A 44,664-nucleotide genomic window follows, 5' to 3' on the forward strand; every position below is an offset into this window, starting at 1 on the left:
CCCTTGATGGCCACGTCCAGCGAGTTGCCGGTGCTCTGCAGGTTGCCCTGCGAGAAGTTGCGCGCCATGCCGACGGCGCGCGTGCCCAGGCCCATCTGCAGGCCGGTGGGCAGCGTGCTCTGCTCGCTGGTGTTGGCACCGGCCTGGCGCAGGTTCTGGTACATCAGGTCCTCGAACACCGCGTGGCCGCGCTTGTAGCCATTGGTCGCCGTGTTGGCGAGGTTGTGCGAGATGGCGTCCAGCTGGGTTTGCTGGGCTTCCATGCCGGTCTTCGAGATCCACAGCGAACGCATCATGGCGACGGTCCTTTGGTCGTGATGCCGTCATGATCTGCGGAACTTGAGGGGTCTGATGAAGCGAAAAGCGCCGCAGGAGCGGCGCTTTCTTCGGGTAGGACCAGCGTCAGGTTCAGGTGCTGCCGAGCAGCTTGGTCGCGGCCTGTTCCTTGTCCTGCGCCGCCTGCAGCATCTTCATCTGCTGCTCGAACTGCCGCGCGGCGGAAATCATCGCCACCATGCTCTCGATGGTCGAGACGTTGCTGCCTTCCAGCGCGCCGTCCTGCAGCCGCGCCGTGGCGTCGGCCGGCAGTTCTTCGGCAGCCCGCATCAGGCCGTCGGTACCGCGCGTCAGCGGCGCTTCGGGTGTCACCAGCTTCAGCTTGCCCACCGCCGTCGGCCGGCCGTTGCCGACCTTGGCGGTGATGGTGCCGTCAGCGGCGATCTTGTATTCACCGTTGGCCGGCATCGTGATCGGCCCGCCTTCGCCCAGCACGGTCAGGCCGTTGTGGGTGGTCAGCAGGCCTTCGGTGTTCATCTCCAGCGAGCCGGCCCGGGTGTAGGCCTCGGTGCCGTCGGTGGCCTGCACGGCCAGCCAGGCATTGCCCTTCATCGCCACATCGAGGTTGCGGCCGGTGGCCTGCACCGGACCGGCATCGGCGTTGTAGCCGGGTGTCGATTCGAGCGCGTAGACGCGGGTGCTGGCGCCCTCGCCCACCACCGGCACCGCGCGGAACGCGGCCAGTTCGGCCTTGAAGCCGGTGGTCGAGGCATTGGCCAGGTTGTGGGACACCACGTCCTGGCGCTGCATCGTGGCCTTGGCCCCGCTCATCGCCAGGTAGATCAAGCGATCCATGGTTGAAGTCCCCGCTCAGTTCGCGACTTAGCGCAGGTTGACCAAGGTCTGCAGCACCTGGTCTTCGGTCTTGATCGATTGCGCATTGGCCTGGTAGGCGCGCTGCGCGGTGATCATGTTGACCAGCTCGGCCGTCAGGTCGACGTTGGACTCTTCCAGCGCGCCCGATTGCAGCAGGCCGAAGTTGCCCTGGCCGGCGGCGCCGACGATCGGGTCGCCCGAGGCGAAAGAGGACGACCAGGCGTTGCCGCCCAGCGGCTGCAAGCCCTGCGGGTTGCGGAAGGTCGCCAGCACCAGCTGGCCGGCCGACTTGGACTGGCCGTTCGAGTACTGGGCCTTGATGACGCCGGTCTTGTCGATGCTGACGCCGGTGAGCTGGCCCGGGGCATACCCGTCCTGCGACAGGTCGGTCACCGAGAAGGCCGCGCCGTACTGCGTGGCGCCGGCCAGGTCCAGGTCGAAGTCGATCTGCAGCGAGGTGCCGCCGGCCGTCAGCGGCACGCCGGCGTCGATGACGAGCGGGATCGTGCCCACCGGCGCGGTCATCGAGCCACCGTCCGCGGCAAAGGTCATCGCCGCGACAGCCGGGCTGCCGTCCGCGGGCATCGGCATGCCATTGGCGGTGAGGTAGATGTCCCAGGTATCGACCACCGTGTCGGACTTGCGGAAGTAGGAGGTCAGCGCCAGTTCCTGGCCCTTGGCGTCATACACCGTCACCGAGGTGGCGTTGTTGTAGGTGTTCGGATCGGCCGGGTCGAAGGTCAGTGCCGCCGACGGGCCGGCAACGCGTGAATCGAGGTTGAACTCCAGCGCCACCTGCGAGGTGGCATTCGGCGCCACGCCCGCGGTGGGCAACTGCAGCGCCTGCACGGTGGACGGGATGATGATGCCATCGGGGTTGGCGGCGTAGCCCAGCAGCTTCTGGCCCGACGAGTTGGTCAGGTTGCCTTCCTTGTCCAGCGTGAACTGGCCATTGCGCGAGTACACCGTGGTGCCCGCCGCGTCGAGCTGGAAGAAGCCGTTGCCGTTGATCGCCAGATCCAGGCCGCTTTCGGTGGTGGTGATGTTGCCTTGCGAGAAGCGCTGCGTCACGCCGGTGAGGTTGACACCGATGCCGATGGCGCTGCCGCCGCTGCCGTTCATGGCGTTCGCATACATGTCGGCGAACTCGGCGCGCGAGGCCTTGCTGCCGTAGGTGTTGGCGTTGGCAATGTTGTTGCCGATGACGCTCAGGTTCTTGCTGGTCGCGTTGAGGCCGGACAGGCCTTGCTGGAATGCCATGGTGGGCTCCTTCGGTGATTCGCGGGGTGATTTCAGGAAACGGCTTTGACGTCGCTGTACTTCACGACGCCATGCTTGACGGTTTCGACATTCAGCTGGCCGCCATCGGAATACACGGCGGTGACGGCATCGGCCACCAGCGGCGTGCTGCCGACCTGGGTGCCGCCGGACAGCGCGGTGACGCTGAAGGTCAGGCCGACCAGCTTGGGGTCGGCGGACTTCCAGCCGAAGCTCTGGCGGCCGGCTTCGGCCGAGCCGAGGTTCACGCTGTCGATGATCTGGCCGGCGGCGTTCTTCACATTGACCACCACCGATTCGGCGGGCCCGGCCAGGTCGAAGCCGGCGGTGGCGTAGCCGTCGGCATCGAGCGTCAGGTCATCGCCGGCCACCAGCACGTTCTTGCCGACCAGCGAAGCCGCCTCGAGCGACTGCGACTGCATCAGCATGCTGTTCATGCTGACGATGGACTTGTTCAGGTCGTCGATGCCGCTGACGGTGGAGATCTGCGCCATCTGCGTGGTGATCTGCGCGTTGTCCATCGGGTTCAGCGGATCCTGGTTCTGCATCTGCGTGACCAGCAGCTTCAGGAAGCGGTCGGTCTGCTCGCTGGCCGTGGCGGTGGTGCCGGTGGCCTTCTTCACCGAGTTCACCGCGCTGGTGGGGCTCACCGGCGAACTGGTGTCAACAGCGCTGAAGTCAAAACTGCTCATGGAGGCTCCGGCCGATCAAATAGGACATTAGGACTGGCCGAGCTGCAGCGTCTTCAGCAGCAGGCTCTTGGCGGTGTTCATCACTTCGATGTTGTTCTGGTACGAACGCGAGGCCGAGATCATGTTGACCATCTCCTCGACCGGGTTCACGTTGCTGTAGGTCACGTAGCCCTGGGCGTCGGCGCCGGGGTGCTTGGGGTCGTGCACCTTGCGGCCAGGGGTGTTGTCTTCCACCACGTTCGAGACACGCACGCCGGCTGCGGCCGGCGCGCCGTTGGCCACCTCGCCCATCAGCGTGGTCTGGAACACCACCTGGCGCGCCTTGTAGGCCTGGCCGTCGGGGCCGGCCACGGTGTCGGCGTTGGCCAGGTTGGAGGCCACCGTATTGAGGCGCTGCGACTGCGCGCTGACCGCGCTGCCGGAGACGTCGAAGATCTTGAACATGCTCATCGTGGCGGTCCTTCAATCAACCTTGGCTGGGGCTGCGCATGGCTTCGGTGAGGCTGCGCACACTGCCGTTGATGAAACGCAGCGTGGCCTCGTACTTCACCGAGTTCTCGGCGAACGCGGCGCGCTCGCGGTCCAGGTCGACGGTGTTGCGGTCCAGGCTGTCCTGCGGGCCGGTGGCGTAGAGCAGCTCGCTGTCGCTGCGCGCACCGGCGGGCTCGGCGATGTGGCCGCTGTTCGTCACCGCCATCGCGCCGGCCGTGGCCTGGGCGCCGGTGGCTTCACGCAGCGCCTTGGTGAAATCCATGTCGCGGGCCTGGTAGCCCGGCGTGTCGGCGTTCGCGATGTTGCTGGCAATCAGACGCTGGCGCTCGGCACGCAGCGTCAGGGCTTGTGCATGGAAATCGAGCGTGGAGGTCAGGCGTTGCATGGGTCGGTCGCGGTGGGCTTGGCGTGAATCCGGAGGGCGTGAATGAGGGTTCGGATGCCAGGCATTCTGGGCAAGCGGGGCGGGAACATGAGCCGGATAAAGCGGCGCAAGACCTGCCATTTCCAGCCACTGCGCCAGGCCGGCGGCAGCGACCATCACGACGTGAAGAAGATCGCCCTCCCTCTGCGCACCTCGCGCGCATCGCACGCATCCCGCGCCTCACGCGCCTTGCACGACCTGCGCGCCTGCGCCGTCCTGATCACCGGTCTGGCCATCGGTCTGGCGGCCGGCACGGCCTGCGCCGAAGGCATCGATGCGGGACTCGCCCAGCAACTGCAGCAGCTGGCCAGCACGGCGGCCGGTGCGGCGATGGGCCCGGGCGGCGGGCCGATGCGGGTGGCAGTGGAGATCGGCCAGCTCGACCCGCGCCTCAAGCTCGCCCCCTGCGAACAGATCCTTCCCTATCTGCCCACCGGCGTGCGGCCCTATGGGCGCACCCGCATCGGCCTGCGCTGCCTGCAGGGCCCGACCAAGTGGAATGTCTACCTGCCGGTCACGGTGAAGCTGTTTGCGCCGGCGCTGGTGGCCGCTTCGGCGCTGCCCGCCGGCACGCTGCTGGAGGCCCGGCACCTGCAACGGGTGGAAGTGGACTTGGCCGCCAGCCCCGACCCGGCCATCACCGCGGCGCCGCTGGCGCTGGGCCGCACGCTGGCCCGCCCGCTGGCCGCCGGCGACACGCTGCGCCGCATGGACCTGAAGGCGCGGCAGTATTTCAATGCCGGCGATGTGGTGCGGGTGGTGGCGGTCGGACAGGGATACGCCGTCAGCGCCGAAGGCCAGGCCGTGACGGCCGGCGTGGAAGGCCAGACGGCGCGGGTGCGTGTCGAATCGGGCCGCGTGCTCAGTGGTGTGCCCAGTGGGGATCGGCGCATGGAGATAGCGCTTTGATCATTTGCATCACAATATCGGGTTGCACATGCTTGGCTCTCCCGCAACCGGGGGATCCAATGAAAAGAATGTGTGAAAGCCCTAAAGTCCGCGCTATCGCGGGCCGATACCCCGAGCATGTCTCAGGGCAAAGCCAGGTGACCCGCCCTGTAGGAGTCCACCATGAAGATCGGTTCAATTGAAAACAAGCCTGCGGTTTCCCCCGCAGTCACGGAACGCAAGTCGACGACAGCCGCGGCTGGCGGCGGTTCGGCCTCCGAGCCCAGCGCCAAGGTCGAGTTGTCGGCCGGGGCCTTGCTCGGCGCCGGCGGCAGCGAAGCAGTGTTCGACGCGGAGAAGGTCAAGCGCATCTCCGACGCCATTCGCGATGGCAAGTTCGAAGTCAACGCCGAGGCCATCGCCGACAAGCTGATCGCCAACGCGGCCGAGCTGTTGTCGCCGAAGGCACGCAGCTGAGTGATCGCTTCACTGATCACCCGGTTCACGGCTCTTCCCTTCGCTCCCCCTCACGCCCACCTTCACAGGTCCGCCGCATGATCACGACGTCCATCGAGCAGCACGCGCTTGCGCAGACTTCCGAGCTGGAGACCGCCGTGGCCAACGTGGAGCGCGGCCTGGCCGGCCTGGCCGATTCGTTGCGTGAGCGCGACGCGCGCGCCGTGGAAGTACAGGCCAATGAATTGCACCGTGCGCTGGCCGCCGCGGTGCAGCGCTTCATGCATGCGGCACGCCATGGCGGCGTGCCCGAGCCGATGCGCCGCCGCCTGGCACGTGCCAGCGCGCAGGTGGCTTCGCAGCGCGAAACCCTGGCGCGCGCCACCGCCGCGCTCGACCGCGCCATCGATGTGCTGATGCCCGACAGCGCCCCCGGCAACGCCCTCTACGGCGCCCGCGGCCTGCCCGATTCGCCGCTGCGCGGCGGCTCGATCAGCGCCTGAAGCCATCCCGCCGGCCGCTGCGCCGGCCAGCCCCCGCCAACATCTTTGACCTCTGAAGTAGTTTCCCCGTTGCCCTGACGCGGCGACGCGGGCACACTCGCCCACGACCACGTACATTCCGATACGTCCGCAGGCGCAGGCTCACGCGCCAGCCGGACCCATAACAAGCGTGCTCCTGGCCCCCGAGGGAGGGGGTTGAGTCAAGTGGCCAAGCCACATTGCTTGCAAGAGGTCGTTGATTGGGATTTGCAGTACTCAGGCCGCGCTCGCGGCTGGAATCCGCCGCGCGTGCCGAAGGCGAAACACTGCCGTGGTCCGAAACCGCGGCGCCATCGCTCAGCGACCCCGGCAGCAACCGCACCGCGCGCCGCATCGTGCTGCTGCTGAGTTTGCTGTGTGCGGTCTGCGCCCTGGCGGCTGCCGTCCGGCTGCTGCCCCTGCTGACCGACGATCCCGTGACATCCGCCTGGCGCCAGGCGCTGGCGCAAGGCCTGGCGGCCGCGGCGATGGGCGGGCTGCTGCTCACGGCGGTGGCGGTGATCCTGTGGCGCTCGCACCGTCTGGCCGCGCGCACCTTGCGCGAAACGGTCAATGAACTGCGCCGCGGCACCTGGGAATCGGCCGTCGCCGGGCTGCGCCAATCGCATCGTGCCGTGCCCTCGGCCTTCGGCGACCTGGCCACACAGGTCGAAGGTGTGCTCGGTGAATCCGAACGGCGCTGGCGCGCGCGCGCCGAACTCTCGACCGACTGGTACTGGGAGACCGACGCGCGCAAGCGCTTGTCCACGCTGTCGGCCGACGCGCCGATCGTCAAGCCGGCCGGCCGCGCCCTGGGCGACCTGCTCGGCCGCCGCCACGACGAACTGGGTTTCTGCCAGCCGCCGGCGATGGGTTGGCACGCCTTCCACGACCTGCTGGAGCGGCAGGAAAGTTTCCACGACATCGAGCTGGCCGTCAGCGGCCTGGGCGCGCAGGCGCGTGGCTGGGTCGGCCTGTCGGGCCGGCCGCGCTTTCACCGCGACGGCAGCTTCGCCGGTTATGAAGGCGTGGCGCGCGACATCACCGCATCGAAAGAGGCCTTCCGCCGGCTGCAGGCCAGCGAGCAACGCTATGCGGTGATGGCCGGGCTGTCGGCCGACTGGTACTGGGTCACCGACGCCGAGCACCGCTTCCCGCCGCCGACGCCGGAGATGCTGCGCCGCTTCGGCAGCCTGGTGCAGCGCCATGTCGGCTTGACCCGCTGGGAAGCCCTTCCCGATGCCCTGCCCGCCGCGCAATGGGACAGCCACCGCGCCGAGCTGGATGCACGCCAGCCCTTTCGCGCGCTGGAGTTCCCGGTGCAGCGCGACGACGGCCGCACGATCTGGATCTCGCTGGCCGGCGCGCCGCGCTTCGACGAACACGGTCACTTCGGCGGTTATCACGGTGTCGGCCGCGACATCACGCTGCGCAAGATGACCGAGCAGATGCTGGTGCAGCACAACCGCGAACTGCAGCTCGCGGTGACCGCCCGCACCCGCGAGCTGGAGCTGGCCAACCGCGACCTCGATGCCTTTGCGCGCCACCTGGCGCATGAGCTGCGCACGCCCATCGGCCATGTGCAGGGCCTGGCCGAACTGCTGCGCCAGCGCATGGGCGAGCGCATGGAACCCGGCGAAGGCGCGCTGCTGGACCTGCAGGTGCGCGCCGCACGCGACATGCTGGTGACGCTGGAAGCGCTGCTGGAGTTGGCCCGCTCGTCGAGTGCCGCGATCGAGCGCCAGGCGATCGATCTCAGCGCCATGGCCCACGAGGTGATCGCCGGCCTGCCGCACATCGAACGTGCCGCCCCGGTCGCATGGCAGGTGCAGCCCGGCATGGTCGTCTGGGCTTCGCCGCCGCAGTTGCGCATCGTGCTGCAGAACCTGCTGGGCAATGCCGCGAAGTTCACGCGCCAGGTGGCGCAGCCCAGCGTGCGTTTCAGCGGCGAGCGCGACGACGACGGCCAGCTGCTGCTGACCCTGGCCGACAACGGCGCCGGCTTCGGCCCCGAGCAGGCGCGCAAGCTGTTCCAGCCCTTCCAGCGCCTGCACCGCCATGAAGAGTTCCATGGCACCGGCATCGGCCTGACCATCGTGCAGCGCATCGTGCAGCGCCATGGCGGCACCATCACCGCCAGCGGCCAGCCGGGTGTCGGCGCCAGCTTCGAGTTCAGCCTGGGCCAGCGTGAAGCGGCGCGACCCGAAGCCGTGACGGTGCCGGACCGCCTACCGAACCTGACCGTCTGATCACCGACGCGGCCGGCTGCGCACTACCATTCGCGAAGCCTGCTCCGCAGGCGGGCAATGCTCTGGCTGTGCAGCTGGCACACGCGGCTTTCGGTCACTTTCAGCACGGCCGCGATCTCCTTGAGGTTCATGTCGTGCTCGTAGTACATGCTCATCACGTACTGCTCGCGTTCGGGCAGGTTCTTGATGGCTTCGACCAGCGCTTCGCGCATGCGGTGGTCGTTCAGCAGCGAGAGCGGGTTGGCCGTCTCGTCGGCCACATGGCGGTCGAGGTAGTCGTCGTCGCCGTCGTCGCCGGTCATGTCTTCCAGGTGGACCAGCTGGGTGCCGCGCACTTTGCCAAGTAGCTCCTGGTAATCGGTCAGCGACAAGCCCATTTCCTTGGCGATCTCGCTCTCCTGCGGCGCGCGGCCGAGCTTCTGCTCCAGCTTGTGCACGGCGGTCTCGATCGAACGCTGGTGCCGGCGGTCGCCGCGGCTCATCCAGTCGCTGCCGCGCAGCTCATCGAGCATCGCGCCGCGGATGCGCTGGGTGGCGAAGGTTTCGAACTGCACGCCCTGGGCGGAGTCGAAGCGCGTCAGCGCATCCGACAGCCCGATCATGCCGACCTGGATCAGGTCGTCGATCTCGACGTTGGCCGGTAGCTTGGCGATCATCTGGTGGGCCAGACGGCGCACCAGCGGGCTGTACTGCTTGAGCATCGCATTGGCGTCGAGTCGGCCTTTGGCGGTGTACATGGGTGGGGGCTCCCGGACAGATCAGTTCGCGTGGGCCGCGGCAAAACCACGCGCGGCGCTCGCCCGGCCATGCATGGCCAGGGATGAGGGTTCGGTGAAGTCGTCGCCGTTGCGCAGCTGGGCCGCGGCCAGACGGCGCAGCTCCGGTTGCAGCGGCTCATCGTCGTCGGCACTGGGGTCGGCCAGTGCCCAATCGGACAGCGCGGCGCCGAGAAAGCGGTCGGCGCAGTCGGCCAGCCGGTCGGCGATGCGGGCAATGCGCGGTGAGCCGGCGTCGGCCGCCACCATCAGATCGAAGGCCATCACGCCCAGGCGCTGCGTCAGCAGCTTCATCGACGCGTAGGCATGGGTCAGGCTTTCCGGCAGATCGGCGGCCTGCAGGATCGGGCGCGGCGCGCGGCGGGCAAACAGCCGCGCGATGTCGGAGGCGCCGGCATGCACCAGCACCACGTCGGCACGCGGCGCGGCTTCGGCCAGCGCGCTCAGGAAGCCGCTGGTCGCGCCTCGGGCATCCAGGTGGCGCATCGGCAGGCCGCGCGCGGCCAGGTAGGACACGCTGGGCGACAGGCGTTCGATGCAGGCCGACAGATCGACCTGCGCCAATTCATCCGCGGTGCTGGCGGTGTCGGCCGCGTCGACCACCAGCGTGTGCATCTGGGCTTCGGCGAAGGCCGCGCACAGGCGCTCCATCGACACACCGCCGAAGGCCACGTGCGGGTTGTGCACCAGCGGCACGAAGCGCTGGCGCTGCGCCGCGAACAGCTGGCGCAGGCCATGGGCCTGGTCGAGGGGTGCGTGGCGGGAATTCATGAAATCGTGCATTGAGCGCTTGGACGTGTTGTTTGATCGCTAGGGGCTGAATCAGATCAGGCGTGAACCGCAGCGCTGGTCACCGCGTGGCGGCCGGCGAAGATCAGGTTCACTTCACCGGCGTCCAGGCGCCACGACGAGCCGCCGCCGCCGCGCAGCGCACGCTGCACCAGCGCCTGGGCCGACAGGCGGTGCCAGTCTTCCGGCACGCGCTGGCCGTTGGCGATGCCGACCACCTTGCACTTGTGGCGGATCACCGCATCCAGCGCGGGCCCCAGCTTGACGGCTTCGTCGAGCTTGCTGATCACGATGCCGCGGCAGCTGGCCGCGCCGTAGGCCGTCATCACGTCTTCCACCGTTTCGCCTTGTGCGGCGGCGTTGACCACCAGCAGCTTCTGGATCGAGCGGTGCGAGAGCATCTCCATCAGCTCGCGGGTGCGGCTGTCGCGCTGGGCCATGCCGGCGGTGTCGATCAGCACCATCTTCTTGGCCGACAGCAGCTCCAGCAGGTCTTCCAGCGACGCGCGGTCATGCGCGGTGTGCACCGGCACGCCGAGGATGCGGCCGTAGGTGCGCAGTTGTTCGTGGGCGGCGACGCGGTAGGCGTCCAGCGTGATCAGGCCGAGGTTCGCGGCGCCGTGCTTGGTGGCGAAGGCGGCGGCGATCTTGGCGGTGGAGGTGGTCTTGCCGACGCCGGTGGAGCCGATCAGCGCGTAGACGCCGCCCTGGTCTTCGATCGGCGCGTCGCGCTCGTCGGTCAGCACATTGCGTTCCAGCACGCTGGCGGCCCAGGCCATTTCGTCGTCGGTGTCGGCCGGCAGGCTTTGCACCAGCTTGCGGATCAGCGCCGGCGACAGGCCGCTGTCCAGCAGCTTCTGCGAGAGCTCGGCCTGGCGCGGGTTGCGCTGCAGCTTCTCCATGAAGGCCAGCATGCCGAAGCGTTCTTCGATCAGGTGCTTCATCGAGCGCAGTTCGCCCAGCATCTCGCTACGCTCACGTTGAGCGCTATTGTCCAGCCGCACCGGCGGCTCCGGCTCGGCCAGGCGCACTTCGTCGCGCAGCACGGGAATCTCGCGGCGCGGCGCGGCTTGCGGCGCCGGAGCGGCGGCCGGCGCGGCACGGCGGGCCGGGGCCTCGGCGTGCATCGCCGGGGCCGGGGTGTGACCCTGGTCGATCTCGGCCTGGCGGCGCTTCAGCATGCGTTCACGCACATAGTCCTGGAAGGTCAGCGTGCTCATGCCCAGGGCTTCGACATCCTTTTCGACACCGGCATCGATGCCGCCATCCATGCGCGGTTCGATGCGTTCACGCGCGGCGCGCTGGGCCAGCGTGGGCTTCGGCTCGGCGCTGCGGCCGCGCTGCGGCGCGGCGTCCTGGCGCAGCGCCGGGATCTGATGCTCGGCGGCACGGGCGGCGCGCAGGTCGGCGTCGGCACCGACTTGTCCGCCGACGGAATTCGGCACACGCGGTGCGCGCGGTTCGGCTTGGGCCGGGCGCTGCGGCTGCCCCCGCCCGGGCGCTGCGGCCTGGGCCCGCACGGTCGGCGCGTTGGAGGCAGCCTGTTCGATCTGCTGCAGGCCGTCCGGCGCCATCGCCAGCACCTCGACACCATCGCCACCGGGCCGCGTGGAGAGCACCACCGCGTCCTCGCCCAGGGCCTGGCGAACCAGGGCCAATGCGTCGCGGGAGTTCTTGGCGGTAAAGCGTTTGACGTTCATGCGGGAACTCCGGGACTCGTATGCATCGGTTTGGCTATTGTTCCGGTGCGGCTGTTCGACTTAAGCTGGATAAACGGGGCAAAGACCCGCTTTGTCCGGTATCGCCCGCAGGCCTGTGCCGATCAGGCGGCGCCGCCGATGATCGAGCCGATGCGGATCGAGTGGGTCTCGGGAATCTCGCTGTGGCCCAGCACCTTCAGACGCGGGGCTGAGCGCTTCAGCAAACGGGCCATCGGCGCGCGGATCAGGTCCGGCACCAGCAGGCAGGCCGGGTGGCCCATGTTCTCGGCGCGGGCCGCCGTGTTGGCGGCCTCGCGGGTCAAGGTGTCGGCGACACCGGGGTCCAGCGCGGCGCCGTGCGGCGAGGTCAGCGCCTGCGTGACCAGGCGTTCGAGTTCGGGTTCCAGCGCGATGACGTCCAGCTCGCGCGTCGGGCCGTAGATCTGCTGCACGATCACCGGCGCCAGGTGAATGCGGATGCGGCGGGCCAGTTCACCCGGGTCGGTGACGGTGGCGGCATGTTCGGCCAGGCACTCGACGATGGAGCGCATGTCGCGGATGTGCACGCCCTCTTCCAGCAGCAGTTGCAGCACCTTCTGCACGGCAGCGATGCCGACCATCTTCGGGATCACGTCCTCGATCAGCTTCGGCGCCAGCTTGGTGACATGCTCGACCAGCGACTGGGTCTCGACCCGGCCCAGCAGCTTGGCGGCATTCACCTGCATCAGGTGCGAGAGATGGGTGGCCACGACGGTCGAGCAATCGACCACCGTGAAGCCGTTCATCTGGGCCATCTCGCGCTGGCGCTCCTCGATCCACACCGCGGGCAGGCCGAAGGCGGGGTCGATGGTGGCGGTGCCGGGCAGCTTGATCGTCGCGCCACCGGGGTTGATGGCCAGGAACATGCCTGGATAGGCCTCGCCCTCGCCGACCACGGCGCCGCGCAGCATCACGCGGTAGAGGCTAGGCTTGAGTTCCAGGTTGTCGCGGATGTGCACCGGCGGCGGCAGGAAGCCGACGTCCTGCGCGAACTTCTTGCGCACGCCCTTGATGCGGCTGAGCAGGTCGCCCTGGCGCGCCTTGTCGACCAGCGCGATCAGGCGGTAGCCGACTTCCAGGCCCAGCGTGTCCACCGGCTGCAGGTCGTCCCAGCTGGCTTCGGCGTTCGCCGGCGGCTCGGGGCGGGTGCTGGGCGGCGGGGCTTCGGCCACCTTGCGGGCCTTCTCGGCCAGGAACCAGGCCAGCCAGCCGATGCCGCCGCCGATCATCAGGAACACCAAGTGCGGCATGCCCGGGATCAGGCCCAGCGTGATCACGATGCCCGCGGTGATGGCCAGCGCCTTCGGGCTGGAGAAGACCTGCGCGCGGATCTGGCTGCCGATGTCGCTGCCCTTGCCGACGCGCGAGACCACCATCGCCGCGGCGACCGAGATCAGCAGCCCCGGGATCTGCGCCACCAGCGCGTCACCGACAGCCAGCAGGATGTAGCTCTCGGCCGCCTGGGCGGCCGACAGCGAGTGCTGGGCCACGCCGATGATGAAGCCGCCGATGATGTTGATGACCAGGATCAGGATGCCGGCGATGGCGTCGCCACGCACGAACTTGCTGGCACCGTCCATCGAGCCGAAGAATTCCGCTTCTTCACCGACCTCGATGCGCCGGCGCTTGGCTTCCTTCTCGTCGATCAGGCCGGCGTTCAGGTCGGCATCGATGGCCATCTGCTTGCCGGGCATCGCATCCAAGGTGAAACGCGCGCCGACTTCGGCGATGCGCTCGGCGCCCTTGGTGACGACGATGAAGTTGATGACCACCAGGATCGCGAAGACGATCAGGCCGACCGCGAAATTGCCACCGATCAGGAAGTGGCCGAAAGACTCGATGACCTTGCCGGCGGCCGCGGCGCCGGTGTGGCCTTCCAGCAGCACGACGCGCGTGGAGGCCACGTTCAGCGACAGGCGCAGCAGCGTGGTCACCAGCAGGATGGTCGGGAAGGCCGCGAAGTCCAGCGGGCGCACCATGTTGGCCGCGATCAGCATCACCATCAGCGCGAGAGCGATGTTGAAAGTGAAGAACACATCGAGGGCGAATGCCGGCAGCGGCAGCACCATCATCGACAGCACCATCACGATGAACATCGGCGCCATCAGCGCCTTCAGCACGCCGGCACGGGGGCCGATGTGGGCTTGCAGCTGGGCCATGAAAGCATTCATGGGCTGCATTGTTCCGGGCCGGCCGGAAAACTTGAGCCGGATAAGCGGGGGGAAACCGCGGCTTAAGCGTCAGTCAACAAGCCGGAGGCCCGTCGGCTGGGCGAACCAACAGCGGACCATCAGCGGGGCTCAGGCTCCGGCGGTTGGCGGCCCGCTTTCACCAGGGCGAACCAGGCCTGGTCCTCCTCGACCAGGCAGCGAGCACGCTGCTGCTCATCGGCGTCCAGAAAGTTGGTGCTGCCCCAACGTGCACTCACGACCGGGAGCGATACCACGCCGACGCGGATGCCGGCCTGAATCCAGCGGCGATCGCGCGGTTCCCCGCGAGCGTATTTGGACAGCGCAGCGTCGTTAGGGTCCAGGAACCACAGCCTCAGGCCGTCGTGTTCCACTTTCAGCAGGCGCTCGCCCCACCCCTCCGGCAAGCTGGGCAGGCCGGGCGCTACCGCATCCAGGTAGTAGCCGGAACGCTGGTGGTAAGGGGAGTTCTCGCCCAGCGCTGCCAGCAGATCGAAGACCCGGTCGGGGTCGTTCTTGGTGTAGCAGTCGACGTCGTTGGACATCGTCATGTCGTCGGGGACTTGGAAGTGCTCAGACAGCCCCAGGATCGACAGGCTGCCGATGACGACGAAATCCTGATGGCCGCAGAGCTTGCGCGCTTGCCGGAACAGGTCGAACAAGGCCTCGAGATTCATGCGTGCACACCGACCCAGGGCGAGTTCTGGCGCAAGGCCGGGCCCCAGCCGTCGGCGTCGGACACCATCGCCATCGCCAACGCCACCGCCGGCAGCTTCAGCAGGGCCGACCACCGCTCGATGTAGTCGCTGCTGCACAAGCGCTCTTGCCGCCAGCGCTGCACGACGGCCAGGGCCTGCTCGATCATCCGGTCTCGCTCGTCGGCCGGCAGGGTGACCAGATCGAGAGCGATTCGCTGGTGTCGAATCAATCGATCCTTCTCGACCACGCTCTGGTTCGCGCGTGCCAGACGCCTGGATGCCTGCTCGTCCTGTGCCGCCGAGACGCCGGTGAAGTAGCCCGGTGCGGCCACGATGGCCTGTACCTTGCCGTGGCGCTCGATCGCCACTGGCCCCAGTGCTGCGGCTTTCAGCAGTTCACCGAAGGATTGCTTGGCGCGGGTGGACGAGAACTGTTCCATGGTGAGCCCCTCAATTTGTCCATTTTGATTCATATTGGACAAATTGCCCACACTTCACCCATCCGGGTCTTCAGCTGCGGCAGGCTTGTTGGCCGGATCCATATCCGCCGGCACCACGATCGGCGGCAGATCCCTGGGCATCGCGCCCTTGCCCGCCAAGGCCGCGCGCAGCTGATAGACATAGGCCAGCACCTGCGCCACCGCCTGGAACAGCCGCGCCGGCACTTCCTGATCCACCTCGGTGTTGGCGTACAAGGCCCGCGCCAGGGGCGCCAGCTGCAGGACAGGCACCTTGTGCTCCTTGGCCAGGTCGCGGATCCGCATGGCCAGCAGGTCCGCCCCCTTGGCCACCACCCGTGGCGCCGACATCGAGCCGTCTTCGTACTTCAGCGCCACCGCATAGTGGGTCGGGTTCATGACGACCAGGTCGGCCTTGGGGACAGCCGCCAGCATGCGTTTCTTGGCCATCTCGCGCATGCGCGCCTTGACCTTGGCCTTGACCTCGACGTTCCCTTCGGCGTCCTTGTATTCCTGCTTCATTTCCTGGTGGCTCATCTTCAGCCGCTTCAGGACCAGGAAGCGCTGCAGCGGCACGTCGATCACCGCAAACACCACCAGCGCCAGCACCAGCAGCAACAGCCCGCCGAGCAAGGCGTTGGCAGTTTGCTGCAGCGCCGCAGGCAGCGGCATCGTCAGGGCATCGTGAAAGTCGCCGAAGTGCAGTTTCAGATAGAAGGCGCCGATCCCGCCCAGCAGCAGCGCCAGGAAACAGGCCTTGCCGACCTGCGTGAACTGCTCGCTGGAAAACATGCGGCCGATGCCCGACAGCGGGTTGAGCTTGCCGAAGTTCGGCATCAGCGGCTTCATCGTGAAGTTCCAGCCACCGGCGGCGATGCCCGAGGCCAGCGCCAGGCCGATGCCCACGGCACCGATGGGCATCAGGATCAGCAGCCAGGCCCAGGTCAGCTCGGCCAGGCGGTGGGTCAGCACATCGGGCTGGGCCAGCATCTTGGCGTCGAAGCGCAGGCCGGTGCCCAGCAACTTGCGCATGGCCTCGGCCAGCTGCGGCGCAAAGGCCACCAGCACCGCGCCGCCGCCGCCGACGATTGCCAGATGCGCCAGGTCGCGCGAACGCGCCACCTGCCCGTCTTCACGGGCCTTGCGGATCTTTCGTTCTGAGGCGGGAAGGTTGCGGTCTTGTGCGTCGGCCATGGCGAGGGGCGCGCGGGCAGCACGCCAGCGCATCGCCATGGTGCCGCCGGTCCGTGAAATCTTGACCGGGATAAGCGCCGGAAAACGCCGCGTTATTCCTGCGGCCGGCCGGGCCGCAGGCCGAAAACGCTGAATAAGTCAGGTTTCCGCCGCCGCTTCAGCTCGCGGCTCAAGTTCCCGAACCCCGGCCCGATATCCCGACGAAGGCTGGTCTGAAGCTCCTCAGGCCCGCAGATGTAACACCCGCAGCGAGTGCTGAAGATAGCGCCACAAGGACGATCACCATGGCAACCACTATTCCGAGCAAGACCACGACCGAAATCGCGGCCCTGACCACGACCGAAATCGCGGCATTGACCACGGAAGACTGGGCGGCGTTCAGCGCGGCACAGGTCACGGCACTGGTCGCCAGCCAGATGCCGGCGGTGTCCACCAGCGGCCTGCGGGTGCTCGACGCCTCGCGCCTGTCAGCGCTCGACACCACCGATCTGGTGGCGCTGTCGGTCACGCAGCTCAACGCGCTGACGGCAACGCAGGTCGATTCGTTGACAACTTCACAGTTCAACGCGCTGACGCCCACGCTGTTCTCGGGCCTGACGACCAGCCAGCTGGCGGGCATCGGCGCCGCCGACCTGGCCGCCGTGGGCACCAGCTCGCTGGCCGCGCTGAGCGCCACGCAGTTCAGCAAGCTGCTGGCCGCCTCGGTCGACGGCATGTCGACCACGCAGCTGGTCTCGCTGGGCGCCACGCAGCTCGGCGGCTTCACCAGCGCACAGATCGCCGGTCTGTCCGACACCAACATCGCCGCGCTGACCACCACCCAATACAGCCAGCTGACGACGACGCAGATCCGCTCCATCGTGGCCGGCCAGGTCGACGCGCTGGAAACCAGCGATCTGGCCGCGCTGAGCGCCGCGCAGATGGTCGGCTTCAACACCACGCAGCTGGAAGCCCTGAGCACCACGCAGCTCGGCGCCTTCAGCGCCACGCAATTCGCCGCCTTCAGCAGTGCGCAGCTGCGCTCGCTGCCGGCGGCCGACCTGGCCACCGTCGGCACCACGCAGATCGCCGCGCTGAGCACCAGCCAGGTCGCCGCGCTGACCGCCGCGCAGGTCGACGGCCTGACCACCACCCAGCTCGCCACCTTCAGCGCCACACAGGTCGCTGCGATGACCACGGCCCAGCTGGCCGGCCTGGGCACCAGTGACCTGAACTCGCTGGGCACCAGCCAATTCGCCGCGCTGCGCAGCTCGCAGATCGCCGGCCTGACGGCGGCCCAAGTCGCCGCGCTGGAAACCACCGACCTGGCCGTGCTGAGCACCAGCCAGGTTCGCGGCTTCACCACCACGCAGATCGACGCACTGACCACCAGCGAACTCGCCGCGATGTCCGGCACGCAGTTCGCCGCCTTCACCAGCTCGCAGATCCGCGCGATCTCGAATGCCGACATCGCCACCGTCGGCACCACGCAGATCGCCGCGCTGGGCACCGGCCAGATCGCCGCGCTGCTGTCGGCCCAGGTGGACGCGCTGACGACCACACAAATGGCCGTGCTGAGCACCTCGCAAGTGGCCGCGCTGACCACCGCGCAACTGGCCGGCCTGGGCACAAGCGACCTCGATGCGCTGTCGACCACGCAATTCGCCGCACTGCGCACCTCGCAGATCGCCGGGCTGACGACCACGCAAGTCGCCAACCTCGAGACCACCGACCTGGCCGCGCTGAGCACCTCGCAAGTGCGCGGCTTCACGACGACGCAGATCGACGCGATGACGACGGCCCAGTTGGCCTCGTTGAGCACCACGCAGTTCGGCGCGCTGACCAGCTCGCAGATGCGCGGCATCTCCACGTCCGACCTGGCCGCGCTGGGCACCACCACGGCGGCTGGCCTGAGCACCGCGCAAGTCGCCGGCCTGACCACCGCGCAGGTGGACGGCCTGAGCAGCACGCAGCTCGGCGCGATGGGCACGTCGCAAGTGGCCGCCTTCACCACCGCGCAGATGCGCGCGCTGGACACCGCCGACCTGAACTCGCTGTCGACCACGCAGTTCACTGCGCTGAAGACTTCGCAGATCGCCGCGCTGACGACGACGCAGGTCGCCAACCTCGAAACCACCGACCTGGCCGCGCTGACCACCTCGCAGATGCGCGGCTTCAGCAGCGCGCAGATCGCCGCCTTCACCAGCAATGAAATGGCCGCGCTGACCTCGGCGCAGCTGGCCTCGCTGACCACCTCGCAAGCCCTGGGCATCGACGCCAGCAACGTCGCGGCGATGAGCACCACCACGCTGTCCCTGCTGTCCACCGGCCAGATCGCCGGCCTGTCGACCGCGCAGCTGGATTCGCTGTCCACCACGCAGCTGGTGGCACTGACCACCGGCCAGGTCGCCGCGCTCAGCAGCGTGCAACTGCGCAGCCTGGGCACCAGCGACCTGGACGCGCTGACGACCACCCAGTTCGCCGCGCTGAAGACCTCGCAGATCGCCGCGCTGACGACGACGCAAGTCGCCAACCTCGAAACCACCGACCTCGCCGCGCTCGGCACCTCGCAGATCCGCGGCTTCTCCACCGCCGCGCTGGACGCGCTGTCCTCGACGCAGCTCGACGCCTTCAGCACCACCCAGCTGCGGGCCCTGACCACCACCCAGCTGCGCGGCCTGTCCACCAGCGACCTCGCCGCGCTGGACACCACCGCCGTCTCGGCCCTCAGCAGCAGCCAGATCGCCGGCCTGTCGACGACGCAGATCGATGGCCTGGGCAGCAGCCAGCTGGCCATCCTGGGCACCGCGCAACTGCTCGGCCTGACGACGGCCCAGCTGCGCGCACTCGACACCGCTGACCTCAACGCGCTGACCACCAGCCAGTTCGCCGCGCTGCGCACGTCGCAGATCGCCGGGCTGAGCACCACCCAGGTCGCCAACCTCGAAAGCAGCGACGTCGCCGCCTTGAGCACCGCGCAGATCCGCGGCTTCACCACCGCGCAGCTCAACGCGCTGGACACCGCCCAGCTGTCGGCCTTCTCGACCTCGCAATTCGGCGCACTGACCAGCACGCAGATGCGCAGCATCTCGACCTCCGACCTGTCCGCGCTGAGCACCACCACGCTCGCCGCGCTGACCACCGGCCAGATCGCCGGCCTGACCACCGCCCAGGTCGAAGGCCTGACGACGAATCAGCTCGTCGCGCTGAGCACCAGCCAGTTGGCGGCTGTCACCACCGCACAACTGCGAGCCCTCAGCACCGCCGACCTCGACGCGCTGACGACCACGCAATTCGCCGCGCTGCGCACCTCGCAGATCGCCGGCCTGACGACCACGCAAGTGGCCAACCTGGAAACCAGCGACCTGGCCGCCCTGAGCACGGCCCAGCTGCGCGGCTTCACCAGCGCGCAGATCGGCGCCCTCACCAGCAATGAGCTGGCCGCGCTGAGCACCTCTCAGCTGGCCGCCCTGGGCACCGCGCAGACCAGTGGCATCGTGACCAGCAACGTGGCCTCGCTGGGCACCAGCGCGCTGGTGGCGCTGACCAGCGGCCAGATCGCCGGTCTGACCACGGCGCAGGTGGATTCGCTGTCCTCCACGCAGCTGGTGGCCCTGACCACCGGCCAGGTGGCCGCCTTCACTAGCCTGCAGATCCGCGCGCTCGACACCGCCGACCTGAACGCGCTGACGAGCAGCCAGTTCGCCGCGCTGAAGACCTCGCAGATCGCCGCGCTGACGACGACGCAGGTGTCCAACCTCGACACCTCCGACCTGGCCGCCCTGAGCACCGCGCAGATCCGCGGCCTCTCGACCGCCGCGCTCGATGCGCTGTCGTCGACGCAACTCGACGCCTTCGGCACCACCCAGCTGCGCGCCCTGACCACCACCCAGCTGCGCGGCTTGTCCACCAGCGACCTCGCGGCACTGGACACCACCGCCGTCTCGGCCCTCAGCAGCAGCCAGATCGCCGGCCTGTCGACCGCCCAGGTCGAAGGCCTGGGCACCACGCAACTGGCCGCGCTGGCCACCGCGCAACTCGTCGGTCTGACGACCGCCCAGCTGCGTGCACTCGACACCGCTGACCTCAACGCGCTGACCACCAGCCAGTTCGCCGCGCTGCGCACCTCGCAGATCGCCGGGCTGAGCACCACCCAGGTGGCCAACCTCGAAAGTAGCGACGTCGCCGCGCTCAGCACCGCGCAGATCCGCGGCTTCACCACCGCGCAGCTCGATGCCTTGTCCACCGCCCAGCTCTCGGCCTTCTCGACCTCGCAGTTCGGTGCGCTGACCAGCACGCAGATGCGCAGCATCTCGACCTCCGACCTCTCCGCGCTGAGCACCACCACGCTCGTCGCGCTGACCACCGGCCAGATCGCCGGCCTGACCACGGCGCAGGTCGACGGCCTGTCGAGCAATCAACTGGTGGCCCTGAGCACGGCGCAAGTCGCCGCCATCACCTCGGCCCAGCTGCGGGCCCTGGACACGGCGGACCTGAACGCACTGACGACCACGCAGTTCGCTGCGCTGAAGACCTCGCAGATCGCCGGCCTGACGACCACGCAAGTGGCGAACCTGGAAACCAGCGACCTGGCGGCCCTGAGCAGCTCGCAAGTCCGCGCCTTCAGCACGGCAGCGATTGCCGCGATGTCGACCACCGAGCTGGACTCGCTGAGCTCCACGCAATTGGCCGGCCTCAGCACCAGCCAGATCGTGGCGCTGACGACGACGCAGGTCGAAGCGCTCAGCTCCAGCGACTTTGCCGCACTGAGCTCGTCGCAGATCGCCGCACTGGGCACCAACGACATCGTCGCGCTCACCACGACGCAGCTGGCCAACATCGACACCGCCGACATCCGTGCGCTGACCACCGCCCAGATCAACGCGCTGGACTCCAGCGACTTCAACGCGCTGAGCACGGCACAGTTCGCGGCGCTGACCACCTCGCAGATCCGCGGCATCGAGACCAGCCTGATCTCGACGATGGAGACATCCGACATCGCCGCGCTGACGACCGCCGAAATCCGCGGCCTCAGCTCCGCGCAAATCATGGCCTTCACGACGGCGCAGATCCAGGCGCTGGAGACTGCCGACATCGCGGCCATGACGACGACGCAGATCCAGGGCTTCGAATCGGCCGACATCCAGGCCATGAGCTCCGGCCAGTTGTCGGCGCTGCTGAGCGTGACGCCGATGGTGCTGGACCTCGACGGCAACGGCGTCAGCACCCAGGCCCTCTCCCAACATGCGGGCCAGGGCGCGGTGTTCGACCTCACCGGTTCCGGCCACGCGACTCAAGTGGGCTGGGTCGGCGGCAACGACGGCCTGCTGGTGATGGACCGCAACCACGACGGTGTGATCAACGACGGCCGCGAGCTGTTCGGCGCCGTCACGCCGCTGGCCGACGGCAGCCGCGCCGGCAACGGCTTCAACGCCCTCGCCGCGCTGGACAGCAACCACGACGGCCATGTCACCGCCGCGGACGCGCAGTTCAAGGACCTGAAGGTCTGGGTCGACGGCAACCACAACGGCCGCACCGATGCCGGCGAGTTGAAGGGCATGGACGAGCTGGGCATCACCGGCCTGAACCTGGCGCACGTGGCCAGCGACCGGGTCGACCACGGCAACGCGGTGGGGCTGGTCTCCAGCTACACCACGGACGACGGCAAAGAGCACGAGATGGCGGACGTGTGGTTCACGCGTCAGAACGGCGCCGGCGGCGATGTGCCGACAGCCGCCGAACTGCTGGCCTCCGCCCCGGCCGAACTGCTGGGCAGCGCCCCGGCGGCGACGCCGACGGCCACCGAGCACCAGGCTCATGCCACCGTGATGCCGCAACACCGCAGCACGATGGAAGAAGACCTGCTGCGCCAGAACCAGGTGCTGCTGTAAACCAGGCGGCCGGCCAAGCCGGCCAGCCCGCCCCCTGGCACCCCTAACGCCGAACATCCCCGCAACACGGGCCTGTTCGGCGTCTTCATTGGCGTGACCTGAAGGCGGGCATTCAACCCGGGCGACGGCCGGCCGATAAGGACGAATGGCGAGCACCATTCCTTCCAAGACGACCACCGAGATCGCGGCGCTGGGCAGCACCGAGATCACGGCCCTGACGACGCAGGACTGGGTGGCCTTCAGCGCCGCGCAGATCGCCGCGCTGACGACGACGCAGATGCCGCTGATCGCCACCAGCAGCCTGCGGGTGCTGACGGCCACGCACCTGGCGGCCTTCGAGACCAGCGATCTCGTCGCACTGTCGGTGCCGCAGTTCAATGCCATCGGCTCGGCGCAGATCAGCGCGTTGACGACGACCCAGTTCGAGGCACTCACGCCCACGCTGATCGCCGGCCTGAACACCACGCAGTTGCGCGGCATCGCCGCCGATGACCTGGCGGCCGTCGGCACCACCGCGCTGGCGTCGCTGGTCGCCACGCAAATCCGCGCGCTGACGGCCGCCGCTGTCGCCGGCATGAGCAGCGCGCAGCTGGCCTCGCTGAGCAACAGCCAGATCGGCGGCCTGACCAGCGCGCAGATCGCCGGCTTGAGCACGACGAACCTCGATGCCCTGAGCGCCGCGCAATTCGGCGCCTTCAGCACCAGCCAGATCCGCGCGATGACGGCCACCCAGGTGGCGGCGCTGGAGACCACCGACCTCGCCGGGCTCGGCGTGTCGCAACTTGCCGGCTTCACCAGCACGCAGATCGACGCGCTCGGCAGCAGCCAGCTCGCCGCCTTCAGCGCCGCGCAGTTCGGTGCGTTCAGCAGCAGCCAGCTGCGCGCGCTGCCGGCGGCCGAGCTGGCCACCCTCGGCAGCACCCAGCTCGCCGGCCTGCGCAGCAGCCAGATCGCCGCCCTCAGCACCACGCAGGTGGACGGCCTGACCAGCAGCCAGCTGGTCTCGCTGTCGACCACGCAGGTCGCGGCCTTCACCAGCGCGCAGCTGCGCGCGCTGGACACCGCGGACCTGAACTCGCTGTCGACCACGCAGTTCACCGCGCTGCGCAGCTCGCAGATCGGCGCGCTGACGACCAGCCAGGTCGCCAGCCTGGACACCAGCGACCTGGCGGTGCTGAGCACCGCGCAGATGCGCGGCTTCAGCAGCGCGCAGCTGGCGGCTTTCACCAGCGCCGAACTGGCGGCGCTCAGCGCATCGCAGCTCGCCGCATTGAGCAGCTCGCAGACCCGCGGCATCGAGACCGGCGACCTGCTGGCGCTGGGCAGCTCGGCGCTGACCATGCTGTCCACCGGCCAGATCGCCGCGCTGACGACGGCGCAGCTCGATGCGCTGTCGACCAGCCAGCTGGCGGCACTGGGCACCGGCCAAGTCGCCGCGCTGACCAGCGCGCAGATCCGCAGCCTGGACGAAACCGATCTCGATGCGCTGACGCCCACCCAGTGGGCCGCGCTGCGCACCGGGCAACTGGCGGCGCTGACTTCCACGCAGTTCGTCGCCATCGATTCGGCCGACTTCCAGGCGCTGGGCACGGCCCAGGTGCGGGCGCTGTCGACCGCGGCGATCGCAGCAATCACCGCCAGCACGCTGGGCGAGACGCTGGACGAATTCAGCAGCACGCAGATCGCGGCCTTGAGCACGGCCCAGCTGCGCGCGATCGCCCCCTCGGCGATGAACGCGCTCTACACCAGCGAGCTCGCGGCCTTCAGCACCGCGCAGGTGGCCGCGCTGACGACGGCGCAGCTGCGGGCCATCGACGGCGGCGACTACGCCGGTCTGAACGACCTGGCCACCGCCCAGGTGGCCGCGCTGAGCTCGGTCCAGCTCGGCGCGCTGAGCACCACGATGCTCGACAGCCTGAGCAGCACGCAATTCGCCGCGTTGCGCACGTCCCAGATCGCGGCGCTGAGCACCAGCCAGATCGCCAACCTCGACACCAACGACCTGGCGGTGCTGTCCACCGCGCAGCTGCGGGCCTTCACCACGGCCCAGGTGGCGGCGCTGAGCAGCGCCGAGCTGGTCGCGCTGGGCACCACCCAGCTGGGCGGGTTCAGCAGTTCGCAGATCCGCGCGATCGACACCGCCGACCTGGTGGCGCTGGGCACCAGCACGCTGGCCACCCTGGCCACCGCACAGATCGCCAGCCTCAGCACGGCCCAGCTGGGCGCCTTGACAGACAGCCAGCTGCAGGCGCTGACCACGACCCAGCTGGCGGCGCTGGGCACGGCGCAGATCCGCAGCCTGTCGCTCAGCGACCTGGCTGCGCTGGGCACCAGCCAGTGGCTTGCTCTGCGCACGACGCAGATCGCCGCGCTGTCGACATCGCAAGTGCATGGCCTGGCCTTCGATGACCTGCAAGCCCTGGGCACGGCCCAAGTGCGGGCGCTGTCCACCGCGGCGATGGCGGCGATGGACGGCAGCAACCTGTACCTGGACCGCTTCACCACCACGCAGGTCACGGCGATGACCACCGGCCAGGTCAGCGCCATCGGCACCGGCATGATCAACGATCTGCTGCCGACCGAACTGGGCTCGTTCACCACCGCCCACATGGCTGCGCTGACCACCGCGCAACTCGGCGTGCTGGCCCATGCCAACGGACTGACGGCGCCGGGCCAGCAGCTGCGCCAAGCCACCACCAGCCAGGTGGCCGCCCTCACCACCACGCAGCTGCGCAGCCTGGGCACCAGCGACCTCGATTCGCTGACCACCACGCAGTTCGCCGCGCTGCGCACCGCGCAGATCGCCGGGCTCAGCACCACGCAGGTGGCCAACCTGGAAACCAGCGACCTGGCGGCGCTGGGCAGCGCGCAGATCCGCGCGTTCTCCACCGCGGCCATTGCAGCGCTGACGACCAATGAAGTGATGGCGCTGGGCAGCGCGCAGCTGGCCGGGCTGAGCACCTCGCAGGTGCTGGCGCTGACCAGCAGCCAGGTCGGCGTGTTCGACTCGGCCGATCTCGCGGCGCTCAGCAGCGCGCAGATGCGCGCGCTGGGCACCGACGACATCGCCGCGCTCGGCAGCGCGCAACTGGTGGCGCTGGACACCGCGCACATCGGCGCGCTGAGCGCCGCCCAGCTCAATGCGCTGGGCTCCGCCGACCTGAACGCGCTCAGCACCACGCAGTTCGCCGCGCTCACTACCGCGCAGATCCGCGGCCTGGCGACCAGCCTGATCGCCGCGCTGGAGACCGAAGACCTGGCGGCACTGACGACGGCCGAGATCCGCGCGCTGAGCACCACGCAGATCAACGCCTTCAGCAGCGCCCAGATCCAGGCGCTGGAAACCACCGACATCGCGGCGATGACCAGCAGCCAGGTGCGCGCCTTCGACACCGCCGACATCCAGGCCATGAGCTCGGCGCAGATCGCCGCGCTGGTCAGCGTCACGCCCATCGTGCTGGACCTCGACGGCAACGGCGTCAGCACCCAGGCCCAATCCCAACATGCGGGCCAGGGCGCGGTGTTCGATCTCACCGGCAGCGGCCACGCCACGCAAGTGGGCTGGGTCGGCGGCAACGACGGCCTGCTGGTGATGGACCGCAACCACGACGGCGTGATCAACGACGGCCGCGAGCTGTTCGGCGCCGTCACGCCGCTGGCCGACGGCAGCCGCGCCGGCAACGGCTTCAACGCCCTCGCCGCGCTGGACAGCAACCACGACGGCCACATCACCGCCGCCGATGCGCAGTTCAAGGACCTGAAGCTGTGGGTCGACCACAACCACGACGGCCGCACCGATGCCGGCGAACTGCTGAGCCTGCAGGCGCTGGGCATCACCAGCCTGAACCTGGCGCACGCAGCCAGCGAGCGTGTCGACCACGGCAACGCGGTGGGGCTGGTCTCCAGCTACACCACGGCCGACGGCCTGGCGCACGAGATGGCGGACGTATGGTTCACGCGCCAGAACGGCGCCGGCAGCGATGTGCCGACAGCCGCCGAACTGCTGGCCGACGCCCCGGCCGAACTGCCAGGCGCGGCCGCGACCGAAGACACCTCAACCGACCACACCGCGGCCGCCAGCCCGGCCAGCGAGCCGCCGGCCGGTGCGCCCACCGCCCTCGCAGTCCCGCAGCGCAGCACGCTGGAAGACGAGCTGCTGCGCCAGAACCAGGCGCTGCTCTAGCGCGGACCCACATCGCTTCCGCGCCTGCTTTGCCATTGGCAGGCGCCCTGCGCCGAACATCACCCGAATCGCGGGAATGTTCGGCGCTTTTTTTTCCGCGCATTGCCCTACCCATTGATGTGCTAGCGCCTCAAGCCGGCGTCGCCGGCCGTCGATAACCAGCGCATGGCAAGCTCCATTCCCAGCAAATCCACCAGCGAGATCGCGGCACTCACCGGCGCCGAGGTCGCCGCGCTGACCACGCAGGACTGGCGCGCGTTCAGCGCCGAGCAGATCGTCGCGCTCACCGCGGCGCAGATGCCCTACATCACCACCAGCGGCATGCGCGCGCTGACGGCCGTGCAGCTGGCGGCCATCGAGACCAGCGATCTGGTGCTGCTGTCGGGCACGCAGTTCAATGCCATTTCTTCGTCGCAGATCAGCGGCCTGAGCGCCGGGCAGTTCGCGTCGCTGACGCCGACGCTGATCGGCGGCCTGAGCACCACGCAGATGCGCGGCATGGCCGCCGACGACCTGGGCGCCATCGGCACCACCGCGTTCGGCTCGCTAGTCGCAGCCCAGCTCGCGGTGATCAGCGGCGCCGCCGCGGCCGGGCTGACATCGATCCAGATCGGCGCGATGAGCGCCGCGCAGGTCGGCGGCCTGGGCAGCACGCAGATCGCGGCGATCAGCGCGACGAACCTGAACGCGCTGTCGGCCGACAACGTGGCGGCGCTGCGCACGTCTCAGATCCGGGCGCTCACGACCACGCAGCTGGGATCGCTGGAAGCGGCCGACGTCGAACAGCTGTCCACGGCCCAGATCCGCGCCCTCAGCACCACGCAGGTGGCCAGCCTGTCCTTCGTGCCGCTGGCCGGCAACACCAGCACGCTGGATGCGCTGAGCGAAGCGCAGATCGCCGCGTTCAGCTCGTCGCAGATCCGCGCGCTGCTGCCCGATGTGCTGGCCGCCTTCAATTCCAACGAGATCCCGGCGCTGGGCACCGCCCAGATCGCGGCGCTGACCAGCGCGCAGTTGCTGGCGCTGGACGCCACGCAAATGGGCAGCCTCGGCGCCGCGCAGATCGCCGCGCTGACCACCGCGCAGCTGAGCCGGCTGGACAGCAGCGTGCTGAATGCGCTGACGAGCACGCAGTTCGGCGCCTTACGCACCTCGCAGCTGGCCGGGCTGAGCACGACGCAGGTGCTGAACCTGGACACCAGTGACCTGGCCAGCTTGGGCACAACGCAGATCCGCGGCTTCACCAGCCTGCAGATCGATGCGATGAGCTCGGCGCAGCTGGCCTCGCTGACGACCACGCAGTTCGCCGCGCTGTCGAGCTCGCAGATCCGCGCGCTGGCCACGGCCGACATCACCGGCCTGGGCACCGGCACGCTCACGGCCCTGGCCACGGCGCAGATCGCCGGGCTGACAAGCACGCAGATCGATGCCCTGACCAGCACGCAGCTGGTGGCGCTGGGCACGTCGCAGGTGGCGGCGCTCACCACCGCGCAGCTGCTCGCGCTGGGCAGCAGCGACCTGAACGCGCTGACGAGCACGCAGTTCGGCGCCTTGCGCACGTCACAGCTGGCCGGCTTGTCCACCACGCAGGTGGCCGGCCTGGAGACCACCGACCTCGTGGCGCTGTCCACCGCGCAGTTGCGCGGCTTCAGCAGCCTGCAGATCGCGGCCCTGACCAGCAGCGAACTCGGCGCGCTGACTTCGTCGCAATTCGCGGCGCTGAGCAGCTCGCAGACCCGCGGCCTGGACAGCAGCGACATCGCCTCGCTCGGCAGCGCGGCGCTGGGCGTGCTGTCCAGCGCTCAGCTGGCCGCCCTGTCGACGACCCAGCTGGATGCCTTCAGCAGCACGCAACTGGCCAGCCTGGGCACGCACCAGGTGGCGGCCTTGACCAGCGCACAGCTGCGCAGCCTGGGCACGGCCGATCTGGATGCCTTCACCAGCACGCAGTTCGCGGCGCTGCGCAGCTCCCAGCTCGCGGCGCTGAGCAGCACGCAGGTCGCCAACCTCGAAACCACCGACCTGGCGGCCCTGAGCACTGCGCAGCTGCGCGGCTTCAGCAGCGCGCAGATCGCGGCACTGGGGTCGAGCGAACTCGCCGCGCTGAGCACCGGCCAGTTCGCGGCCTTGAGCAGCTCGCAGCTGCGCGGCATCGCCAGCACCGATCTCGCGGCCCTGAGCACCACCACGCTGCTGGCCTTGGGCAGCGGCCAGATCGTCGCGCTGAGCACCGCGCAGATCGGTGGCCTGAGCAGCACGCAGCTCGAGGCGCTGGCCACCGGCCAGGTGGCGGCACTCAGCTCGGCGCAGCTGCGCAGCCTGGACGCGGCCGACCTCGACGCGTTCACGACCAGCCAGTTCGCGGCCTTGCGCAGCTCGCAGATCGCGGCGCTGACCAGCTTGCAGGTGGCCAACCTCGACACCAGCGACCTGGCCGTGCTGAGCAGCGCGCAGATCCGCGGCTTCACCACCGCCGCGATCGCCGCGCTGTCGACCAACGAACTCGCGGCGCTGAGCTCCGGCCAATGGGCGGCGCTGAGCAGCAGCCAGGTGCTGGCGCTGACGACCACGCAGGTCGCGGCCCTCGACTCGGCCGACCTCACCGCGCTCAGCTCCTCGCAGATGCGCGCGCTGGGCACCGACGACATCGCCGCGCTCGGCACGGCCCAGCTGCTGGCGCTGGACACCACGCACATCGCCGCGTTGACAGCGGCGCAACTCAACGCGCTGGGCTCGTCGGACCTCAACGCGCTGAGCACCACGCAGTTCGCGGCCTTCACCACCTCGCAGATCCGCGGCCTCGAAACCCGCTTCATCGCGACGCTGGAAACCGCCGACATCGCTGCCTTCACGACGACCGAGATCCGCGGCCTGAGCAGCGCGCAGGTCAACGCCTTCACCAGCGGGCAGATCCAGGCGCTGGAAACCACCGACATCGCGGCAATGACCAGCGCGCAGATCCGCGCCTTCGACACCGCCGACATCCAGGTGATGAGCGCCGACCAACTGGCCGCGCTGCTGCAGGTGACGCCGCTGGTGCTGGACCTCGACGGCAACGGCGTCACGACGCGGCCCCTCGGCACCGGCGCGGTGTTCGACCTCACCGGCACCGGCCAGGCCACGCCCGTCGGCTGGGTCGGCGGCCGCGACGGCCTGCTGGCGCTGGACCGCAACCGTGACGGCCTGATCAACGACGGCCGCGAACTCTTCGGCGCCGTCACGCCGCTGCCCGATGGCCAGCGCGCGGGCAACGGCTTCAACGCGCTCGCCGCGCTGGACGGCAACCATGACGGCCGCATCACGGCGGCCGATGGTCAGTTCAGGGACCTGCGCGTCTGGGTCGATGCCAATCACAACGGCCGCACCGATGTCGGTGAGCTGAAGGGCCTGGCCGAACTCGGCATCACCGGGCTGAATCTCGCGCACACCCCCAGCGACAGGGTCGACCACGGCAATGCCATCGGCCTGGTGTCCAGCTACACCACGGCCGACGGCAAGACCCACGAGATGGCCGATGTCTGGTTCTCGCGGGAGGCCAGCACGGTGCTCGGCCCGCCGGCCCTGCAGGAACTGCTGCTGTCGCCGCCGACCTTCGGGCTGGTCACCGCGGAGCGCACGACGCCCTCACCGACGGTCGATGTCGGCCTGCCGCCACTGCCCCGGCGGCTGGTGGACGACGAGGCGCTGCAAGGGCACGGACCCTTGCTCTGACGCGGACCGCGGCGCGCCGTCGCCAGGTGCCGCGGCCTTCAGCGGCGACGCTGGCGCGCGCCGAGCATCCCTGCCAGCGCCATGCCGGCCAGCGCCAGCGAGGCCGGCTCCGGCACCGCAGTGGCCGAGTCGCGGCCCCAGATCGCGATGTGCGTGATCGACCCCGCGCCGGGCCAGAAGTCGTTCAGCTGAATGCTCTCGGTGCCATTCCAGGTCGCCAGGTCGTAGAAGTAGTACGACGGGGCCTGGTTCCCGTCCTTGATGGCCAGGTAGCACGCCGGGCAGGTGATCGATGCACCAGCCACGAAGTTGATCAGCGCATCCGACGGATTGCTGAAGCTATCGGAGAAGCTCGTGTCGTAGGACGCTGCGAACGAGCCGCTGTCGATGCCCGCACCGCCATTGGGCGCCGTGAGGGGCGGTGAATCGGACTGGTAGTACAGCTGCAGGTTGTCCGCCGGGCCGGGCGCGTTGCTCAAGCTGAACGCGGTGTAGACACAGCCCGGCTCGCAATTGGCCAGCCCGAGGTTCTGCCCGAAGACGCCTGGCGTCACCGGCGTCAGCGACAACACCGCCTGCGCCGGTGTTGCCGACAGCCCAAGAACAGCGATCAGTGCGGACGCACCCGCCGCACGCGCATGCCATTGCCGTTTCATGCCCCACTCCTTGCCTGAACCCGCCACCCGTGTCGGACATTAACAAGTTGCGCCGCGCTCGTCGGCCCCCGAAATGAGTGGTGCGCGGCCGCGTCGGCGCCGCGAATTGGCCTGTTCCCGGCGCTTGTTCCGCGCCTTGCCAGCCAGGCGGCTGTCTAGACTGGGGCCGCATGCAGACTGCCGTCCACCTGTACCAGATCGCCTATTCCGAAGCCTCGCGCGCCGCGCTGGAGCCGGGCTACCTGCTGCTGGACAACCTGGACAATGCGCGGCCCGACTGGTACGAGTACTGGCCGATCCGGCGCCACCTGCTGAGCGAAGCGCTGGACGACAGCGCCTTCTACGGCTTCTTCTCGCCGAAGTTCGGCAGCAAGACCTCGCTGAGCCATGCCCAGGTGCAGGTTTTCGTGCAGCAGGCCGCAGCGGCCACGCCGCCGGCCGATGTCGTGCTGTTCTCGCCGCAGCCCGACATGGGCGCCTTTTTCCTCAACGTGTTCGAGCAGGGCGAAGCCTTCGATCCCGGCCTGATCGCGGCCTACGAGGCGTTTCTGCAGCAGATCGGCCGGCCCGTGTCGCTGGGCACGCTGGTGATGGATTCGCGGCAGATCGTGTTCTCGAACTACTTCGTCGCCCGGCCCGCGTTCTGGCGCGAATGGCTGGCGCTGAACGAAGCGCTGTTCGCTGTCTGCGAAGGCCCGGCCGGCGAATTGCAGGCCGCGCTGTGCCACGGCACCAGCTACACGGGACCTCACGGCGCCGCGCAGCGCAAGGTGTTCCTGATGGAACGTGCCGCCTCGCTGCTGCTGGCCACGCAGCCGCAGTGGCGCAGCGTGGCCTACAACCCTTTCGGCATGGGCTGGTCGATGTCGCGCTTCCGCGAGCACCCGACCGAAGCCTTCATCAGCGACGCGCTGAAGATGGCCTACCGGGACCAGCACTACCCGCAGTACTTGCAAGCCTTTGCCACGGTGCGTGAGCGCTTCCGGCAGGGCGCGCGCTGAGTCCTGACGACACAGTTTTTTACAAATCCTGTAACACCGACACTGATCCGCGCTTCGGTCACCCTGTTGTCGACCCGAAAATAGGGATGTCTTAGCGGGATTGACACAACGACGAATCGGCCCGGCCGGTTCGGTCCACGGTCACTCCTCTGCAAAGGGCAAACCGCTCGAAAGAGCGGGACGCAAAGTCATCGGTCTACAGGGCTTCGGCCCCAGGACGGCAGGACTGCCAGAGTGAGCCGCTCGACGCCCCTAAGGCATGCGAGCACTAGCGCCAGGTGCGCCAACTTCCTTTGTTGGATGTTGCGCGTGGTCAGGCTGCGCCTCAACTTGAGCGGATGCTGCTGCATGCCTGGCGCGGAGGTCCTGATCACACATCAGGAAGTACCTCGTGCATATCTTCGGCCAGCAGCAAGCCAAACCCCTCTCGAACACCCTGGGCTCGGGCCGCCGGCCACGCCGATTCACGGCCGCCGCCGCTGCCGCCCTGCTGGCCAGCTGCGGCAGCCTGCTGGGCGCCGGCGCAGCGCATGCGCAGGCGGAAGCGCAGGACTGGGCCAAGGGCCGCCTGCTGGTGATGCAACGAGCCGGCCTGTCCGACGCCGAGATGGACAAGATCGTCAAAGTGCACGGCGCCAAGGCGCGCCGCGTCGGCAAGAGCGACCTGCACATCGTCGACCTGCCGCCGCAGGCCTCGGAAACCGCCGTGCTGAACCTGCTGGCGCACCACCCGCACCTGAAGTTTGCCGAATTGGACCGCCGCGTGATGCCCGCCGCGGCACCCAACGACCCCTATTTCGGCAGCGAATGGCATTTGGCCAAGATCGGCGCGGCAACGGCTTGGGACGGCAGCCAGGGCAGCGGCGTGACGATCGCCGTTCTGGACACCGGTGTCTACGGTGCGCACGCGGACCTGGCCGCCAACATGGTGGCGGGCTGGAACGTGTTCAACAACAACGCGGACACCGCCGACTTCTACGGCCACGGCACGCCGGTGGCCGGCACGGCGGCAGCCATCACCAACAACGGTGCCGGCGTGGCCGGGGTCGCCGGGAAGGCGAAGATCATGCCGCTGGTCGTCACCGATTCGACGGGCGGTTCCTTCTACAGCGTGATTTCGCAGGCCATCACCTACGCCGCCGACCGCGGCGTGCGGGTGGCGAGCATCAGCTTCTCGGGCCTGCCCTACAGCTCGGCCGTGCAGAGCGCCGCCCAGTACATGAAGAACAAGGGCGGCCTGGTCGTCGTTGCCGCCGGCAACACCGGCGCCGTCGACAACGTGGCGGCGACGACGACGATGATTCCCGTCGCCTCGACCGAGAGCAACGACACCCGGACCACGTCGAGCACCTACGGCGCCTTTGTCGCCGTATCGGCGCCCGGCTCCAACATCTACTCGACCTCGCGCAGCGGCGGCTATGGCGTCTACGGTGGCACCTCGTTCGCTACACCGGTGGTCTCCGGCACGATCGCGCTGATGATGGCGGCCAACCCCCAACTGTCCAGTACCCAGATCGAGAGCCTGCTGTACTCGACGGCCGTCGACCTGGGCACGGCCGGCCGTGACGTCTATTTCGGCCACGGCCGCATCAATGCCGCCGCCGCGGTGCAGGCGGCCCTTGCCGCCGTGCCGTCGAGCACGACCGACACCACGTCGCCGCAGGCCGCGATCTCGGCACCGCTGGGCAGCGCCACTGTCTCCGGCCTGGTGCCGGTGAATGTCGGTGCATCTGACAACGTCGGCGTGGCCAAGGTCGAGTTGCGCGCCAATGGCACGCTGGTGGCCACCGACACCAGCAGCCCCTACGCCTTCAGCTGGGATTCGACGAAGGTGGCCAACGGCACGGCCAACCTGGTGGCGACGGCCTATGACGCCGCCGGCAATGCCGGCGCGTCCGCGACGGTGGCCGTGAATGTGGCCAACGTCGTCGTGGCCGACACGACGCCGCCGACCTTGACGATCCTGAGCCCGACGCTGAGCACCCTGGCCAGCGGCAACATCACCGTCTCGTCCAGCGCCAGCGACAACGCGGGCGCCAGCGGCATCACCCAGACGCTGTACATCAACGGCAGCCTGACCACGACGGCAAGCGGTAGTTCCTTGTCCTACAAATGGAATACCCGCCCGCTGAAGGCCGGCACGTACACGCTGAAGTTCGTCGCGCGTGATGCCGCGGGCAACAGCACGACGGTGTCGAAGCAGGTCCTCAAGTAAGCCACGACGGTCCCTTGAAGCGGCCGTCCGGCGCCAAGTGCGCCGGACGGCCGCAGTCATTTTGGCCAGCGGGACTTTTCAGCCACGACGCGCGGATCGTCTTGCCAGCTGCCGCAGCCGTGTCGATATTCTTTACACATCCAGTCAGCGCTCGCTTGCAGTCAAACAAGTTCCTCATAGGAATCAATCGCTTACGTTGTGTGGCCCACGATATGCTTGTATGTCGGCGGGGACATATCAGTTTGATTGCCTTGATGTAAGAGAGAGGTCCGTCATGAAGTTCAAGTCTCTTTTCACCGCCACTGCGCTGGCTGCTTGCGCAGCCTTGACGCCGGTGGCGCAAGCGAGCTACGTCCTGACCTTCCAGGGCGTCACGTTCACGATGGACGTGGTGGACGCCAATTCCTTGTCGCTGCGCATCCAGAATGCCCTATCGACGACGGATGCCGATTGGGCACCCGCCACCCATTTCGGCGCTTTCTCGCTGAAGGATCTGGGCCTGGATTTCAGTGTGGGGAACGCAACTGCCGTCGCGACGTATTTCGGCATCAATCCAAACCCGACGGCCAATGGTGTGCGCGACGACCTGAATGCAAACGGCATCAATGATGGTGCGGATTGCGAAGCACAGACCAACGGCCAGACAGGCTCGGTCTGCTTCGACTTCGATCCGGATGTTCTGCTGCTGGACGACATGAACTTCCAGATCGACTTTTCGCAGAACTACACGATCGGCGCGAATGGACCCCACTTGAAGGTCGCATTCGTCGACAGCCAGGGCGACAAGGTCGGTTCGCTGCTGTCGCAGAACCTGCCGTTCACCGCCAGCAGCACCTCATCGTCCGGCCTGGCCTCGTCGTCGGGCGATATCCCCGAACCGAGTTCAAGCGGCTTGGCCCTTCTTGGCCTCGGGCTCGTCGGTGCCAGCTTTGCGCTGCGTCGCAAGTCGCATCAGCAATGAGGATCAGCACTGAAGATCAGCGCTGAACCCGCGCCGAACAGTCGGCTCGATCAAACCCCGCCAGTGCGGGGTTTTTTCATGGGCGGCGCATGCTGAGCCCGGCGATCACCACGGGATACTCGCGAGCACGCCGTTGACCGATCCGATGCACGACGAACCCCTCCTGCCCCATGGCTCGATCCTGTCGCTGCGCTGGCGCAACATCGCGGCGGCGGCCGCGGTGGTGGCCCTGGCCTGTGGCGCCTACACGCTGGCGCCTCACAACCGCCAGCACATGGGGACGTCCTACCCCTTCGGCGGCAGTTTCACCCTCAAGGGCTGGGAGTTTCTGTGGTGCGCAGCGGGTGCGTACATGCTCGGGCTGATCGCCTACTACCTGCTGGAGTCCCGACCGATCCGGTCCAAGTCGTTGCGCTGCGCTGCCGTGGTGCTGGCCTTCCTGCGATCACCGGCCGCAGTCGTCCGAGAAGGATGGAGCCGCGAGGACCGTGTTGCCGTGCTGACCACCTTGCTCAAGGCCTTCTTCGCGCCTTTCATGGTCATCGCGCTGATGCAGCATGTGCTGGGCGCCGTCACCAATGGCTGGGCCATCATCGCGGGCGCAGGATCGCAGTTCGGCTGGCTGGCGATGTTCAACCAGCACGGTTACTGGTTCGCGATGAAGTTGATCCTGTTCGCCGATGTGCTGGTGTTCACCGTCGGCTACCTGGTGGAAACACCCCGCCTGCACAACGAGATCCGCTCGGTCGACCCGACCCTGCTCGGCTGGACAGCAGCCCTGCTGTGCTATCCGCCCTTCAATCAACTCACTGGTGCGGTGCTGGGCTCCAGCGTGTCCGACTTCCCGAAGTTCGACGACCCGATGACGCATGTGGCCCTGAACCTGCTGCTGCTGGCGTTGATGGCCGTCTACGCCAGCGCTTCCGTGGCCCTGGGCCTCAAAGCCAGCAACCTGACCCACCGCGGCATCGTCGCCCGCGGCCCGTATGCGCTGATTCGTCATCCGGCCTACACCACCAAGAACATGGCCTGGTGGATCGGCTCGGCGCCGTTCGTCTGGGCCTCGTTCACGCAGTCCGTGGCCGCGGGCGCCACGGCGCTGGCGACCGTGCTGGGATGGACACTGCTCTACGTCTTGCGCGCCGTCACCGAAGAAGACCACCTGCGCAGCGTCGACGGCGACTACGCGGCGTATGCGGCGCGTGTCCGATACCGCTTCATTCCCGGCGTGGTTTGAACGCATCGCCCGCCGCGGATCTGCGCCGTTGGCTGAGCGTGGCGCCCAGCAGCAGGCACTGCGCCAGCAACAAGCCCTCGAACGGTTTGCGATAGCGCCCTTCATTGGGCACCAGCGGAACGAGGCCCTGGACGACGAACCAGGTCAGGATCAGGGCCGGCAGCAGGCGCTCCCGCTGCTGCCGCCAGCACACCACCGTCAACACCAGGCAGGCCAGCGACAGCGGCGCCCAGAGCCAGCGCGAGGCGTAGTTGACTTCGCCGATCATGCGTTCGCGGTTGCTGTCGGGCCATGAGCCGCCGAAGAACAAGCGCATCAGGTTGTCGCCCGTCAGCCAGGCCAGGCGCGAAGCGTCCCATGGCGGCAGACGCGCCGCTGCGGCTTGCCAGTCCCGTCGCCCGGCATCGAGATCGATAGCGAAGCGCACCGTGCCCTCGCGGCGAGAGCGCCATGCGGACAAGGGTGCCAGCGGGGCTTCGTCCGCAGCAGGCGACGTGAAACCGTAGCGCCAGCGGTCGGTGCCGCCGCGCCGGGAAAATTCGATCTCGATGCTCCTGGCGCCGGACTGGTGATACAGGTGCACCATCTGGCCGATGCCGTGCGGGGAGATCAGGCGCGCCAGGGTCCAACTGCGTCCGGCCAGCGGCCCCAGGATCGCGAGCAAGAGCACGGCCGAGGCAGCCGCCTTCGGCAACTTGCCGTCCTGCGCGAACCACAACCACGTCATCGCGACAGCCGCGAGCGGAAGGCAGATGCCACGTGTCAGGCCGGCGGCCAGCCAGATCGCGACCGCCACCACGAAGCTGGCCGTATCGGCCTTGCGCCGGCAGCGCCAGGTGGCCTTCAGCGCCAGGCCAAGCAAGGGCAGCATCAGCGTTTCCTGCATGAAATAGCCGTAGATCACCGACCACGACGGCAACGCCGCGAGCACGACCCAACCCGCCAGGGCCCAGTCGCGATCCGGCAGCAGTTCGCGCAGGAACCGGTACCAGAGCCACGGCCCGGCGAGCGACAGCAAGGCTGTCCACCAGGCCACCAGCAGCGCTTGCTTGACGGTGATCTTGGCCAGGATCCCGATGTAGATCTGGTAGCCGATGGGGTCGATCGCCGACATCGGCGTCGTATCGAGCGGGCGGGTGCCGATGCTCCAGTGGCGGCCCGGGTCGCTCCAGAGGTGATCCATCGGGTTGTACTGGACGATCAGCCAGACGCGGTAGCCGCAGGCCAGCAGCAGCAGACTCAGCAGCACGGCACGCAGCATGCGCGTGCGCGCGGGCACCGTGGGGTCGAGGCAAGCTGACAGCCAACTCATGATGACTATCCTGCGTTGGCCACCCCATGGGGTGCCGGCGATCCGGCCAGCAGGTGCCGCACCATCGCCTCTGCCAAGGCCTGCTCGCCGACATACACCTGCGTGCGCTCCAGCGCCTGCAGCAGCCGGGCCTCGTCCTCGTTGTGGCAGCGCACGATGGTCTCGATGGCCGGGTTCAGCGCCCGCGCGGTGGCGATCATCTTCGGCGCACCCACCGCATCGGGCACCGCGATCACCAGCACGCGCGCCAGCGCGATGTGCGCCTGCACCAGCACCGCCGGGTCGCTGGCATCGCCGGCCACCGCCGGCAGGCCTTGCGCACGCAGTGCCTCGACCCGCTCGCGGTTGATGTCGGCCACCACGAAGGGCACGCCGGCGCGCATCAGCGCCGCGGCGACATGGCGGCCGACGCGGCCGTAGCCCACCAGCACCACCTGGCGCGCCAGGTACTTCTCGGCGGTGCTGGTCGGCAACTCGGCCAGCGGGTCGTCGCTGCGCTCGAGCTGGCGCGCCAGCGCGGAGCGCGCCCGGATCCAGCGCTGCGCCGGCTCCACCAATGTGAACAGCAGCGGGTTCAGCGTGATCGAGATCAGCGCACCGGCCAGGATCAGGCTCTGCCCTTCGGGCGGCAGCAGCTTCAATGACACGCCCAGCGCCGCCAGGATGAACGAGAACTCGCCGATCTGCGCCAGGCTGGCCGACACCGTCAGCGCGGTGTTCAGCGGGTAGCGGAACAACAGCACCAGCACGCCAGCGGCGACAGACTTGCCGAGCACGATGATGCCCACCACCGCCAGCACCTGCAGCGGCCGATCGACCAGCACGCGCGGCTCGAACAGCATGCCCACCGAGACGAAGAACAGCACCGAGAACGCATCGCGCAACGGCAGCGACTCTTCGGCCGCGCGGTGGCTGAATTCCGATTCACGCAGCACCATGCCGGCAAAGAAGGCGCCGAGCGCAAACGACACACCGAACAGCGCAGACGCGCCGTAGGCGATCGTCACCGCCGCGGCCACGACGCACAAGGTGAACAGCTCGCGCGAGCCGGTCTTCGTCACCTGCCACAGCAGCCAGGGGAACAACCGGCGGCCGACCACCAGCATCAGCGCGACGAACACGCCCACCTCCAGCAGCGTGCGGCCCAGCGCGCGCCAGAGGCTGCCGGGCTCTGCCGCACCGTCGGCCGCCTGCCCGCCCAGCATGCCGGCCAGCGCCGGCAGCAACACCAGCACCAGCACCATCGCCAGGTCTTCCACCACCAGCCAGCCCACTGCGATGCGGCCGTTCACCGATTCCAGCGCACCACGCCCTTCCAGCGCCTTCAGCAGCACCACCGTGCTGGCGACCGAGAGCGCCAGGCCGAACACCAGCCCCGCGCCCAGGGGCCAGCCCCACCAGTGGGCCACGGCCATGCCCATGGCGGTGGCCACGCCCATCTGCACCACCGCGCCGGGCAGCGCGATCTTGCGCACCGCCATCAGGTCGGCCAGCGAGAAGTGCAGGCCGACACCGAACATCAGCAGCATCACGCCGATCTCGGCCAGCTGGCTGGCGATGCCCACATCGGCGACATAACCCGGCGTGGCCGGGCCGATCACGATGCCCGCCAGCAGGTAGCCGACGAGCGCCGGCAATTTCAAGCGAGCCGCGATGAAGCCCAGCATCAGGGCCAGGCCCAGCGCGGAGGCGATGGTGGTGATCAGGGGAACGCTGTGGTGCATGCCCCGGTTATATGCGACCCGCCTTGCAACGCCGAAGCGGCGCTCCCGCCAAGCAGGGGCCGCGGATCCGGCTCTGCCGGTCCGCTGGCGCCCGCCCCCTTGAGGGGGAAGCGCCGAAGGCGCTCCGGGGGTGGGTCAATCGTCCACGAAACCGGCCTTGTAGAAACTCCAGGCCGTGCCGTCGTGCAGGTAGAAGCAGCCGTCGGCGCAGAAGTCCTTGCCGGGAAAGAACTCGCGGCAGGCCTTGGGCAGCAGGCGAACCAGCTGTTCGTCGTCGAGTTCGTCGAACTGTTCGCGCGTGATCGGACGGCCGACGCGGAGTTTGATGGGTTCCATGGGCGATGCGGGGAAGCTCAAGTGGCATTCTGCGGCAGCAGCGTCGCGGCCAGCTTGGCGGCCGGCTTGGCCAGGGTCGCGAAGCTGCGGGCGCACAGCAGCAGTTGGCGATCGGCCCAGGATTCATCCAGTGCGATAACGCGCAAATTCAGCGTCTCTGCAGCCCGCGCAGCCACCTGCGCGGGCACCACGCCCAGGCCGACACCGGCCGCCACCAGCTGGCAGACCGCATCGAAGCCGCGCAGGCGGATGCGTGCCGGCAGGCGGCGGCCGAGCTTCATCGCCTGCAGGGCCAGGTGCTGCTGCAGCGCGCTGTCATCGTCCAGGGCCACCAGCGCGTGGTTCAGCAGCTCGGCGAAACCCACGCGGCGCCGCCGGGCCAGCGCATGGCCGCGCGGGACGATGGCCACCAGCTGGTCCCGACGGAAAGGCAGCGCCTCGAGGCCGGAGACATCCACCGTATCGGCCACGATGCCGAGCTCGCCCACGCCATCCAGCAGCCGGCTCACGATGCGGTGGCTGGGCAGCTCCTGCAGGTCCACGTCCAGGGCCGGGTGTGCGCAGAGAAAGGCGCCCAGCGCTGGTGGCAGGTGTTCGGTGGCCGCGCTGGTGTTGCACAGCAGGCGCACGGTGCCAGCCAGGCCGCCGGCATGTTCCTGCAATTCCTGCTGCAGCCTGTCGATCTGCTGCAGCACCAGCCGGGCGTGGTGGGCCACGGCCAGGCCGGCCTTGGTCGGCTTCACGCCGCTGCGGTGGCGCTCGAACAGCGCCAGCCCGGTGGCGTCTTCCATGCCGCGGATGCGGGCACTGGCCGAGGCCAGCGCCAGGTGGGCCCGCTGGCTGCCCAGCGTCATGCTGCCGGCGTCCAGCACCTGCAGGAACAGGCGCAGGTCCGTCAGGTCGAAGCGCAAAGGGGGTGCAGGCATGGCACAGCGTCCCGGTGAGCTTTCGGAATTTCCGAATGCTGGCTGAGCATATCGCCGCTTGAGCCGTTGACAGCGCGGCGCCAGACTCAGCGCATGCCCGCCATCGACTCTGCCCTGCTGCATGCCACCGTCTTCGTGCCCTGGGCCGTGTGCGCCAGCTTCGTGCTGGCCGGGCTGGTCAAGGGCGTCGTCGGACTGGGCCTGCCCACCGTGGCGATGGGCCTGCTCGGTACGCTGATGCCGCCGGCCGAAGCGGCGGCGCTGCTGCTGCTGCCCTCGCTGGCGACCAATCTGTGGCAGATGCTGCGCGGCGCCGGCCTCGCTGCGCTGCTACGCCGACTGTGGCCGATGCAAATTGGCGTTATCGCCGGCACGCTGCTGTCGCCGGTCGGCCTGGCCGGGCTGGACGCCGGGCTCGCCTCGGCCGGCCTGGGTGTGGCCCTGCTGCTGTATGCCGCGGTCGGCCTGGGCACCGTGCGCCTGGTGCTGCCGGCATCGGCGCAGTGCTGGGCCGGTGCACTGGTGGGTGGCGCCACAGGCGCCGTCACCGCCGCCACCGGCGTGTTCGTGATGCCGGCCGTGCCCTACCTGCAGGGCTTGAGCCTGGGCAAGGATGCGCTGGTGCAGGCGCTGGGCCTGTCGTTTACCGTGTCCACCGTCGCGCTGGCCGCGCGGCTGGCGCTGGATGGCGCGCTGGTCATGCCGGCCTCACAGATCGGCGCCGCGCTGCTGCTGCCGCTGGCCGCGGCGCTGCTGGGCATGGGCATCGGCCAGACGCTGCGCGGCCTGCTCAGCGACCTGGTATTCCGCCGGCTGTTCTTCGCCGGCCTGCTGATGCTGGGCTTGCAGCTGCTGCTGCGGCGTTGACGGACGCGACGTCAGGCCACTTGGCCCTTGCGCGTGCCCTGGCGCACGAAGCCCGTTGCCAGCGTGCCGGCGGTGCGGAACATGCTGTTCGGTTGCGCAAAGGCAGCGGTGGACCAGCCAAAGTCGAAGCCGGCATCGCTGGCGATGTCTTCCAGCACCAGGCACAGCTGCACCAGGCTGCGGGCATCGAGCAGGCCGCCTTCGCCGGTCAGCGGGCTGTCGGCGCCGATGGCCATGCCGAGGTCTTCGGTCAGGTCGCGGATCGCGGTGTAGACCAGGGCTTCCAGCAGGGCCGGGTCGCGGGGGTTGGCGGGACGGTTCATGTCGGTCGTTCCACGAGACGGTCAGTGCAAGGGTCAGCGCAACAGCGCCCAATCCACCGGCGTGCCGCGCTTCGTGGCGCACTGCACCTGCAGGCCCAGCACCAGGTCCAGGTGCTTGGGCGGCAGCCCCAGGCCGGGGCGGATGGCGCGCACGTTGTCGCGGCTCAGCACATCACCGGGCTGCAGGTCCTTGACGATGTAGAGCGAGCGGCGGTGCTGCATCGATTGCGCCTCGGCCTTCGAGCCGCCGAAGCGCACGCCGCCCATCGCCTGCCAGGCGCGTTCGGTCTCCAAGCGCAGCAGCTTCATCTCCGCCGGCTCCAGCGAAAACGCCGAGTCCACACCGCCATCGGCACGGGCCAGCGTGAAGTGCTTCTCCACCACGCAGGCGCCCAGCGCCACCGCGGCCACGGCCACGCCACAGCCCATGGTGTGGTCGGACAGGCCGATGTCGCAGCCGAAGGCCTCGCGCATCACCGGGATCGTGCGCAGGTTGGTGTTCTCCGGCGTTGCCGGGTAGGTGCTGGTGCATTTCAGCAGCACGATGTCATTGCAGCCGGCGACCTTGGCGGTGCGCACCGTCTCGTCGATCTCGGCCACGGTGGCCATACCGGTGGAGACGATCATCGGCTTGCCGGTGGCCGCAACCTTGCGGATCAGCGGCAGGTCGGTGCATTCGAAGGAGGCGATCTTGTAGGCCGGCGCCCCCAGCGATTCGAGGAAGTCCACCGCGGTGTCGTCGAAGGGTGTGCTGAAGCAGTGGATGCCGCGCGCCTTCGCCCGCTCGAAGATCGGGCCGTGCCAGGCCCAGGGCGTGTGCGCTTCTTCGTACAGGTCGTAGAGGTGGCGGCCGGCCCACAGGCTCTTCGGGTCGTCGACGACGAAGCCGGGCGCATCGACCTTGATGGTCATCGTGTCGGCGGTGTAGGTCTGCAGCTTGATCGCATCGGCGCCGGCATCGGCCGCGGCGTCGACGATGGCCAGCGCACGGTCCAGCGACTGGTTGTGGTTGCCCGACATCTCGGCAATCACATAGGGGCGGGTATTCGGGCCGATCTCGCGGGTGCCAATCTTCATGGGGGTGATCCTGTGTGTGCTTGCGGCCATCGGTTGCGGCCCTCAGTTGCGGCCCTCAGTTGCGGCAATACGCATGCAGCCGCCATCGCCGGAATGCTCGCACGCCGGGCGCCGGGCGGGCGGCAGATGAGCAGGGGCATTCCGGCCCTTTTTCGAGACCCGGTCAGGCCACGAAGAAGTTCAGCGAGAACAGCGTGCTCGGGTTGTAGACATTGGGCCGGCGATCGAACAGGCACAGCGAGCCCGACAGCGTCTGGTTCCAGTTGCCCTTGCGCGTCAGGCAGCGCAGCAGCGCCTGGCGGTCGATGTGGATCACCAGGCGGCGCTCTGCCGGCTGCTGCGGGTCGGCGCGCAGCAGGTGCTCGGCAGCGGGCTGGCTCAGCAGCTGCAGGCCGGCGTCGCAGCGCAGGTCGTCGTGGATCTGGAACTGCACCTCGCAGTCCAGCCGCAGCTGGCGGCGCTGCAATTCGGCGCGGTAGCGCTGCTCGGCTTCAGCCAGCAGCGTGCCCAAGCCGTCGGTCGGCTCGGCCAGGGGCTCGGCCTGGTAGGGGTAGAGGTCCTGGGCATGCGCGGCAATGGCCTGCTCGCGGTCGCGCGCCAGCGGCGTCACCACCTGCTGCAACGCAGCGGCAGCCTGCGCCAGGGTTGTCGCGCCGCAGGCCGCGGCCACGTCCACCTGCAGCCCGCCTTCGAGCACCAGCGGCGTGCTCAGCGCGGCCACCGCCTCGGCGAACTGCGCATGGCTGGGCTGGGCGATGCGGTCGTTCAGCACATGGAACTTGCCGGGAATGAAATAGGTGCCACCGGCCGGGAACAGGCAGCGCGGCGCCAGCAGCCGCACCTGTTCACGCAGCTTCGCCAGCGAATCGGCCACCAGCCGCGCCTGCTCGGCGGCGCGGTCGATGCCGATGAAGCATTGCGGGTACTCGCCCGCCGCGCCGGCCATCAGGCAGGCGATGTCGATCGCGCCGAAGCGCTCGGCAATGAAGGCCTTGACCTTCGCCAGATCGTCCAGCGACAACGGGTTGTCCACCTGGTTGAAGAAGGTGTGGCGGCCGTCGTGCAGCACCAGCGAGGTGTCCAGCTCGTAGTTGACCTCGTCGTCCAGGCCGGCGCTGTTGCTGGTGATCTGCGGAATGATGGCCAGCGAAACGCCGCACTCGTTGTGCACTTCGAAGGCGTCCAGCTCGATCACCTCGGCCGCGCCCATGCCCTTCAGGCGCCGGGCCAGCACGCCGTTGTCGAAGCGCTTGATCACGAAGCGCTTGGCCAGCAGGCCCGAAGCGGCCAGGAAGGCCGGATCGAAATGGTCGCTGTGCATGTGGGAGATGTAGACCAGGTCGGCATCGGCGACGAAGCTGACCAGGTGCTCCAGCGGGTACTCCGGAAACGAATGCCAGCCGCCGTGGTTGCCGAAGCCGACCCAGGGGTCGCAGACCAGCGTCAGCTGTGGCATGCCGACCTTGATGAATGAGTTCGACAGGTGCGTGATCTTCATGGCTCCGGCCCTTCACTGGTGGCGCAGGCGCGGCCACCCTGAGCGTGGCACCTTAAGGCTTGCTGCCGGCCGCCGGTGGCGCAAACAGGCCGGTTTTGCCGGCGCAGTTCGGCGCCGCGGCGAACGGCCTTCCCACTACAGTAGCGGGACCTTTCCTGCGCTCACCATGGACAACCACGACAAGCTCCGCCACGCGTTCACCGAGGTCATGAAGCTCGACGCCGCGCGCGTCACCGATGCGCTGGCCTACGGCGAAGCGCCCGAATGGGACTCGCTGGCCCACATGGCCCTGGTGGCCGAACTGGAAAACGCCTTCGGCCTGATGCTCGACACCGAGGACATCATCGCGATGAGCTCGGTGGCCGAGATCCGCCGCATCCTGGGCCGCCTGGGCGTGCAGTTCTGAGCGTTCGACCATGCCGGCCACCCTGCCCCCGAGCGTGAGCCTGGACCTTAGCCTGAACCTGACGGGCCAGGTGTGCGTCGTCACCGGCGCCGGCCGCGGCATCGGCCGCGCCTGCGCCGAAGCGCTGGCCGGCCAGGGCGCCACGCTGGTGCTGGCCGGCCGCGAGCTGCAGCCGCTGCAACAGGCCGCCGCCGAACTGGCCGAAGCCACCGGCCGCAATGGCGCCGCCGTGGTCCAGCCCTGCGACGTGGCCGATGCCGCCTCGGTGCGCGAGCTGTTCCAGCGCGTTTTCAAGGATTTCAAGCGGCTGGACACCTTGGTGGCCAATGCCGGCGTGATGGACGACGCGCTGATCGGCATGGTCAC

The 44,664-nt window shown here is 68.6% G+C and carries 35 protein-coding genes and 1 riboswitch; of the genes, 14 read left to right on the top strand and 21 right to left on the bottom strand.

The annotated features are described in order from the left end of the window. The 6 genes from VLK61_RS11005 to flgB all read right to left on the bottom strand — a co-directional run. A partial coding sequence (locus VLK61_RS11005; RefSeq protein ID WP_325421053.1) for a flagellar hook-basal body complex protein occupies nucleotides 1–296 on the bottom strand: 296 nt, incomplete at its 3' end. 112 nt (nucleotides 297–408) lie between these two features. Beyond that, nucleotides 409–1,131 (bottom strand): flagellar basal-body rod protein FlgF, encoded by a 723-nt coding sequence (gene flgF / locus VLK61_RS11010; RefSeq protein WP_325421055.1) that lies wholly within the window; start codon nucleotides 1,129–1,131, stop codon nucleotides 409–411. Between the two features lie 27 nt (nucleotides 1,132–1,158). After that, the gene (gene flgE, locus VLK61_RS11015; protein WP_325421057.1) at nucleotides 1,159–2,412 is read right to left on the bottom strand and encodes a flagellar hook protein FlgE; all 1,254 of its coding nucleotides are present in this window, start codon (nucleotides 2,410–2,412) and stop codon (nucleotides 1,159–1,161) included. Nucleotides 2,413–2,444: 32 nt separating this feature from the next. Next, nucleotides 2,445–3,122: a flagellar hook assembly protein FlgD gene (locus VLK61_RS11020; RefSeq protein ID WP_325421059.1), complete on the bottom strand. Its 678-nt coding sequence runs from the start codon at nucleotides 3,120–3,122 to the stop codon at nucleotides 2,445–2,447. Nucleotides 3,123–3,149: 27 nt separating this feature from the next. Then, on the bottom strand, nucleotides 3,150–3,572 hold the full coding sequence (gene flgC / locus VLK61_RS11025; protein ID WP_325421061.1) for a flagellar basal body rod protein FlgC: 423 nt from the start codon (nucleotides 3,570–3,572) through the stop codon (nucleotides 3,150–3,152). A gap of 16 nt (nucleotides 3,573–3,588) precedes the next feature. Further along, nucleotides 3,589–3,999: a flagellar basal body rod protein FlgB gene (gene flgB / locus VLK61_RS11030; protein ID WP_325421063.1), complete on the bottom strand. Its 411-nt coding sequence runs from the start codon at nucleotides 3,997–3,999 to the stop codon at nucleotides 3,589–3,591. 54 nt (nucleotides 4,000–4,053) lie between these two features. On the opposite strand from flgB, the gene flgA reads away from it, so the two are divergent. From flgA to VLK61_RS11050, 4 genes are all read left to right on the top strand, one after another. Next, nucleotides 4,054–4,947, top strand: a complete 894-nt coding sequence (gene flgA, locus VLK61_RS11035) for a flagellar basal body P-ring formation chaperone FlgA (protein ID WP_325421065.1) — start codon at nucleotides 4,054–4,056, stop codon at nucleotides 4,945–4,947. Between the two features lie 162 nt (nucleotides 4,948–5,109). Continuing rightward, nucleotides 5,110–5,403: a flagellar biosynthesis anti-sigma factor FlgM gene (flgM, locus tag VLK61_RS11040; protein WP_325421067.1), complete on the top strand. Its 294-nt coding sequence runs from the start codon at nucleotides 5,110–5,112 to the stop codon at nucleotides 5,401–5,403. Between the two features lie 77 nt (nucleotides 5,404–5,480). Continuing rightward, on the top strand, nucleotides 5,481–5,885 hold the full coding sequence (locus VLK61_RS11045; RefSeq protein ID WP_325421069.1) for a hypothetical protein: 405 nt from the start codon (nucleotides 5,481–5,483) through the stop codon (nucleotides 5,883–5,885). A 239-nt stretch (nucleotides 5,886–6,124) separates the two neighbouring features. Then, nucleotides 6,125–8,152 (top strand): sensor histidine kinase, encoded by a 2,028-nt coding sequence (locus VLK61_RS11050; RefSeq protein WP_325421071.1) that lies wholly within the window; start codon nucleotides 6,125–6,127, stop codon nucleotides 8,150–8,152. Nucleotides 8,153–8,175: 23 nt separating this feature from the next. Here VLK61_RS11050 and VLK61_RS11055 read toward each other — a convergent pair whose 3' ends face one another. The 7 genes from VLK61_RS11055 to flhB all read right to left on the bottom strand — a co-directional run bounded on the left by VLK61_RS11055 (nucleotide 8,176) and on the right by flhB (nucleotide 15,995). Next, complete coding sequence (locus tag VLK61_RS11055) at nucleotides 8,176–8,889, bottom strand: RNA polymerase sigma factor FliA (RefSeq protein ID WP_325421073.1); 714 nt, start codon at nucleotides 8,887–8,889, stop codon at nucleotides 8,176–8,178. Nucleotides 8,890–8,910: 21 nt separating this feature from the next. Next, nucleotides 8,911–9,699, bottom strand: coding sequence for a MinD/ParA family ATP-binding protein (locus VLK61_RS11060; RefSeq protein WP_325421075.1), 789 nt, complete (start codon nucleotides 9,697–9,699; stop codon nucleotides 8,911–8,913). Between the two features lie 56 nt (nucleotides 9,700–9,755). Beyond that, complete coding sequence (flhF, locus tag VLK61_RS11065; RefSeq protein ID WP_325421077.1) at nucleotides 9,756–11,417, bottom strand: flagellar biosynthesis protein FlhF; 1,662 nt, start codon at nucleotides 11,415–11,417, stop codon at nucleotides 9,756–9,758. Between the two features lie 122 nt (nucleotides 11,418–11,539). Then, complete coding sequence (flhA, locus tag VLK61_RS11070; RefSeq protein WP_325421079.1) at nucleotides 11,540–13,627, bottom strand: flagellar biosynthesis protein FlhA; 2,088 nt, start codon at nucleotides 13,625–13,627, stop codon at nucleotides 11,540–11,542. Between the two features lie 119 nt (nucleotides 13,628–13,746). After that, on the bottom strand, nucleotides 13,747–14,322 hold the full coding sequence (locus VLK61_RS11075; protein WP_325421081.1) for a DUF6036 family nucleotidyltransferase: 576 nt from the start codon (nucleotides 14,320–14,322) through the stop codon (nucleotides 13,747–13,749). Beyond that, entirely contained in the window at nucleotides 14,319–14,783 is a 465-nt protein-coding gene (locus VLK61_RS11080; protein ID WP_325421083.1) for a type II toxin-antitoxin system Phd/YefM family antitoxin, read from the bottom strand. The genes VLK61_RS11075 and VLK61_RS11080 overlap by 4 nt, the downstream gene beginning before the upstream one ends. A gap of 54 nt (nucleotides 14,784–14,837) precedes the next feature. Continuing rightward, nucleotides 14,838–15,995 carry a flagellar biosynthesis protein FlhB gene (gene flhB, locus VLK61_RS11085; RefSeq protein WP_325421085.1) on the bottom strand — a complete coding sequence of 386 codons (1,158 nt, stop codon included), beginning with the start codon at nucleotides 15,993–15,995 and terminating at the stop codon, nucleotides 14,838–14,840. 284 nt (nucleotides 15,996–16,279) lie between these two features. Here flhB and VLK61_RS11090 point away from each other — a divergent pair, with 284 nt between their 5' ends. The 3 genes from VLK61_RS11090 (at nucleotide 16,280) to VLK61_RS11100 (ending at nucleotide 29,759) form a co-directional block, all read left to right on the top strand. Beyond that, nucleotides 16,280–21,865 carry a beta strand repeat-containing protein gene (locus VLK61_RS11090; RefSeq protein ID WP_325421086.1) on the top strand — a complete coding sequence of 1,862 codons (5,586 nt, stop codon included), beginning with the start codon at nucleotides 16,280–16,282 and terminating at the stop codon, nucleotides 21,863–21,865. A 145-nt stretch (nucleotides 21,866–22,010) separates the two neighbouring features. Then, on the top strand, nucleotides 22,011–26,048 hold the full coding sequence (locus VLK61_RS11095; protein ID WP_325421087.1) for a beta strand repeat-containing protein: 4,038 nt from the start codon (nucleotides 22,011–22,013) through the stop codon (nucleotides 26,046–26,048). A 165-nt stretch (nucleotides 26,049–26,213) separates the two neighbouring features. After that, the gene (locus VLK61_RS11100; RefSeq protein WP_325421089.1) at nucleotides 26,214–29,759 is read left to right on the top strand and encodes a beta strand repeat-containing protein; all 3,546 of its coding nucleotides are present in this window, start codon (nucleotides 26,214–26,216) and stop codon (nucleotides 29,757–29,759) included. Nucleotides 29,760–29,797: 38 nt separating this feature from the next. Here VLK61_RS11100 and VLK61_RS11105 read toward each other — a convergent pair whose 3' ends face one another. Further along, entirely contained in the window at nucleotides 29,798–30,415 is a 618-nt protein-coding gene (locus tag VLK61_RS11105; protein ID WP_325421090.1) for a PEP-CTERM sorting domain-containing protein, read from the bottom strand. Between the two features lie 170 nt (nucleotides 30,416–30,585). On the opposite strand from VLK61_RS11105, the gene VLK61_RS11110 reads away from it, so the two are divergent. From VLK61_RS11110 to VLK61_RS11125, 4 genes are all read left to right on the top strand, one after another. Beyond that, on the top strand, nucleotides 30,586–31,416 hold the full coding sequence (locus VLK61_RS11110; protein WP_325421091.1) for a hypothetical protein: 831 nt from the start codon (nucleotides 30,586–30,588) through the stop codon (nucleotides 31,414–31,416). A gap of 147 nt (nucleotides 31,417–31,563) precedes the next feature. Further along, nucleotides 31,564–31,650: riboswitch (cyclic di-GMP riboswitch) on the top strand. Between the two features lie 157 nt (nucleotides 31,651–31,807). Beyond that, nucleotides 31,808–33,631, top strand: a complete 1,824-nt coding sequence (locus VLK61_RS11115; protein ID WP_325421093.1) for a S8 family serine peptidase — start codon at nucleotides 31,808–31,810, stop codon at nucleotides 33,629–33,631. Between the two features lie 274 nt (nucleotides 33,632–33,905). Continuing rightward, nucleotides 33,906–34,592: a PEP-CTERM sorting domain-containing protein gene (locus VLK61_RS11120; RefSeq protein ID WP_325421094.1), complete on the top strand. Its 687-nt coding sequence runs from the start codon at nucleotides 33,906–33,908 to the stop codon at nucleotides 34,590–34,592. A gap of 145 nt (nucleotides 34,593–34,737) precedes the next feature. Beyond that, a complete protein-coding gene (locus VLK61_RS11125; RefSeq protein ID WP_325421096.1) occupies nucleotides 34,738–35,829 on the top strand; it encodes a methyltransferase family protein in 1,092 nt (363 codons plus the stop codon). Here VLK61_RS11125 and VLK61_RS11130 read toward each other — a convergent pair. The 4 genes from VLK61_RS11130 to VLK61_RS11145 all read right to left on the bottom strand — a co-directional run bounded on the left by VLK61_RS11130 (nucleotide 35,810) and on the right by VLK61_RS11145 (nucleotide 40,112). Then, nucleotides 35,810–37,090 (bottom strand): hypothetical protein, encoded by a 1,281-nt coding sequence (locus VLK61_RS11130; RefSeq protein ID WP_325421098.1) that lies wholly within the window; start codon nucleotides 37,088–37,090, stop codon nucleotides 35,810–35,812. The genes VLK61_RS11125 and VLK61_RS11130 overlap by 20 nt on opposite strands. 56 nt (nucleotides 37,091–37,146) lie before the next feature. Continuing rightward, complete coding sequence (ybaL, locus tag VLK61_RS11135) at nucleotides 37,147–38,865, bottom strand: YbaL family putative K(+) efflux transporter (protein ID WP_325421100.1); 1,719 nt, start codon at nucleotides 38,863–38,865, stop codon at nucleotides 37,147–37,149. A gap of 135 nt (nucleotides 38,866–39,000) precedes the next feature. Further along, nucleotides 39,001–39,201, bottom strand: coding sequence for a hypothetical protein (locus VLK61_RS11140; RefSeq protein ID WP_325421102.1), 201 nt, complete (start codon nucleotides 39,199–39,201; stop codon nucleotides 39,001–39,003). 17 nt (nucleotides 39,202–39,218) lie between these two features. Next, nucleotides 39,219–40,112, bottom strand: a complete 894-nt coding sequence (locus VLK61_RS11145; RefSeq protein WP_414636803.1) for a LysR substrate-binding domain-containing protein — start codon at nucleotides 40,110–40,112, stop codon at nucleotides 39,219–39,221. Between the two features lie 108 nt (nucleotides 40,113–40,220). On the opposite strand from VLK61_RS11145, the gene VLK61_RS11150 reads away from it, so the two are divergent. Then, on the top strand, nucleotides 40,221–40,994 hold the full coding sequence (locus VLK61_RS11150) for a sulfite exporter TauE/SafE family protein (RefSeq protein WP_325421106.1): 774 nt from the start codon (nucleotides 40,221–40,223) through the stop codon (nucleotides 40,992–40,994). An 11-nt stretch (nucleotides 40,995–41,005) separates the two neighbouring features. On the opposite strand, the gene VLK61_RS11155 is transcribed toward VLK61_RS11150, so the two are convergent. The 3 genes from VLK61_RS11155 to VLK61_RS11165 form a co-directional block, all read right to left on the bottom strand. Next, nucleotides 41,006–41,317: a hypothetical protein gene (locus VLK61_RS11155; protein WP_325421108.1), complete on the bottom strand. Its 312-nt coding sequence runs from the start codon at nucleotides 41,315–41,317 to the stop codon at nucleotides 41,006–41,008. Nucleotides 41,318–41,350: 33 nt separating this feature from the next. Beyond that, nucleotides 41,351–42,394, bottom strand: a complete 1,044-nt coding sequence (gene pseI, locus VLK61_RS11160) for a pseudaminic acid synthase (RefSeq protein WP_325421110.1) — start codon at nucleotides 42,392–42,394, stop codon at nucleotides 41,351–41,353. A 163-nt stretch (nucleotides 42,395–42,557) separates the two neighbouring features. Further along, on the bottom strand, nucleotides 42,558–43,892 hold the full coding sequence (locus tag VLK61_RS11165; RefSeq protein WP_325421112.1) for an MBL fold metallo-hydrolase: 1,335 nt from the start codon (nucleotides 43,890–43,892) through the stop codon (nucleotides 42,558–42,560). 166 nt (nucleotides 43,893–44,058) lie between these two features. Between VLK61_RS11165 and VLK61_RS11170 the strand changes: the two genes are divergently transcribed. Together VLK61_RS11170 and VLK61_RS11175 are read left to right on the top strand one after the other, a co-directional pair. After that, complete coding sequence (locus tag VLK61_RS11170) at nucleotides 44,059–44,298, top strand: acyl carrier protein (RefSeq protein ID WP_325421114.1); 240 nt, start codon at nucleotides 44,059–44,061, stop codon at nucleotides 44,296–44,298. A 34-nt stretch (nucleotides 44,299–44,332) separates the two neighbouring features. After that, nucleotides 44,333–44,664, top strand: a 332-nt coding sequence (locus VLK61_RS11175) for an SDR family NAD(P)-dependent oxidoreductase (protein ID WP_325421116.1), incomplete at its 3' end; no start/stop codon positions are given.

It is taken from the genome of Aquabacterium sp. (assembly GCF_035476535.1).
Lineage (GTDB): Bacteria > Pseudomonadota > Gammaproteobacteria > Burkholderiales > Burkholderiaceae_C > Pseudaquabacterium.

Bases quoted from the DNA above. Each gene is read 5' to 3' on its own strand.
- flgF (WP_325421055.1), bottom strand. From the start codon at position 1,131: ATGGATCGCTTGATCTACCTGGCGATGAGCGGGGCCAAGGCCACGATG.
- flgE (WP_325421057.1), bottom strand. From the start codon at position 2,412: ATGGCATTCCAGCAAGGCCTGTCCGGCCTCAACGCGACCAGCAAGAAC.
- VLK61_RS11020 (WP_325421059.1), bottom strand. From the start codon at position 3,122: ATGAGCAGTTTTGACTTCAGCGCTGTTGACACCAGTTCGCCGGTGAGC.
- flgC (WP_325421061.1), bottom strand. From the start codon at position 3,572: ATGAGCATGTTCAAGATCTTCGACGTCTCCGGCAGCGCGGTCAGCGCG.
- flgB (WP_325421063.1), bottom strand. From the start codon at position 3,999: ATGCAACGCCTGACCTCCACGCTCGATTTCCATGCACAAGCCCTGACG.
- flgA (WP_325421065.1), top strand. From the start codon at position 4,054: ATGCCAGGCATTCTGGGCAAGCGGGGCGGGAACATGAGCCGGATAAAG.
- flgM (WP_325421067.1), top strand. From the start codon at position 5,110: ATGAAGATCGGTTCAATTGAAAACAAGCCTGCGGTTTCCCCCGCAGTC.
- VLK61_RS11045 (WP_325421069.1), top strand. From the start codon at position 5,481: ATGATCACGACGTCCATCGAGCAGCACGCGCTTGCGCAGACTTCCGAG.
- VLK61_RS11055 (WP_325421073.1), bottom strand. From the start codon at position 8,889: ATGTACACCGCCAAAGGCCGACTCGACGCCAATGCGATGCTCAAGCAG.
- VLK61_RS11060 (WP_325421075.1), bottom strand. From the start codon at position 9,699: ATGAATTCCCGCCACGCACCCCTCGACCAGGCCCATGGCCTGCGCCAG.
- flhF (WP_325421077.1), bottom strand. From the start codon at position 11,417: ATGAACGTCAAACGCTTTACCGCCAAGAACTCCCGCGACGCATTGGCC.
- flhA (WP_325421079.1), bottom strand. From the start codon at position 13,627: ATGAATGCTTTCATGGCCCAGCTGCAAGCCCACATCGGCCCCCGTGCC.
- VLK61_RS11075 (WP_325421081.1), bottom strand. From the start codon at position 14,322: ATGAATCTCGAGGCCTTGTTCGACCTGTTCCGGCAAGCGCGCAAGCTC.
- VLK61_RS11080 (WP_325421083.1), bottom strand. From the start codon at position 14,783: ATGGAACAGTTCTCGTCCACCCGCGCCAAGCAATCCTTCGGTGAACTG.
- flhB (WP_325421085.1), bottom strand. From the start codon at position 15,995: ATGGCCGACGCACAAGACCGCAACCTTCCCGCCTCAGAACGAAAGATC.
- VLK61_RS11090 (WP_325421086.1), top strand. From the start codon at position 16,280: ATGGCAACCACTATTCCGAGCAAGACCACGACCGAAATCGCGGCCCTG.
- VLK61_RS11095 (WP_325421087.1), top strand. From the start codon at position 22,011: ATGGCGAGCACCATTCCTTCCAAGACGACCACCGAGATCGCGGCGCTG.
- VLK61_RS11100 (WP_325421089.1), top strand. From the start codon at position 26,214: ATGGCAAGCTCCATTCCCAGCAAATCCACCAGCGAGATCGCGGCACTC.
- VLK61_RS11105 (WP_325421090.1), bottom strand. From the start codon at position 30,415: ATGAAACGGCAATGGCATGCGCGTGCGGCGGGTGCGTCCGCACTGATC.
- VLK61_RS11110 (WP_325421091.1), top strand. From the start codon at position 30,586: ATGCAGACTGCCGTCCACCTGTACCAGATCGCCTATTCCGAAGCCTCG.
- VLK61_RS11120 (WP_325421094.1), top strand. From the start codon at position 33,906: ATGAAGTTCAAGTCTCTTTTCACCGCCACTGCGCTGGCTGCTTGCGCA.
- VLK61_RS11125 (WP_325421096.1), top strand. From the start codon at position 34,738: ATGCACGACGAACCCCTCCTGCCCCATGGCTCGATCCTGTCGCTGCGC.
- VLK61_RS11130 (WP_325421098.1), bottom strand. From the start codon at position 37,090: ATGCTGCGTGCCGTGCTGCTGAGTCTGCTGCTGCTGGCCTGCGGCTAC.
- ybaL (WP_325421100.1), bottom strand. From the start codon at position 38,865: ATGCACCACAGCGTTCCCCTGATCACCACCATCGCCTCCGCGCTGGGC.
- VLK61_RS11140 (WP_325421102.1), bottom strand. From the start codon at position 39,201: ATGGAACCCATCAAACTCCGCGTCGGCCGTCCGATCACGCGCGAACAG.
- VLK61_RS11150 (WP_325421106.1), top strand. From the start codon at position 40,221: ATGCCCGCCATCGACTCTGCCCTGCTGCATGCCACCGTCTTCGTGCCC.
- VLK61_RS11155 (WP_325421108.1), bottom strand. From the start codon at position 41,317: ATGAACCGTCCCGCCAACCCCCGCGACCCGGCCCTGCTGGAAGCCCTG.
- pseI (WP_325421110.1), bottom strand. From the start codon at position 42,394: ATGAAGATTGGCACCCGCGAGATCGGCCCGAATACCCGCCCCTATGTG.
- VLK61_RS11165 (WP_325421112.1), bottom strand. From the start codon at position 43,892: ATGAAGATCACGCACCTGTCGAACTCATTCATCAAGGTCGGCATGCCA.
- VLK61_RS11170 (WP_325421114.1), top strand. From the start codon at position 44,059: ATGGACAACCACGACAAGCTCCGCCACGCGTTCACCGAGGTCATGAAG.